Origin of the sequence: Kitasatospora sp. NPDC086791, assembly GCF_040685975.1 — a bacterium.
In the GTDB taxonomy this organism is placed as follows: Bacteria; Actinomycetota; Actinomycetes; order Streptomycetales; family Streptomycetaceae; genus Kitasatospora.
The window spans coordinates 1-51,481 of sequence record NZ_JBFBOC010000041.1 but is presented as its reverse complement, the minus strand read 5'-3'; the positions used below and the strand labels follow the sequence as shown (position 1 = coordinate 51,481).

Annotated in this window: 40 protein-coding genes and 1 tRNA gene; 32 read left to right on the top strand and 9 right to left on the bottom strand. The window is 74.0% G+C overall.

Annotated elements, in window-relative coordinates; translation table 11 throughout:
• Positions 1–735 precede the first annotated feature (735 nt).
• The gene (locus tag AB0Q99_RS31415; RefSeq protein ID WP_363577160.1) at positions 736–1,680 is read left to right on the top strand and encodes a hypothetical protein; all 945 of its coding nucleotides are present in this window, start codon (positions 736–738) and stop codon (positions 1,678–1,680) included.
• 123 nt (positions 1,681–1,803) lie between these two features.
• Here AB0Q99_RS31415 and AB0Q99_RS31410 read toward each other — a convergent pair whose 3' ends face one another.
• Positions 1,804–3,174, bottom strand: a complete 1,371-nt coding sequence (locus tag AB0Q99_RS31410; protein ID WP_363577148.1) for a DUF1015 domain-containing protein — start codon at positions 3,172–3,174, stop codon at positions 1,804–1,806.
• A 92-nt stretch (positions 3,175–3,266) separates the two neighbouring features.
• Here AB0Q99_RS31410 and AB0Q99_RS31405 point away from each other — a divergent pair, with 92 nt between their 5' ends.
• Both AB0Q99_RS31405 and AB0Q99_RS31400 read left to right on the top strand, forming a co-directional pair.
• A complete protein-coding gene (locus AB0Q99_RS31405; RefSeq protein ID WP_363577146.1) occupies positions 3,267–3,884 on the top strand; it encodes a tetratricopeptide repeat protein in 618 nt (205 codons plus the stop codon).
• A 130-nt stretch (positions 3,885–4,014) separates the two neighbouring features.
• Positions 4,015–5,052, top strand: a complete 1,038-nt coding sequence (locus AB0Q99_RS31400; RefSeq protein ID WP_363577144.1) for an HAD-IIA family hydrolase — start codon at positions 4,015–4,017, stop codon at positions 5,050–5,052.
• A gap of 170 nt (positions 5,053–5,222) precedes the next feature.
• Here the strand turns inward: AB0Q99_RS31400 and AB0Q99_RS31395 are convergent, their stop codons facing one another.
• A complete protein-coding gene (locus tag AB0Q99_RS31395) occupies positions 5,223–5,570 on the bottom strand; it encodes an SCP2 sterol-binding domain-containing protein (RefSeq protein WP_363577142.1) in 348 nt (115 codons plus the stop codon).
• Between the two features lie 179 nt (positions 5,571–5,749).
• Between AB0Q99_RS31395 and AB0Q99_RS31390 the strand changes: the two genes are divergently transcribed.
• The 4 genes from AB0Q99_RS31390 to AB0Q99_RS31375 all read left to right on the top strand — a co-directional run bounded on the left by AB0Q99_RS31390 (position 5,750) and on the right by AB0Q99_RS31375 (position 8,658).
• Positions 5,750–6,610: a hypothetical protein gene (locus AB0Q99_RS31390; protein WP_363577140.1), complete on the top strand. Its 861-nt coding sequence runs from the start codon at positions 5,750–5,752 to the stop codon at positions 6,608–6,610.
• Positions 6,594–6,818 (top strand): hypothetical protein, encoded by a 225-nt coding sequence (locus tag AB0Q99_RS31385; protein WP_363577138.1) that lies wholly within the window; start codon positions 6,594–6,596, stop codon positions 6,816–6,818. The genes AB0Q99_RS31390 and AB0Q99_RS31385 overlap by 17 nt, the downstream gene beginning before the upstream one ends.
• Before the next feature lie 36 nt (positions 6,819–6,854).
• The gene (locus AB0Q99_RS31380; RefSeq protein WP_363577159.1) at positions 6,855–7,661 is read left to right on the top strand and encodes a TlyA family RNA methyltransferase; all 807 of its coding nucleotides are present in this window, start codon (positions 6,855–6,857) and stop codon (positions 7,659–7,661) included.
• A gap of 91 nt (positions 7,662–7,752) precedes the next feature.
• Positions 7,753–8,658 (top strand): NAD kinase, encoded by a 906-nt coding sequence (locus AB0Q99_RS31375; RefSeq protein ID WP_363577136.1) that lies wholly within the window; start codon positions 7,753–7,755, stop codon positions 8,656–8,658.
• Between the two features lie 35 nt (positions 8,659–8,693).
• Here AB0Q99_RS31375 and AB0Q99_RS31370 read toward each other — a convergent pair whose 3' ends face one another.
• On the bottom strand, positions 8,694–10,229 hold the full coding sequence (locus AB0Q99_RS31370) for a PLP-dependent aminotransferase family protein (RefSeq protein ID WP_363577134.1): 1,536 nt from the start codon (positions 10,227–10,229) through the stop codon (positions 8,694–8,696).
• Between the two features lie 338 nt (positions 10,230–10,567).
• Here AB0Q99_RS31370 and AB0Q99_RS31365 point away from each other — a divergent pair, with 338 nt between their 5' ends.
• The 3 genes from AB0Q99_RS31365 (at position 10,568) to AB0Q99_RS31355 (ending at position 14,281) form a co-directional block, all read left to right on the top strand.
• Positions 10,568–11,110, top strand: coding sequence for a hypothetical protein (locus tag AB0Q99_RS31365; protein ID WP_363577157.1), 543 nt, complete (start codon positions 10,568–10,570; stop codon positions 11,108–11,110).
• Between the two features lie 91 nt (positions 11,111–11,201).
• Positions 11,202–12,935, top strand: a complete 1,734-nt coding sequence (recN, locus tag AB0Q99_RS31360; RefSeq protein ID WP_363577155.1) for a DNA repair protein RecN — start codon at positions 11,202–11,204, stop codon at positions 12,933–12,935.
• A 179-nt stretch (positions 12,936–13,114) separates the two neighbouring features.
• Positions 13,115–14,281 (top strand): glycosyltransferase family 4 protein, encoded by a 1,167-nt coding sequence (locus AB0Q99_RS31355; protein ID WP_363577132.1) that lies wholly within the window; start codon positions 13,115–13,117, stop codon positions 14,279–14,281.
• Here AB0Q99_RS31355 and AB0Q99_RS31350 read toward each other — a convergent pair.
• Positions 14,278–16,296 (bottom strand): glycoside hydrolase family 15 protein, encoded by a 2,019-nt coding sequence (locus AB0Q99_RS31350; RefSeq protein ID WP_363577130.1) that lies wholly within the window; start codon positions 16,294–16,296, stop codon positions 14,278–14,280. The two genes, AB0Q99_RS31355 and AB0Q99_RS31350, sit on opposite strands and share 4 nt — an antisense overlap.
• 761 nt (positions 16,297–17,057) lie before the next feature.
• Here AB0Q99_RS31350 and AB0Q99_RS31345 point away from each other — a divergent pair.
• From AB0Q99_RS31345 to AB0Q99_RS31300, 10 genes are all read left to right on the top strand, one after another.
• Positions 17,058–18,695: a CTP synthase gene (locus AB0Q99_RS31345; RefSeq protein WP_363577128.1), complete on the top strand. Its 1,638-nt coding sequence runs from the start codon at positions 17,058–17,060 to the stop codon at positions 18,693–18,695.
• Positions 18,696–18,800: 105 nt separating this feature from the next.
• Entirely contained in the window at positions 18,801–19,448 is a 648-nt protein-coding gene (locus AB0Q99_RS31340) for an NUDIX hydrolase (protein ID WP_363577126.1), read from the top strand.
• Between the two features lie 373 nt (positions 19,449–19,821).
• A complete protein-coding gene (locus tag AB0Q99_RS31335) occupies positions 19,822–21,909 on the top strand; it encodes a tetratricopeptide repeat protein (RefSeq protein WP_363577124.1) in 2,088 nt (695 codons plus the stop codon).
• A gap of 260 nt (positions 21,910–22,169) precedes the next feature.
• On the top strand, positions 22,170–23,285 hold the full coding sequence (gene ald / locus AB0Q99_RS31330; RefSeq protein ID WP_363577122.1) for an alanine dehydrogenase: 1,116 nt from the start codon (positions 22,170–22,172) through the stop codon (positions 23,283–23,285).
• A gap of 326 nt (positions 23,286–23,611) precedes the next feature.
• Positions 23,612–24,778 (top strand): ParA family protein, encoded by a 1,167-nt coding sequence (locus AB0Q99_RS31325; protein ID WP_363577120.1) that lies wholly within the window; start codon positions 23,612–23,614, stop codon positions 24,776–24,778.
• 41 nt (positions 24,779–24,819) lie between these two features.
• Positions 24,820–25,392 carry a hypothetical protein gene (locus tag AB0Q99_RS31320; protein ID WP_363577118.1) on the top strand — a complete coding sequence of 191 codons (573 nt, stop codon included), beginning with the start codon at positions 24,820–24,822 and terminating at the stop codon, positions 25,390–25,392.
• Between the two features lie 668 nt (positions 25,393–26,060).
• Entirely contained in the window at positions 26,061–26,999 is a 939-nt protein-coding gene (locus AB0Q99_RS31315) for a segregation/condensation protein A (RefSeq protein WP_363577117.1), read from the top strand.
• A 311-nt stretch (positions 27,000–27,310) separates the two neighbouring features.
• Entirely contained in the window at positions 27,311–27,904 is a 594-nt protein-coding gene (locus AB0Q99_RS31310) for an SMC-Scp complex subunit ScpB (protein ID WP_363577154.1), read from the top strand.
• 62 nt (positions 27,905–27,966) lie between these two features.
• Entirely contained in the window at positions 27,967–29,223 is a 1,257-nt protein-coding gene (locus AB0Q99_RS31305) for a pseudouridine synthase (RefSeq protein ID WP_363577115.1), read from the top strand.
• Between the two features lie 296 nt (positions 29,224–29,519).
• Positions 29,520–30,527 (top strand): helix-turn-helix domain-containing protein, encoded by a 1,008-nt coding sequence (locus tag AB0Q99_RS31300; protein WP_363577114.1) that lies wholly within the window; start codon positions 29,520–29,522, stop codon positions 30,525–30,527.
• 16 nt (positions 30,528–30,543) lie between these two features.
• On the opposite strand, the gene AB0Q99_RS31295 is transcribed toward AB0Q99_RS31300, so the two are convergent.
• The 3 genes from AB0Q99_RS31295 to AB0Q99_RS31285 all read right to left on the bottom strand — a co-directional run bounded on the left by AB0Q99_RS31295 (position 30,544) and on the right by AB0Q99_RS31285 (position 35,123).
• Positions 30,544–30,906 carry a DUF952 domain-containing protein gene (locus tag AB0Q99_RS31295; RefSeq protein ID WP_363577112.1) on the bottom strand — a complete coding sequence of 121 codons (363 nt, stop codon included), beginning with the start codon at positions 30,904–30,906 and terminating at the stop codon, positions 30,544–30,546.
• Positions 30,907–31,089: 183 nt separating this feature from the next.
• The gene (locus tag AB0Q99_RS31290; protein WP_363577152.1) at positions 31,090–32,592 is read right to left on the bottom strand and encodes a DUF4139 domain-containing protein; all 1,503 of its coding nucleotides are present in this window, start codon (positions 32,590–32,592) and stop codon (positions 31,090–31,092) included.
• Between the two features lie 182 nt (positions 32,593–32,774).
• The gene (locus AB0Q99_RS31285) at positions 32,775–35,123 is read right to left on the bottom strand and encodes a DUF4139 domain-containing protein (RefSeq protein WP_363577110.1); all 2,349 of its coding nucleotides are present in this window, start codon (positions 35,121–35,123) and stop codon (positions 32,775–32,777) included.
• A 390-nt stretch (positions 35,124–35,513) separates the two neighbouring features.
• On the opposite strand from AB0Q99_RS31285, the gene AB0Q99_RS31280 reads away from it, so the two are divergent.
• The 3 genes from AB0Q99_RS31280 (at position 35,514) to der (ending at position 39,187) form a co-directional block, all read left to right on the top strand.
• Positions 35,514–36,599, top strand: a complete 1,086-nt coding sequence (locus AB0Q99_RS31280) for a prephenate dehydrogenase (RefSeq protein WP_363577108.1) — start codon at positions 35,514–35,516, stop codon at positions 36,597–36,599.
• A 243-nt stretch (positions 36,600–36,842) separates the two neighbouring features.
• Entirely contained in the window at positions 36,843–37,556 is a 714-nt protein-coding gene (gene cmk, locus AB0Q99_RS31275) for a (d)CMP kinase (RefSeq protein ID WP_363577107.1), read from the top strand.
• 176 nt (positions 37,557–37,732) lie between these two features.
• A complete protein-coding gene (der, locus tag AB0Q99_RS31270) occupies positions 37,733–39,187 on the top strand; it encodes a ribosome biogenesis GTPase Der (RefSeq protein ID WP_363577105.1) in 1,455 nt (484 codons plus the stop codon).
• A gap of 193 nt (positions 39,188–39,380) precedes the next feature.
• Here der and AB0Q99_RS31265 read toward each other — a convergent pair whose 3' ends face one another.
• Both AB0Q99_RS31265 and AB0Q99_RS31260 read right to left on the bottom strand, forming a co-directional pair.
• A complete protein-coding gene (locus AB0Q99_RS31265) occupies positions 39,381–40,193 on the bottom strand; it encodes a hypothetical protein (protein ID WP_363577162.1) in 813 nt (270 codons plus the stop codon).
• A 364-nt stretch (positions 40,194–40,557) separates the two neighbouring features.
• Positions 40,558–41,403 (bottom strand): hypothetical protein, encoded by an 846-nt coding sequence (locus AB0Q99_RS31260; protein WP_363577103.1) that lies wholly within the window; start codon positions 41,401–41,403, stop codon positions 40,558–40,560.
• Positions 41,404–41,994: 591 nt separating this feature from the next.
• Here AB0Q99_RS31260 and AB0Q99_RS31255 point away from each other — a divergent pair.
• The 9 genes from AB0Q99_RS31255 (at position 41,995) to AB0Q99_RS31215 (ending at position 51,188) form a co-directional block, all read left to right on the top strand.
• Positions 41,995–42,765, top strand: coding sequence for a transglycosylase family protein (locus AB0Q99_RS31255; RefSeq protein ID WP_363577101.1), 771 nt, complete (start codon positions 41,995–41,997; stop codon positions 42,763–42,765).
• Positions 42,766–43,145: 380 nt separating this feature from the next.
• Complete coding sequence (locus tag AB0Q99_RS31250; RefSeq protein ID WP_363577099.1) at positions 43,146–43,505, top strand: transglycosylase family protein; 360 nt, start codon at positions 43,146–43,148, stop codon at positions 43,503–43,505.
• Between the two features lie 146 nt (positions 43,506–43,651).
• The gene (locus tag AB0Q99_RS31245; protein WP_363577150.1) at positions 43,652–44,263 is read left to right on the top strand and encodes an alpha-ketoglutarate-dependent dioxygenase AlkB; all 612 of its coding nucleotides are present in this window, start codon (positions 43,652–43,654) and stop codon (positions 44,261–44,263) included.
• A 256-nt stretch (positions 44,264–44,519) separates the two neighbouring features.
• On the top strand, positions 44,520–45,389 hold the full coding sequence (locus AB0Q99_RS31240; RefSeq protein WP_363577097.1) for an acyl-CoA thioesterase II: 870 nt from the start codon (positions 44,520–44,522) through the stop codon (positions 45,387–45,389).
• A 223-nt stretch (positions 45,390–45,612) separates the two neighbouring features.
• The gene (locus AB0Q99_RS31235; RefSeq protein ID WP_363577095.1) at positions 45,613–46,401 is read left to right on the top strand and encodes a DUF1684 domain-containing protein; all 789 of its coding nucleotides are present in this window, start codon (positions 45,613–45,615) and stop codon (positions 46,399–46,401) included.
• 215 nt (positions 46,402–46,616) lie between these two features.
• Positions 46,617–47,894, top strand: coding sequence for an MFS transporter (locus AB0Q99_RS31230; protein ID WP_363577093.1), 1,278 nt, complete (start codon positions 46,617–46,619; stop codon positions 47,892–47,894).
• Positions 47,895–48,040: 146 nt separating this feature from the next.
• Positions 48,041–48,114 (top strand) — tRNA-Pro (locus AB0Q99_RS31225).
• A gap of 639 nt (positions 48,115–48,753) precedes the next feature.
• A complete protein-coding gene (locus AB0Q99_RS31220) occupies positions 48,754–50,073 on the top strand; it encodes a hypothetical protein (RefSeq protein ID WP_363577091.1) in 1,320 nt (439 codons plus the stop codon).
• Between the two features lie 434 nt (positions 50,074–50,507).
• Positions 50,508–51,188, top strand: a complete 681-nt coding sequence (locus AB0Q99_RS31215; protein ID WP_363577089.1) for a GNAT family N-acetyltransferase — start codon at positions 50,508–50,510, stop codon at positions 51,186–51,188.
• Positions 51,189–51,481 lie beyond the last annotated feature (293 nt).

Below are 51,481 nucleotides of genomic sequence, written 5' to 3'. Positions count from 1 at the left end.
CGTCCGGGTGGCTTCAACCGTGACCGTGACGACCGTCCGCGTCGCGACGACCGCCCCTCCGGCGGCTTCAACCGTGACGACCGCGGCGGTGACCGCGGTGGCTTCCGTCGTGACGACCGTCCGTCCGGTGGCGGTTTCCGTCGTGACGACCGCCCCTCCGGTGGCGGGTTCCGTCGGGATGACCGTCCGGGTGGCTTCAACCGTGACCGTGACGACCGTCCGCGTCGCGACGACCGCCCCTCCGGCGGCTTCAACCGTGACGACCGCGGCGGTGACCGTGGCGGCTTCCGTCGCGACGACCGCCCCTCCGGCGGCTTCAACCGTGACGACCGCGGCGGTGACCGTGGCGGCTTCCGTCGCGACGACCGCCCCTCCGGTGGCGGCTTCCGTCGTGACGACCGCCCCTCCGGTGGCGGTTTCCGTCGGGATGACCGTCCGGGTGGCTTCAACCGTGACCGTGACGACCGTCCGCGTCGCGACGACCGCCCCTCCGGCGGCTTCAACCGCGATGACCGCGGCGGTGACCGTGGCGGCTTCCGTCGCGACGACCGCCCCTCCGGCGGCTTCAACCGTGACGACCGCGGTGGCGACCGTGGTGGCTTCCGCCGCGATGACCGCGGTGGCGAGCGCGGCGGCTTCCGTCGCGGTGGCGACGACCGCCGGGACGACCGCCGCGACGACCGGGCCCGTCGGGACTACGACGACCGCCGGGGCAACTACGAGCCCGTCAAGCGCCTGCCGATCCCGGAGGACGTCACCGGCTTCGAGCTGGACGCGGACGTGCGCCAGGAGCTCAAGAGCCTGCCCAAGACCCTCGCGGACGACGTCGCCCGCAACCTGGTGATGGTGGCCCGCCTGCTCGACGGCGAGCCGGAGGAGGCCTACCAGTACTCGCGCGTCGCGCTCCGGCTGGCGTCCCGCGTGGCCGCCGTCCGTGAGGCGGCCGGATTCGCCTCGTACATGACGCAGCGTTACTCCGAGGCGCTGACCGAGTTCCGCGCCGCCCGTCGGATGACCGGCCGGGCCGACCTGTGGCCCGTGATGGCCGACTGCGAGCGCGGTCTGGGCCGTCCGGAGCGCGCGCTGGCGATGGCCGGTGAGCCCGAGGTGAAGCAGCTGGACAAGGCCGGCCAGGTGGAGATGCGCCTGGTGGCGGCGGGTGCCCGCACCGACATGGAGCAGTTCGACGCCGCCGTGGTGACCCTGCAGAGCCCGGAGCTGGCCTCCAGCGCCGTGCACGCGTGGACCGCGCGGCTGCGGTACGCCTACGCCGAGGCGCTGATCGCGGCCGGCCGTGGCGACGAGGCCCGTGAGTGGTTCGCCAAGGCGGCCGAGGCCGACACCGACGGCACCACCAACGCCTCGGAGCGGCTCGCCGAGATCGACGGCGTGGAGTTCACCGACGCGCTCGACCCGGAGCTGGCCGAGGACGAGTCCGAGGAGACCGAGGCCCCGGCGAAGAAGCGCGGCGGCGACGTCTCCGACGACACCGTGATCTTCGAGGACGAGGAGGACGTCGAGGAGTTCTACGACGAGGACGACCTCGAAATCGACGAGGACTTCGACGGTGTGGTGCGCGAGCGCGCCCAGGACGCCGAGGCCGCGAACGCGAAGTCCGCGACCGTGAAGGCCGACGAGGTCACGGCGGCCGAGGCCAAGGCCGACGACGCCAAGAGCTGAGCGACCGCGACCGCAACGCCGTGAGGCCCTGCCGTTCCCCGGGAGATCCGGGAACGGCAGGGCCTCACGGCGTCCGGGCCGGGGACGGGGGCCGACGGCGCGCGGCGCCGGCCCGGTCGCGGGTCAGCCCAGCGCGAGGTTGCGCAGCACCAGTCCGGTGGCCGGCTTCGGCCCGAAGGAGGTGGACTTGCGCGGCATGGTGACGCCCTGCTCGGCCAGCCGTCGGACCACGCTCTCCCGGACCGGGTGCAGCAGGACGGCCGTGCCGCCGGTGCGGGCGGCCTCCCGTTCGGCAGCCACGGCGGTGTGCAGGTAGCCGATGTCGTCCGGGCCGTCGGGGACGTGCCAGACGCGGTCGAGCAGGGTGGCGTGCAGGACGGTGGCGTCCAGGCGGCGCCACTCCTCGGGCCGGTCGCGCGGCACGGTGGCGTCCAGCAGGGCCTCCTCGGGCTCGCCGAGCAGCCAGTAGACGCCGTCGCCGCCGGTCAGCACGAAGCCGTTGCCGCCGTGCCGCTTCTGCTCGGCGAGCGCCTGGAGCGCGGCGGACAGCGGGCCGGGGACCTCCTTGACCTTCCACTGGTCGCCGAGCTTCTCCAGCGCCTCGGTCACCGGCAGCCGGTAGAGCACGCGGTGGATGGCCCGGACCCGCAGCGGGTAGCGGGCGGTGTCCACCAGGAGCACCAGGCCGCGGTCCCAGGGGCTGCGCGGCAGGTGGCGGTGCTCGCGCTGGAGGCGCAGGTACATCTCCCAGCGGTGGTGGCCGTCGGCGATCAGCGCCCGGCAGGTGGCCAGGTCGCGGCCGATCTCGGCGAGGTCGGCCGGGTCGGTGACGGCCCACAGGCGGTGGTGGGTGCCGTCGCTGGTGGCGGTGGAGAGCAGCGGCTCGCCCTCGACCGTCCGCTCGATCACGCCGGAGGCGCCGCCGTCGCCCCGGTAGGTGAGCAGCAGCGGTTCGAGGTTGGCCCGGGTGGTGCGCATCAGGCCGACCCGGTCGGCGACCGGCCGGGGCATCACGTCCTCGTGGGGGAGGACGACGCCGGCCTCGCGGCCGCTCACCGCGAGCGCGCCGATCAGGCCGCGCTGGAGCAGTTCGGGGGAGTCGGCGGTGGCCGGCACCCGCTGCTCGTAGACGTAGATCGCGGGATCCGGGTCGGCGGCGAGGGTGCCCTCGCGCTGCCAGGCGGCGAGCAGCCGCGCGGCGTGCCGGTACCGGGTGTCACGGTCGGGCCGGTCGCCGGCGTCCTCGGGCTCGGGCCTGGGCAGGATCAGCCGGACCACGTTGTGCGGGTCGGCGGTCTCCAGGTCGAGCCGGCGGCCCGGGTCGACGACGTCGTACGGCGGGGACATCACCGCGGCCAGGGCGCCGACCCGGTCGGGGACGTAGCGCAGGCCGCGGAAGGGGGACAGGGACAGGCCGGCGGTGGCGACGTGCCCGGGATCACCGGGGCCGCCCTCGGGAGTCTCGACTCCGTCTTCTGCACTGGGTGTGCTCATTCTGGGCATCGTAACCGGGTACGGGTTGTCGAGAGATCGGAATACCCGTGCCGATTCGTGGGGCGGGTGTGGGACCGAGGGCGAGGTAGGGCATGGACGACGGGCAGGAACGGGTGGACGGCGGCGGCCCGGCCGGGTCGGACGGACCGGTCGGTGCGACCGGCGGGGGTGCTCCGACGGACGGCGGCGGCCCGGCCGGCGGGGTGCCGCCGCAGAGCCGCTCCGGGGAGCCCGCCGGGGACGTGTACGACTGGTTCCGCCGGGGTGCGCGGCTGCTGGCGCAGGGGCATCCGGCGGCCGCCGAGCAGCTGCTGAGCCGGGCGGTGGCGGCCGAGCCGCACTCGCGCAGCATCCGGGAGACGCTGGCCCGGGCCCAGTTCGACGCGGGTTCGTACGCGGCGGCGCTGGAGAACTTCCGGGCCGTCGCGCTGGCCGATCCGGCGGACGACTACGCTCAGTTCGGGTGGGGGGTCGCGGCGGCCCGGCTGGGCGACTTCGAGACCTCCGCCGAACACCTGGCACTCGCCGTGGCGATGCGGCCGGAGACCGACCACTACCGGGCGGCCCTGCGGCAGACCCGGGCGACGCTGGCGGCCCGCGCCGGCGCGTACGGCCCGCTGCTGCCCGGGGCACCCGGGTACCTGGCGCCCCCGCCCGGCACCGCGGACCGGGCCGGGGGAGAGCCGGACGGCGTCGACGGCGACGCCTGACCGGCCGGCGTCCGTACGACGGGCGCCGCACAGCGCGGTGCGGCGACCGGACGACCGACGTGACCGACGCGACCGACGTGACCGATGCGACAGACGCGACAGACGACGCAGTGAATGAGGTAGCGCAGCCATGACCGAGACGGCCACCCCCGTGCGACGGACCGCCCCCGACGGCAGCGAGCGTCCGCTCACCGATGCCTACGACACCGCGCTGCTGGACCTGGACGGCGTGGTCTACGCCGGCGCGCAGGCGATCGAGCACGCGGTCGGCGCGCTGGACGCCGCCCGGACGGCCGGGATGCGGCTCGCCTACGTGACCAACAACGCCTCCCGCCCGCCGCGCGTGGTCGCCGAGCACCTGACCGAGCTGGGCGTGCCGGCCGAGCCGGCGGACGTGATCAACTCGGCCCAGGCGGCCGCCCGGCTGGTCGCCGAGAAGGTCCCGGCCGGGGCGAAGGTGCTGGTCGTGGGCGGTCTCGGGCTGGAGGAGGCGCTCGCCGAGCGGGGGCTCGTCCCGGTCCGCTCGCTGGCCGACCAGCCGCTCGCGGTGGTCCAGGGTTTCGACCCCTCGGTGGGCTGGACGGATCTGGCGGAGGCCTCGTACGCGGTGCAGAGCGGGCTGCCGTGGGTGGCGTCCAACCTGGACCTCACGGTGCCGCGGGCGCGCGGCATCGCGCCGGGCAACGGCACGCTGGTGGCGGCCGTGCGGGCGGCGACCGGGGTGGAGCCGGAGGTGGCGGGCAAGCCGCTGCCGCCGATGCACCGGGAGACCGTGCTGCGCACCGGCGCGAAGCGCCCGCTGGTGGTCGGGGACCGGCTGGACACCGACATCGAGGGCGCGTTCAACGGCGGGGTGGACAGCCTGCTGGTCTTCACCGGGGTGACCACCCCCGAGCTGCTGCTCGCGGCCCCGGTCGAGCACCGGCCGACCTACCTGGCGGCGGACCTGCGCGGACTGCTGGTCCCGCACGCGGCGGTGACGGCCGAGGACGGCGGTTCCGGGTGCGGCGGCTGGGTCGCGGGCGTGGAGGGCGGCGTGCTGCGGCTGACCGGGTCCGGGGACCGCTGGGACGGCCTGCGGGCGCTGTGCGCGGCGGCGTGGACGGCGCTGGACGCGGGCGGTGAGCCGGTGGACGGGCGGAAGGCACTGGCCGAGCTGGGCTTCTGAGCTCTGCGGGCCGGCGCCGACTGGCGGTGACCCCGGTGGCCGACCACGGATCGCCGGGTCCGCACCGCCGGGTTCGGTCGGTCGGGTCGGCCGGCCGGCTCGAACGGCCCGGGTTCGGCCGACCGGGTGCAGCGGTCCGGGTGCAGCGGTCCGGCTCGGGCCGGCCGGGTTCAGAGCAGGGTGCGCAGCCGCAGCAGATCGCGGAAGCCCGCCTCCAACCGGACCCGGCCGCTCGCCCAGGCGGAGGCGAAGCCGAGCCGGCCGTCGACCAGCGCGACCAGGTCGTCGCTGCTCATGGTGAGCCGGATCTGGGCCTTCGCGGTGGGCGGGCCGGGCGTGGTGACCACGTCCTGGATCCGGCCGCCGCGCAGCTGCCCGGTGAAGGTCAGGTCGAGGTCGGTGATCCGGCAGCTGAGCGAGCGGTCGAGGGCCGCGGCCTTGCGGACGTCGCCGGTGGACTCGGCCATGTTCCGGCTGAGCTGTTCCAGGGCCTCCCGGCACTCCTCGGCGTTCGCCATGGGCGGCGGCTCCCTCACCCGGTCGCTACGGTGCTGACTGCGGGCCACGGTACCTCAGCGGGGTTTTGGCGGTAGCGTCGTCCGTGGGGTGCCCGGAACGGCCCGGGTGCTGAGGGCGACGGAGCGACGCGCGTAGGCGATTGGGAGGCACCCGGATGCTGCCGAGGACGGTTCGGGGAGTGGTGGAGACCGCGGCCGGGGTGGTCGAGGAGGTCGGCAAGCGGGTCGTCGGGACGGCCGCCTCGATCCTGGAGCGGGCGGGGGTCGACGTCGTCGAGGTCGAGCGCCGCCTGGGCGGGGAGTTCCCGCCGTCGGCGAGGACGCTGCAGACGCTGGCGGGGGAGGCCGTCACCGCCGGGCTGGCCGGGGTGGACCTGGCCGTCGGGGTGGCGCGCAACGAGGCGGAGAAGGTCTTCGAGAAGGTCGGCGACCAGGTCACCAAGGTCGGCGTGGTGCTGGCGTACCTGGAGAGCAAGCTGCGCGAGGTCGAGGAGGAGGTTCCGGCGGCGCGGCCCGGTGAGGCTCCGTACGGCGCCGAGGAGCCGGTGCCGGCTCCTCGGGCGGACGACCTGTTCGGGCGCGGCTGGGAGTACGAGGACGAGCGGTCGGCGGGCGAGCCGATAGTCGCCGAGCGGGTGGAGGTGGACGAACCGGTCGAGGTCGATCCGCCGGTTCCGCCGGTCACGCTGCTCTCCCCGGCGGCGCCGGACGGGCGGGAGCAGGCCGCGCCCCCGAAGGCCCCCGCGCGGAAGACCCCGGCGGCCCGGAAGGCGCCGGCGGCCGAGTCCGCCGGGGCGAAGCCCGCCGCGAAGAAGGCCACGGCCAAGAAGACCGCGGCCGGGACGGCGGCCGGGAAGACCACGGCGAAGAAGACCGCCGCCAAGAAGGCCACCGCCAAGAAGACGACGACCGTCAAGAAGACCGCCGCCGCCGAGCGGGGCGCCGAGCCGCCCAAGGCGCCGGCGAAGCGCACCGCCACCAAGAAGACCACCGTCCGCAAGGCCACCAGCAGGAAGAAGCCCGATGTCCGGGACGAGTGAACCGGCCGGAGCGGCCGGGGTGGGCGGACCGGTTCCGGAGGTGGGGCCGCTCGGCGTCGAGCTGCTCCCCACCGGGCACGCCGCGGTGGACGCCGGGCTGGCCCGGCTGGAGGCCCTGGACGGGGCCCCCGCCGAGGAGCACGTCGCGGTGTACGAAGATGTTCACCAGCGGCTCGCCGACACGCTGGCCGCGCTCGACCAGGAATGATCCGCAGGACCCGTAGGAGCTGAAACACCAGTGGCAGTGGCACGACGCCGACTCGACGCGGAGCTGGTCCGCCGCAAGCTGGCCCGGTCGCGTGAGCACGCGTCCGAGCTGATCGCAGCCGGTCGGGTGACCGTCGGCGGCACCACCGCGACCAAGCCGGCCACCCAGGTGGAGACCTCGGCGGCGGTCGTGGTGGCCAAGGACGAGAACGACCCCGACTACGTCTCGCGCGGCGGCCACAAGCTGGCCGGGGCGTTCGCCGCCTTCGTGCCGCAGGGCCTGGTGGTCGAGGGCCGCCGGGCGCTGGACGCGGGCGCGTCGACCGGCGGGTTCACCGACGTGCTGCTGCGCGCCGGGGCGGCCGGGGTGCTGGCGGTGGACGTCGGGTACGGGCAGCTCGCCTGGTCGCTGCAGAGCGACGAGCGGGTCACCGTGATGGACCGCACCAATGTGCGCGAGCTGACCCTGGACCTGATCGGCGGCACCCCGGTGGACCTGGTGGTGGGCGACCTGTCGTTCATCTCGCTGGGCCTGGTGCTCCCCGCTCTCGCCTCCTGCGCGGCCGAGGACGCGGACCTGGTGCTGATGGTCAAGCCGCAGTTCGAGATCGGCAAGGAGCGCCTGGGCAGCGGCGGGGTGGTGCGCAGCCCGCAGCTGCGCGCCGAGATGGTCTGCCAGGTGGCCGGGCAGGCGTGGGAGCTCGGGTTGGGCGTGCGCGCCGTCACCGCGAGCCCCCTGCCGGGACCGTCCGGCAACGTGGAGTACTTCCTGTGGCTGCGCCGGGACGCCCCGCGGCTGGACCCCGCAGAGGCGGACCGGGCCGTGGCGGAGGGGCCCCGATAGGGTGCTGAGCGGACGTCCGGCCCGTCATGCTGGATGGCGGGCGCACCCGGGCCGAAGGCGACCCGGCAGGCGTTAGGGAGAGGGCAGCGGCATGAGCGACGAAGCACGTACGGTCTTCCTGATCGCGCACACCGGCCGGGAGGCGGCGCTGCGCAGCGTCGAGGGCCTGGTGCACGGGCTGCTGAAGGCCGGGCTCCGGATCAGACTGCTGGAGGCCGAGGCGGCCGACCTGGACCTGCCGGACGGCGTCGAGAAGGTGGCCGAGGGCCCCGGGGCGGCGGACGGTTGCGAGCTGATCCTGGTGGCCGGCGGGGACGGGACGCTGCTGCGCGGGGCCGAGCTGGCGCGCTCGCACGGGCTGCCGATGCTCGGGATCAACCTGGGCCGGGTGGGCTTCCTCGCCGAGGCCGAGCGGGACGACCTGGCCGTGGTGGTCGAGCGGGTGGTCGACGCCGACTACGAGGTCGAGGAGCGGATGACGATCGACGTCATCGTCCGCACCAACGGCGATGTGGTGCACGAGGACTGGGCGTTGAACGAGGCCTCGATCGAGAAGGCGGCCCGGGAGCGGATGCTGGAGGTGGTGACCGAGGTGGACGGCCGCCCGGTCTCCAACTTCGGCTGTGACGGCGTGGTCTGCGCGACGCCGACCGGCTCCACCGCGTACGCGTTCTCCGGCGGCGGGCCGGTGGTGTGGCCGGAGGTCGAGGCGCTGCTGATGGTGCCGATCTCGGCGCACGCGCTGTTCGCCCGGCCGCTGGTGACCTCGCCCGAGTCGGTGCTGGCCGTCGAGGTGCAGCCGAAGACCCCGCACGGCGTGCTCTGGTGCGACGGGCGGCGTTCGGTCGAACTGCCCGCCGGGGCACGGGTGGAGGTCCGCCGGGGCCGGACGCCGGTGCGGCTGGCCAGACTGCACCGGGCGCCGTTCACCGACCGGCTGGTGGCCAAGTTCGCGCTGCCGGTGACGGGTTGGCGCGGCCGGGCGGACCACCACTAGCACTTCGGGCCGGCGGCCCGGCTGCTGAGCAGGCGTCAGACCGCCAGCGGCTGGGCCTCGTCGCCCGGGCCGAGCCGGCCGCCGGCCGCCGCGCGGGCGGCCACCGCGGCGAGGCGCTCGACGGCGGCCGGGACGGCCGCGGCGGGCACGGTGAGCGGTATCCGGATGTGCTGCTCGAACGCGCCGTCCGAGCCGAAGCGGTTGCCCGAGGCGATCCGCACCCCGTCGCGTTCCCCGACCCCGGCCAGCGTCGCGCCGGACAGGCCGTCGGTGGAGACCCAGAGCGCGAGCCCGCCGGTCGGCATCGGGAAGCTCCAGCCGGGCAGCCGCGCGGGCAGCGCGGCGGCGAAGGCGTGGGCGGTGGCGCGCAGCCGGTCCAGCTGGTGCGCCCGTACGGCGGGCAGCGGCTCGCCGAGCAGTTCGGCGGCGATCAGCTGCTCCAGCACCGGGGTGCCGACGTCGCTGTAGACCCGTTCGCCGGCCAGTCGGCGCACCAGCGCGGGCGCGGCCCGGACCCATCCGATCCGCAGGCCGCCCCAGAGCAGCTTGCCGGCCGAGCCGACGGTGACCACCTGGGCGGCCCGGTCCAGCGCCGCCATCGGGCGCGGCATCGGCTCGGACTCCGGTACGCCCCAGTCGAGTTCGGCGGTGGTCTCGTCGACCAGCACGATACTGCCGGCGGCCCGGGCGGCGGCCAGCAGCTCGCGGCGCTGCTCCTCGTCGATCAGCGCGCCGGTCGGGTTGTGGAAGTCCGGGATCACGTAGGCGAGCTTGGGCGCGGCGCCGCGCAGCACCCGCTGCCACTCGTCCCGGTCCCAGACCGGCGGGGGCACGAGCGCGTCCTGGGGGCCGGGGCGGTGGTCGGTGCGGTAGGCGTACGGCACCGGGACCAGGCGCGCGCCGGAGAGGCGCAGCGCCTGCAGGGTGTGCGCGTAGCTGGGTGCCTCGACCGCGACCCGGTCGCCGCGGCCGACCAGGGCCCGCTGGATCAGGTGCAGGCCGCCCATCGCGCCGGTGGTGATCAGGACCTGGTCGGGCGTGGTGGGCAGCCCGCGCTCGGTGTAGCGGCGGGCGACGGCCTCGCGCAGCACCGGGACGCCGGTGGGGTAGTGGCCGTGGCCGGAGGCGTAGTAGGGCAGCTGCTCGACGGCCCGGGCGGCGGCGGCGCCGAGCCAGGGCTGCGGGGCGGGCAGGGCGGCGACGCCGAGGTCCAGGGTGCGGCCCTGCTCGTCCGGCGGGACGGGGTGCAGGGCGTCGCCGGGCGGCGGGGCGCCCTCGGGCAGGGTGGTCCAGCTGCCCGCGCCGCGCCGGCTGCGCAGGTAGCCGTCGCCGCGCAGGGTCTCGTACGCGGTGGCGACGGTGGTGCGGCTCAGCTCCAGGACGGTGGCCAGCTCGCGTTCGGCGGGCAGCCGGGCGCCGACCGGCAGCCTGCCCTCGGTGACCAGCTGCCGGATCTGCCCGGCGAGGGCGCGGTAGGCGGGGCGGCGGGCGGGGGCCGGCCCGGGCGGCCGGGTGGCGGCGAGCAGCCGGGCCAGCGCGGGCGGGGTGACGGTGGAGTGCCAGTCGGCCATGGCGATCAGTCCACTCGCTCGGGATTGGCCCTGGAAGGGGCCGTTTTGGCTTGGTCATCATGGCAGGGCGGCCGTACCGGCCGCCACCCCCGGGCCGCCCGGGGGTGCAGCGCCACCGCAGGAGCACCATGGCCACCACGACCACGACCACGACCACGTCCGTACCGACCACGGCCACCGCGGCCACTGCGGCCACCGCGACCGCCTCGCCCGCACCGACCGCGCCCGCCCCGGCCGCCGGGCGGACCGGCCTCGCGGTCCGCGTCCTCGGCGACACCCACGCCCTGGGCCGTCGGATCCCGCAGCTGTTCGTCGGGCTCGCCCTGTACGGCACGAGCATGGCCCTGATGCTCCGCTCCGGCCTCGGCCTCGACCCCTGGGACGTCCTGCACCAGGGCCTGCAGCGCAGCATCGGCCTCTCGGTCGGCAGCTGGGTGACCATCTGCGGCGCCCTGGTGCTGCTGCTGTGGATACCGCTGCGTCAGCGCCCGGGGCTGGGCACCGTCGCCAACGTGCTGGTGATCGGCGCGGCGATGGACCTCACGCTGCGGTTCGTCGGCGGCGTCGGGGCGCTGCCCGCCCGGATCGCCGTGATGGCCACCGCGATCGTGCTCAACGGCCTGGCCAGCGGCCTCTACATCGGAGCCCGCCTCGGCCCGGGCCCGCGCGACGGCCTGATGACCGGCCTGCACCGGCGCACCGGCGGCTCACTGCGGCTGATCCGCACCGGAATCGAACTGACCGTCCTGGCCGTCGGCCTGCTGCTGGGCGGTACCGCCGGGGTCGGCACCGTCGCGTACGCGCTGGCCATCGGCCCGCTGGTGCAGGTCTTCCTGCCCTGGTGCACCGCGCCGGAGGCCGCCCGAAACCCCCGGAAGTGATGAACTTCGGGGCACGGAGTTGCCGCGCGCCGTTGCCGCTCGTCGCGCGCCGGGGGCGGAACCTCGTAAGGTCGTCTCCGTGTTGGACGAGATGCGGATACGGGATCTTGGGGTCATCGACGACGCGGTGGTCGAACTCGCCCCCGGCTTCACCGCCGTGACCGGTGAGACCGGCGCAGGCAAGACCATGGTGGTGACCAGCCTCGGCCTGCTGCTCGGCGGGCGCGCCGACCCGGGCCTGGTGCGCAACGGCACCGGACGCGCCGTCGTCGAGGGCCGGCTGGAGCTGCCCGCCGGCTCCCCGGCGGCGGCCCGCGCCGTCGAGGCCGGGGCCGAACTGGACGACGGAGCCCTGCTGATCAGCCGGACCGTCTCCGCCGAGGGCCGCTCCCGGGCGCACGTCGGCGGGCGGGCCGTGCCGGTCGGGCTGCTCGCCGAACTCGGCGAGGACCTGATCGCGGTGCACGGCCAGACCGACCAGCAGCGCCTGCTGCGCCCGGCCCGCCAGCGCGGCGCGCTGGACCGGTACGCGGGCGAGGCGGTGGCCGAGCCGCTGGCCCGCTACCGGGAGACCTACCGCACCCTGCGCGAGGTCTCCGCGACCCTGGAGGAACTGACCACCCGGGCCCGCGAGCGCGCCCAGGAGGCCGACCTGCTGCGCTTCGGCCTGGACGAGATCGCCGCCGCCGAGCCGGTGGCCGGCGAGGACGCCGAGCTCGCCGCCGAGGCCGAGCGGCTCGGCCACGCCGACGCGCTGTCCTCCGCCGCGACCCTCGCGCACGCCGCGCTGGCCGGCGACCCGGCCGACCCGGAGGCCCTGGACGCGGGCACCCTGCTCGCGCAGTCCCGCCGCGCCCTGGACGCCGTGCGCCACCACGACGAGCGCCTGGCCGCCCTCGCCGACCGCCTCAACGAGGTCGGCTACCTGCTCGCCGACGTGGCCGGCGACCTGGCCGGCTACGCGGACGACCTGGACGCCGACCCGGTGCGCCTGGCCGCTGTCGAGGACCGCCGGGCCGTGCTGGCCCAGCTGCTGCGCAAGTACGGCGGCGAGCAGAACACCCTCGCCGAGGTGATCGCCTGGGCCGAGGACGGGTCCGCACGGCTCGCCGAACTCGACGGCGACGACGACCGGATCGACGAGCTCGGCGCCCGCGAGACCGAGCTGCGCGCCGAACTGGCCGAGCTCGCCGCCGAGGTGTCGGCCGCCCGGCAGGCCGCGGCCGGGCGCTTCGCCGGGGCCGTCTCCGCCGAACTCGCCGAACTGGCCATGCCGCACGCCCGGGTGACCTTCTCGATCAGCCAGGTCGACGACCTGGGCGGGATCGAGGTCGGCGGCCGCACCGTCGCGTACGGCCCGCACGGCGTGGACGAGGTCGAGGTGCTGCTCGCCCCGCACCCGGGCGCCCAGCCCCGCCCGATCGCCAAGGGCGCCTCCGGCGGTGAGCTGTCCCGGGTGATGCTCGCCGTCGAGGTGGTCTTCGCGGGCGCCGACCCCGTCCCCACCTACCTGTTCGACGAGGTGGACGCGGGCGTCGGCGGCAAGGCCGCGGTCGAGATCGGCCGCCGGCTGGCCAAGCTGGCCGAGTCCGCCCAGGTCGTCGTGGTCACCCACCTCCCGCAGGTCGCCGCGTTCGCGGATCGGCACCTGGTGGTGGAGAAGACCAACGACGGCACCGTGACCCGCAGTGGTGTCAAGGTGCTGAACGACGAGGAGCGGGTGCGCGAACTCTCCCGGATGCTGGCCGGCCTGGAGGACTCCGAGCTGGGCCGCGCCCACGCCGAGGAGCTGCTGGCCACCGCCCGGGCCCCGCGCCGCCGGTAGCCGTCGGCGGCGGCCCCCGCGGACCGTCGGCGACGCGCCCCGGTGGCGCCGACTGTCCAAGAGGGCCGCCGACCTGGCATGGTGGCCGCTGGACACTGGCTTCCCAGCCCCGAGCGCCGCCGGGCGGGCAATCCTCGCGAAGCGGCGCGCGAACCTGATCGAGTCGGATGCGAGACGACGTGGACCATTCCGCCGCCCGGGCCACCGCGGCCGCCCCGGAACCGGGGCAGCTGCACGTGGTACTCGTCCTGGCCGCCAGCACCGGCGGCATCGGTGCGCACGTACGCTCCCTGGCGCAGGGCCTGGTCGCGCACGGGGTGATCGTCACGGTCTGCGCGCCGGCCGGCACGGACGCGCTGTTCGGCTTCTCCCGCACGGGTGCCAGGTTCCACACCGTCGACATCACCCCCACCGCGGGCGCCCGCAGCGACGCCACCGCGATCGGTGAGCTGCGCCGGGCCTTCACCGGCGCCGACGTGGTGCACGCCCACGGGCTGCGCGCCGGGCTGCTCTCCGACCTCGCGCTGCGCACCGCCGGCCGCTTCCCGGGCCTGCGCCCGGAGACCCCGCTGGTCGTGACCTCGCACCACGCGCTGCTGGCCACCGGCATGGAGCGCCGCCTGCAGCGGCTGATGGAGCGCCGGGTCGCGCGCGCCGCCGACCTGGTCCTCGGCGCCTCCTCCGACCTGGTCGCCCGGGCCCGCGAGCTGGGTGCCACCGACGCCCGGCTGGGGCCGGTGGCCGCCCCGCCGATGCCCGAGGGCCGGCTCGGCCGGGCCGGGGCGCGCGCCGAACTGCTCGGCGGCGGACCGGACCGCCCGCTGGTGCTGGCGGTGGGCCGGCTCGTCCCGCAGAAGGCCTTCGGGCTGCTGCTGGACGCCACCCGGGAGCTGTCCGCGCTGGACCCGGAGCCGCTGGTGCTGCTCGCCGGGGACGGCCCGGAGGCGGGCGCGCTGCGGGAGCGGGTGACCGCCGAGAAGCTGCCGGTGCGCCTGCTCGGCTACCGCACCGACGTGCCCGACCTGCTGGCCGCCGCCGACGTGGTGGTGCTCTCCAGCCGCTGGGAGGCCCGCTCGCTGGTGGTGCAGGAGGCGATGCGGGCCGGGGTGCCGGTGGTCTCCACCGCCGTCGGCGGCATCCCCGAACTGGTCGGCGACGCCGCCGTGCTGGTGGCCTCCGGCGACCCGGTCGCGCTCGGCGACGCGGTGCGCGGACTGCTGTCCGACCCGGCCCGCCGCGAGCGGCTGGCGGCGGCCGGCCGGCAGCAGGCCGAGACCTGGCCGGACGAGGCCGCCACCGTCGCCCAGGTGCTCAGCACCTACGACGAGTTGGTGCAGCGCGGCTAGACCGTGGCCTGCTCGACCCGGTCGGCGCCCAGGCCGTCCGGCTGGGCGGACAGGTAGGCGGCGCCGCAGGCGGTCAGCCGCAGCGCGGTGTCGATCAGCGGGACGTGGCTGAAGGCCTGCGGGAAGTTGCCGACCTGGCGCTTGAGCCGCGGGTCCCACTCCTCGGCGAGCAGGCCGACGTCGTTGCGCAGCGAGAGCAGCCGGTCGAACAGGTCGCGGGCCTCCTGCACCCGGCCGATCATGGCGAGGTCGTCGGCCAGCCAGAACGAGCAGGCCAGGAAGGCGCCCTCGTGGCCGGACAGGCCGTCGACGTTCTCGACGTGGTCGCCGCTCGAATCGTCGTGGGTCGGGTAGCGCAGCACGAAGCCGTCCTCGGTGGACAGTTCGCGCTGGATCGCCTCGATGGTGCCGATCACCCGCTTGTCGTCCGGAGGCAGGAAGCCGACCTGGGGGATCAGCAGCAGCGAGGCGTCCAGCTCCCGGCCGCCGTAGTACTGGGTGAAGGTGTTGCGCTCCGGGTCGTAGCCGCGCTCGCAGACGTCCCGGTGGATGGTGTCGCGCAGCTCGCGCCAGCGCTCCAGGTGGCCGTCGGCGGGGGTGTCCTCGGGTGCGTCCTCGGGGGTCTGCTCCAGCAGCTTGATGGTGCGGTCGACGGCGACCCAGGCCATCACCTTGGAGTGGACGAAGTGCCGGCGCGGGCCGCGCACCTCCCAGATGCCCTCGTCCGGCTCCTGCCAGTGCTCCTCCAGGTACTCGATCAGGCGCAGCTGGAGGTGGTGGGCGTGGTCGTTGCGGACCAGTCCGGTCATGTGGGCCAGGTGCAGGGCCTCCACCACCTCGCCGTAGACGTCGAGTTGGAGCTGTCCGGCGGCGCCGTTGCCGACCCGGACGGGCTGCGAGCCCTCGTAGCCGGGCAGCCAGTCCAGCGAGGACTCGGTGAGCTCGCGCTCGCCCGCGATGCCGTACATGATCTGCAGGTTCTCCGGGTCGCCGGCGACGGCCCGCAGCAGCCACTCGCGCCAGGCCTTGGCCTCGTCGCGGTAGCCGGTGCGCAGCAGGGAGGAGAGGGTGATCGCGGCGTCGCGCAGCCAGGTGTAGCGGTAGTCCCAGTTGCGCTCGCCGCCGATGTCCTCGGGCAGCGAGGTGGTCGGGGCGGCGACGATGCCGCCGGTGGGGGCGTAGGTGAGGCCCTTGAGGGTGATCAGGGAGCGGACCACGGCCTCGCGGTAGGGGCCCTGGTAGGTGCACTGGTCGGCCCACTCGTGCCAGAAGTCGGCGGTGGCGTCGAGCAGCACCTCGGCGTCCGGGGTCCTGGGCGGGTCCAGGTGGGAGGCCTGCCAGGTGAGGGCGAAGGCGATCCGCTCGCCGGCGGCGACGGTGAAGTCGGCGTAGGTGGTGAGGTCGCGGCCGTAGGTCTCGGCCTCGCCGTCCAGCCAGACCGAGTCGGGTCCGGCGACGGCGACGGTGCGGTGACCGCCGTCGGCCTGCTCGACGCGGTGCACCCAGGGGACGATCCGGCCGTAGGAGAAGCGCATCCGCAGCGCCGAGCGCATTCGGACGGTGCCGGCCACGCCCTCGACGATCCGGATCACCTGGGGGACGGCGTCCTTGCCGGCCAGCGGGCGCGGCGGCATGAAGTCGATCACCCGGACGGTGCCCCCCTGGCTGTCCCACTCCTGTTCGAGGATCAGCGAGTCGCCCCGGTAGCGGCGGCGGTCGGCGGGCACGGCGGGGGCGGCGGCGGTGGGCGGGGGCACGCGCAGGTCCCCGGCCTCGGCGGCGCGGACCCGGCCCGTGCTGGTGGGGGCCGTGGCGGGGGCGGGGACCTCGGTCCGGACGGCTTCGGCGGGGCCGATCCGCCAGAAGCCGTGTTCATCGGTGCCGAGCAGACCGGCGAACACGGCCGGCGAGTCGAAGCGGGGCAGGCAGAGCCAGTCCACCGCCCCGTCCCTGCTGACCAGGGCAGCGGTCTGCATGTCCCCGATGAGTGCGTAGTCCTCGATACGGCCGGCCACGTGGATCTCCAGTTCGCAATGTGGTCAGGGCATCGGCGAGACGAGGGAGCGAGCGGTCTGCGGGGCCGGAGGTCCACCCCGGGACGTCCGGTCTGCCGGGGGGTGGTGGCAGGCCTTGCTGGAGTGTCCGCGCGGGGCTCGGTCGAGCCCCTGGAGTGGGTGGGGAGAGCTGGAACGCGGGGAGGTCCGGTCGCGCATCGGGGACCGGGAGCGTCCTGACCCTCCCACGCCCTCCGCGTGCTCGTGCTGTCGGCGATGCGTCCGAGCAGCTTACGACGGACGAAAGGGGCGAAGCACGCGGGCGCCGCCCGGTGTGGCGCCGCAATTCGGCGGAAATGCCGTGCATCGCGAGGGCGTGGCGCAGGATGGTCCGGAAGGATCACCTCCGGGTGGTCTGTCCGGAGGGCCCGGCATGACCCGGACGGAAACCCCTGGCTGGCCCGGTCCGACCGGTGGTGCGACCGGTGTGACACCTGCGGCGGATGATGCGCCGGTGGTGCGCCCGGCGTGCGCCCCCGGTCCCGCGCGCGCGGCCCGAACGGCGTCCCGGCCGGGGCACTGTTACCCTGGTATCCCGTGGACCGGCGGGATCAAACGCCCCGGACCAGCCGAACCGGCGACCCCCCGAGCGCGGTGCACCGCACCTGCCTCCGTCGCCCGGCGACCCCCGAGCCTCCCGCCCACGTCTTCTTCGACACGCGACCCACGGGAGCCCCCTCTTGGCACAGCCCCATTCCGGCAAGGCAGCGAACGGCCGAGCCGTGACGACCAAGCACCTCTTCGTCACCGGGGGTGTCGCCTCTTCGCTCGGCAAGGGCCTCACCGCCTCCAGCCTCGGCGCGCTGCTCAAGGCCCGCGGCCTGCGCGTGACGATGCAGAAGCTCGACCCGTACCTGAACGTGGACCCGGGCACGATGAACCCCTTCCAGCACGGTGAGGTGTTCGTCACCGACGACGGCGCCGAGACCGACCTGGACATCGGCCACTACGAGCGGTTCCTGGACACCAACCTGCACGGCTCGGCGAACGTCACCACCGGCCAGGTGTACTCGACCGTCATCGCCAAGGAGCGCCGCGGCGAGTACCTGGGCGACACCGTCCAGGTCATCCCGCACATCACCAACGAGATCAAGTCCCGGATCCGCCGGATGGCGACCGAGGACGTCGACGTGGTGATCACCGAGGTCGGCGGCACCGTCGGCGACATCGAGTCGCTGCCGTTCCTGGAGGCCGTCCGCCAGGTCCGCCACGAGGTCGGCCGCGACAACGTGTTCTTCGTGCACGTCTCCCTGCTGCCGTACATCGGCCCCTCGGGCGAGCTCAAGACCAAGCCCACCCAGCACTCCGTCGCCGCGCTGCGCAACATCGGCATCCAGCCGGACGCCATCGTGCTGCGCGCCGACCGTGAGGTCCCGCAGGCGATCAAGCGCAAGATCTCGCTGATGTGCGACGTGGACGAGGAGGCCGTGGTCGCGGCCATCGACGCCAAGTCGATCTACGACATCCCCAAGGTGCTGCACGGCGAGGGCCTGGACGCCTACGTGGTGCGCCGGCTGGACCTGCCGTTCCGCGACGTGGACTGGACCACCTGGGACGACCTGCTGCGCCGCGTCCACGAGCCGCAGCACATCGTCAAGGTCGCCCTGGTCGGCAAGTACATCGACCTGCCGGACGCCTACCTGTCGGTGACCGAGGCGCTGCGCGCCGGCGGCTTCGCCAACAACGCCCGGGTCGAGATCAAGTGGGTCACCTCGGACGACTGCGAGACGCCCGAGGGCGCCCGCGAGCAGCTCGGCGACGTGGACGCGATCTGCATCCCCGGCGGCTTCGGCGACCGCGGCGTCAACGGCAAGGTCGGCGCCATCACCTTCGCCCGGGAGAACAAGGTCCCGCTGCTGGGCCTGTGCCTGGGCCTGCAGTGCGTGGTCATCGAGGCGGCCCGCAACCTGGCCGGCCTGCCCGAGGCCAACTCCACCGAGTTCGACGCCGCCGCCAAGCACCCGGTCGTCTCCACCATGGCCGAGCAGCTGGCCATCGTCGACGGCAAGGGCGACCTGGGCGGCACCATGCGCCTGGGCCTGTACCCGGCCAAGCTCGCCGAGGGCTCGATCGTCCGCGAGGTCTACGGCGGCGAGCAGTACGTCGAGGAGCGCCACCGCCACCGCTACGAGGTCAACAACGCCTACCGCGCGGACCTGGAGAAGACCGGCCTGCAGTTCTCCGGCCTCTCGCCCAAGGGCGACCTGGTGGAGTACGTCGAGTACCCGCGGGACGTGCACCCCTACCTGGTGGCCACCCAGGCCCACCCGGAGCTCAAGTCCCGCCCGACCCGCCCGCACCCGCTGTTCGCGGGCCTGGTCAAGGCCGCCATCGAGATCAAGACCGCGGCCTCCGAGTAGTTTTCCTCTCCCGGCCTCGGCCGTTCACCGGACGGCGGCCCCGCGATTCCCGCGGGGCCGCCGTCCGGCGTTAGATTGTGTCGTACTGACGAAAAGGGGAGAGCGATGGACGAGCAGAGCCACCTGGTGATCGCCGACGTGGCCGAGGAGTGGGAGGTCCGGGCGACCGGGACCCCGTTCCAGGGCAAGGTCACCGGTGTGCGCAGCGAAGAGGTCCGGATGCCCGACGGCAGCTGGGCCCGCCGTGACTACCAGACGCACCCCGGTTCGGTCTCGGTGCTCGCCCTGGACGACGAGCAGCGCGTGCTGGTCCTGCGCCAGTACCGCCACCCCGTGCGCCAGCGGCTCTGGGAGCTGCCGGCCGGCCTGCTCGACGTCCCCGGCGAGAACCCGTGGCACGCCGCGCAGCGCGAGCTGTACGAGGAGGCGCACTGCGAGGCCGGTAGCTGGCGGATCCTCGCCGACTACTACACCTCCCCGGGCGGCACCGACGAGGCGCTGCGGATGTTCCTGGCCACCGACCTGTCGGCGGCCGAGGGCGAGCGCTACGCGGCGGAGGGGGAGGAACAGGAGATCGAGGTCGCCTGGGTGCCGGTGCCGGAACTGATCGGACTGATCCAGGCCGGGCGGCTGCACAACCCGACCCTGGTCACCGGCACCCTCGCCGTGCACGCCGCGCTCACCGGGCCGGGCGGGCTGGACGCGCTGCGCCCGGCGGACTCGCCGTGGCCGGCCCGGCCCTTCGAGTCCTGATCCGCGTCGCTCCGGGGCGTGGGCGGCGCGGTGCTTCGGCGCGTGAGCGGCATGTGGCTCCGGCGCGTGAGCGGCGCCTGGCTCCGCCGCGGCCCTGTGAGGTGTGGGCGGCGCGGGGCTCCGGCCCGGCCCGTCGAGGCGTGAACGAACCGCCCGGTTGATTCGCCCGGGTGATTTGCCGGTTCGTACGACCGGATGTCACCTCGGATGAGCCGGACGGTCGAACTACGCTTCGCAGACAGGGCGCCCGTCCCGGGCCGCCTCCGCTGAGCACCGGGCGCCCGGTCCGGACGCCGAGCGCCGGATGCCGAGCGCCGGATGCCGAGCGGGCACGACGTCGGGAGTGGCACGGGTGGCGAGGAAGACGGCGACGATGGACCCCGGACCGGACGCGCCCGCCGGCGCCGTCCCGGGCCTGGAGCGGCTCCCGGCCGGGCCCACGCTGTTCGTCGGGCGGCGCGCCGAACTCGCCGCGCTGCGGGCGGCCGCCGCCCGCCCGGCGAGCGGTCGCTGCCCGGTCCTGGTGCTGGCCGGACGCCCCGGCTCCGGGCGGACCACGCTGGCCGCGCGCTTCGCCCGTACCGCCGCGGCCGACTACCCGGACGGCGTGCTGTTCGCCCGGCTGTCCGCCCCGGACGGCGGGCGGGTGCCGCCCGCCCGGGCCGCCCGGCTGCTGCTGGAGCAGCTCGACCCGGAAGCGGCCGTGCCGCTGCCCGGGGCGGTCGAGGACGGGCGGGACGAGCCGGGCTGCGTCGCGCTGCGCGAGGCACTCGCGGGACTGCGGGTGCTGCTCGTCCTGGACGACGTGCGGGACGCCGGGCAGGTCTGGCCGCTGCTCGCCGACGAGCCCGGCTGCCTGGTGCTCGCCACCACCGCCGGGCCGCTCACCGGCATCGAGGACATCGACCCGGTGATCCTCGGCGGGCTGGACCGGACGGCCTCCGGCGAACTCCTGGCCGACCTGGTCGGCGGCACCCGGGTCTCCTGCGACCCGGTCGGCGCGGCCGACCTGGCGGAGGCCTGTGCCGCCCGGCCGGCCGCGCTGCGGCTGATGGCGGGGTGGCTGCGCGGGAACGCGAAGACCGCGGTCACCGACGCGGCGCGCGAGCTCACCCGGGTGGTCGGGGAGGAGCCGGCCCCGGCGGCGGGCACTTCGGGTGGCGCCCCGGGTGCCAAGGGTGCCGCGCAGGATGCTGCGAGGGATGTGTCGAAGGACACCCCGAGGACGTCGAAGGACGCACTGAAGAAGGGGACGGGGAAGGCGCCGGGAAACGCTCCCGAGAAGGCGTCCAAGAACAAGGGGGAGGAGGGCGGGGCCGCTCCCGGCGTCGAGTCGGCGGGCGATCCGGCGGCCTGGGTCAAGCCCGGCCCGGAGCCGGCCGAGCCGGTGCCCGTCCCCGACAACGACCCGCTGCTCGGCGCGTTCACCCTGCTGTACCGGAGCCTCCCGGCTGCCCAGGCACGGATGCTGCGCACCCTCACCCTGGCCCCGGCGCAGACCGCCGACCCGCGCACCGCCTCCGCCCTGGTCGGCTGCCCGGTGCCGGACGCGGCGGTCACCCTGGCCGCGCTCGCCGAGCGGGAACTGCTCGGCGAGGAGGCGCCGGCCGCCGACGGCACCCCGCGCTACCGGGTGCCGGGGCGGCTCTACCCCCGCCTGGTCCGGCTGCGCGAGCAGGAGGACCGGCCGGCCGAGACCGAACTCGCCCGGGCCCGGCTGCTGGAGCGGCTGGTCCGGCTCACCGAGGCGGCCCGCGCGCTGCTCGACCCCGAGGGCGCCCCCGCCCCCGATCCGCTGCCGGCCGCGCTGCGGCTGCGCTCGGCCGAGCACGCCCGCGGGTGGCTGCTCGGCGAGCGGGAGCTGCTGCTGGGCGCGGTGGCCGACGCGATCGGCCAGGGCGACCTGGACGGTTCGGCCGGGCGGCTGGTCACCGCGCTGCTGCGGGCACTGCCGTTGACCGGCGCCGCCGCCCCCGCGGACCTCTACCGGCTGCACGAGCTGGTGCTGACCGTCGCCGAGCGCAACGGCCGGCCGCGCCGGGCCTCGGCGGCGCTGCTCAACCTGGCCGACCTGCAGGTCGCGGCGGGCCGCTGGGAGCAGGCCGCGGCGCACTACCGGGCCGCCCTGGAGCACGCCCGGAAGGCCGACGACGAACCGCTCTGCGCACGCGCCCTGGAGGGTGCGGCCGGTTGCCACCGGGCGCTCGGCGACGCGGTGCGCGCCGCCGACTGGTACGGACGGGCGCTCGGTCTGCGGCAGTCGCTCGGGGACCACGCGGCCGAGGCCCGGCTGCTGGCCCGGGTGGCCGAGGCGCACACCGCCCAGCGCCGCTTCGACGAGGCGGACCGGGAGTACCGGGCGGCCCTCGCGGTGCTGCGCAGGCTCGGCGACGAACGTGCCCGGGAAGCCGTCGGGGCGGCCCTCGCGGACCTGCGGGAACGGGTCGACGCCGGGTGGTGATGGGCCTTTCGGAGGTATTGTCGAAGATGCCTGGTTACGACGTCTTTGGCGGGTAAGTCGCAGGGGAAGCCTACGAACCTGCCAATGTGTGCGGGAAAATTATTCACTTTGGAAGGCTGACACGCCGACTGGGCTTCATTACACTCGGACCTAGTCGCGCAGCGATCCCCGCCCCGGGCTGCCCGGAGGCTTCCCCACGTGCGCGTCACCCACCGGTCTTCTCCGGTCGGGACCCCCATGGCAAGAGGACGTGTTTAGCCGTGAAGGTCGGCATCCCCCGCGAGGTCAAGAACCACGAGTACCGCGTGGCCATCACGCCCGCCGGCGTGCATGAGCTCGTCCGCAACGGACACGAGGTCTACATCGAGGACAACGCCGGTCTCGGCTCCTCGATCCCCAACGAGGAGTACGTGGCCGCCGGCGCCACCATCCTCCCCACCGCCGACGAGGTGTGGGCCACTGCCGACCTGCTGCTGAAGGTCAAGGAGCCCATCGCCTCCGAGTACCACCGGCTGCGCAAGGGCCAGACCGTCTTCACGTACCTGCACCTGGCGGCCGACCGGGCCGGCACCGACGCGCTGATCGCCTCGGGCACCACCGCCATCGCGTACGAGACCGTGCAGCAGGCCAACGGCGCGCTGCCGCTGCTCGCCCCGATGTCCGAGGTCGCGGGCCGCCTCGCCCCGCAGGTCGGCTCGTACCACCTGATGCGTCCGGCCGGCGGCCGCGGCGTGCTGCCCGGTGGCGTGCCCGGCACCCACCCGGCCAAGGCCGTCGTCATCGGCGGTGGCGTCTCCGGCTGGCACGCGGCCACCATCGCCATCGGCATGGGCTACGACGTGACCCTGCTCGACCGCGACATCAACAAGCTGCGCGAGGCCGACCGCATCTTCGGCACGAAGATCAAGGCCATCATGTCCAACTCCTTCGAGCTGGAGAAGGCCGTCCTCGACGCCGACCTGGTCATCGGCGCCGTGCTGATCCCGGGCGCCAAGGCCCCGAAGCTCGTCACCAACGAGCTGGTCTCCCGCATGAAGCCGGGCTCCGTGCTCGTCGACATCGCCATCGACCAGGGCGGCTGCTTCGAGGACTCGCACCCGACCACGCACGACGACCCGACCTTCCAGGTCCACGACTCGGTCTTCTACTGCGTGGCCAACATGCCGGGCGCCGTCCCGAACACCTCCACCTACGCGCTGACCAACGCCACGCTGCCGTACGTCATCGAGCTGGCGAACCGCGGGTGGAAGGAGGCGCTGCGCCGCGACCCGGCGCTCGCCAAGGGCCTGAACGTGCACGAGGGCCAGATCACCTTCCCGGCCGTGGCCGAGGCCTTCGGCCTGGAGTCGGTCTCGCTGGAGAGCGTGCTCGCCTGAACCCCCTGACCGCGCGGCGGTCGTTCGCCCCCGACCCGATCCCTTCGGGTCGGGGGCTTCGCCGTGCCCGTGAACAGCGGGTGGACCGGGTTGGTCGCTCTGTCGTCAATTTCCGGCGGGCGTGTCACCCGCCCGCAGAAACGATGGGGTCAGCGCCCCGCCGAACCCTTGACAGCAGCCCGCCCGACAGTCGACACATCCTGCCCACTACCGTGGATTGTGTTGCTGCGAACGCCTTGAACGGCCTAGAGTCGCAAACCGTCGGCATGCTGCCACGCTGACGAATCGACATAGAGTCCTGGATGCCCAAGGAGGTAAGACGACTTGTGAATGAGTCGACAATTGCTCCCGGGGGTGGTCAGCCAGGACTGGCGGAGCACACCGCCGGCCAGCCGAGTGTGGAGCCCGGGGCCCGGCAGCCCTCCGTGGGTTCGGCCGAGGTCGGCTCGGTCGCACTCCGCACCTTCGAAGCACGCCAGAACACAGCGCAGGTGACCACGGTGACCGATCACGACGCCGACTTGGCGGCCTACGGCCTGGCCTACAGCGAGTTCGCCTACGGCGCCTACGACGACCCCGACGCCGAGTACGAGCCGGACCCGGAGTACGCCGCCACGCTGGCCCCGGACGCCGCGCGCCAGCGCCGCGAGCGGGTCGGCCCGACCGGCCGTCCGCTGCCGTACTTCCCGATCCCCGCGCCGGTCGCCGAGCACGGCCCCGCCCAGATCATCGCCATGTGCAACCAGAAGGGCGGCGTTGGCAAGACCACGTCGACCATCAACCTGGGGGCGGCGCTGGCCGAGTACGGCCGCCGGGTGCTGCTCGTCGACTTCGACCCGCAGGGCGCGCTCTCGGTCGGCCTCGGCGTCAACCCGATGGAGCTCGATGTCACCGTCTACAACCTGCTCATGGAGCGTGGAATGACGGCCGATGAGGTGCTGCTGAAGACCGCGGTCCCGGGCATGGACCTGCTGCCGTCCAACATCGACCTCTCCGCCGCCGAGGTGCAGCTGGTCAGCGAGGTGGCCCGGGAGTCCGCGCTGGCGCGCGCCCTGAAGCCGCTGCTGCCCGACTACGACTACGTCATCATCGACTGCCAGCCCTCGCTGGGCCTGCTGACGGTCAATGCGCTGACGGCCGCTCACAGCGTGATCGTTCCGCTGGAGTGCGAGTTCTTCGCGCTGCGCGGTGTCGCGCTGCTGACCGAGACCATCGAGAAGGTGTGCGAGCGGCTCAACCCCGAGCTGCGCCTGGACGGCATCCTCGCGACCATGTACGACTCGCGCACCGTGCACAGCCGTGAGGTGCTGGCGCGGGTCGTCGAGGCGTTCGGCGAGCACGTCTTCCACACCGTCATCGGGCGGACCGTGCGCTTCCCGGAGACCACCGTCGCCGGCGAGCCCATCACCACCTACGCCACCAACTCGGTCGGTGCCGCCGCCTACCGCCAGCTCGCCAGGGAGGTGCTCGACCGGTGCCGCCCCGCCGAGTGAGTCTCCCGGGTGCCGACGAGCTGTTCCGGACCACCGGGGGGATGGCGCTGTCGCCCTCCCTCGCGCCGCGTCCGGCCGCCGAGGCATCCAGACCGGAGACCGCGCGGACCGTCAACGGTGCGGACGGCGCCGAGGGTACCGAGTCCGCCCAGGGACCGCAGGGACCCCACGGGTACCAGGGCACGCAGGGGTCCCAGGGCGCGCAGGGTGACCGGCAGCCGGCGCCGGAGCAGCAGTCGCCGGGCGCCGTGCCGGCGTCCGCGCAGCCGCCCGGCCAGCGGTCGGGCGGGGTCCAGGCCGGGCCGGGCGCTCCGGCGATCCGGGCGCACGCGGGGGGCGCCGAGGAACAGGCCGGTGCCGCCGGGCGTGCGCGTCCGCGCGGCCGCGCGCCGCGCCGGCCCAGCGGGCGCGAGCGGCACGACGAGAAGATCACCGTGTACGTGTCCGCCGAGGAGCTCATGGACCTGGAGCACGCCCGGCTGGTCCTGCGTGGTGAGCACGGGCTGGCCGTGGACCGCGGACGGATCGTCCGGGAGGCCATCGCGGTCGTCCTGGCGGACCTGGAGCAGCGCGGCGAAGCCTCGATCCTGGTTCGGCGCCTGCGCGGGCGGTAGGGCGCGGCGGGCGGGTCCGGCGGTACAGCCGACCCGGTGGCGGCAGGGCGGACCCGGCAGGGACGCCGAGGGGGGCGCCGAGCGGCCTTGGGCCCGGCGCCGGAGGCCGCTGGACGTGCGGCCGGTGAGCGGCCGGTGAGTGGCTGGTGTGCCGCTGGTGGGCGGCCGGGTGCAGCCGGTGTGTGGTCGGGCACTGAGGGTCATGAGGCGCGCTCGTGGGGTCGTCACCCCGGGGCGGGGGCTGCAAGCCGGGCGCCGAGGGCCATGAGGCTCGTTCATGGGCGAGGGGCATGAGGCACGCTCATGTCGGCCGTCATGAGTTGCGTTCATGGGCGAGGGGCATGAGATGCGCTCATGTCCGGCGGTCATGAGTTGCGCTCATGGGTCGGTGCTGCGGGCCGGGACCATGAGTGGGGACCATGAGCCGGGCTCATGGTCCCCCGATCGCCTCGGCCGAGGGCAGCGGCGGGCGGCGCAGGGCGTTTCAGGGCGCTGGACGGCGCTGGAGGGCGGTTTCCGGGGCTGCGGGGCCCGCGCCCGGGTCGGGCCCGGTGCGGCCGGGGACGCGGGTCTGTGGGCCGGGCCGGGGCCGCGCACGGGGCCGTCGGGCGGCGTGTCGAGGGGCCCGGGGCGGGGCGGGCCGCGGAGGCGGGTGAAGATGGACCGTCATGCCGAGCACCGCCGAACCAGCCGAAACCACCGCGAGCGCGACCGAGAACGGGTCCCGGGGCGGGTTCCGGGTGCGGCTGGACAACTTCGAGGGCCCCTTCGACCTGCTGCTCAGCCTCATCGCCAAGCACAAGATGGACGTCACCGAGGTGGCTCTGGCCACGGTCACGGACGAGTTCATGGCGCACATCCGGGCGATGGGCCCGGACTGGGACCTGGACGCGGCGACCGAGTTCCTGGTGGTGGCCGCCACCCTGCTCGACCTCAAGGCCGCCCGGCTGCTGCCCGTGGCGGAGGTCGAGGACGAGGAGGACCTGGCCCTGCTGGAGGCCCGTGACCTGCTGTTCGCGCGGCTGCTGCAGTACCGGGCGTACAAGCGTGCGGCGGCGCTGTTCGGCGAGCGCTGGGCCGCCGAACTGAACCGGCGCCCGCGCACCGTCGGCCTGGAGCCGCGGCATGCGGAGCTGCTGCCGGAGGTGGTCGTCACCATCGGTCCGCAGCGGCTCGCCGAGCTGGCGGCCAAGGCGATGGAGCCCAGGCCGAAGCCGGTCGTGTACGTGGACCACATCCACACCCCGCCGGTCAGCGTGCGGGAGCAGGCCGGGCTGGTGGTCGGGCTGCTCACCGAGCTGGGCGAGGCGACGTTCCAGCGGCTGGTGGCGGACGCGCCGGACACGCTGGTCGTGGTCGCCCGCTTCCTGGCGCTGCTGGAGCTCTACCGGGAGCAGGTGCTCGCCTTCGACCAGCCGGACGCGCTCGGCGAGCTGCGGGTGCGCTGGGTGGCCGAGGAGGGCCGGGGCGTGGTCGAGGTGACGGACGAGTTCGACCGGCCGGCGGGAGAACACGGGGGAGCGGACCGGGGAGCCGGCACGGGATCCGGCACCGGAGACGCCGTGGGAGGGACCTCGGGCGAGGCGGAGGAGGACGAGCGGCGATGAGCGGCGGGAACGAGGGAGGGCGGCCGGTGCGGCGCCCGTTGGGGCTGCCGGGGCAGCCCCGGGCCGAGGAGTGGCTGGAGCCGGTCTTCGCGCTGCTGCCGGACCCGGTGCGGCCGGTGGGCTTCGCGGAGCCGGAGGAGCCGGAGGAGCCGGAGGAGCCGGAGGAGTCTGAGGGGCAGGGGCAGGGGCAGGGGCAGGAGCAGCCGGTGGGCCCGGGGGCCTGGGTGGTGCACCAGAAGTCGGCCCCGCCGACTTCCGGCGTCGAGCAGGCGTCCGGCCCCGGGCTGCGGGCCGAGCTGGAGGCGGTCCTGATGGTCGTCGACGAGCCGGTGACGGCGGAGCGGCTGGCCGAGACGCTGGAGCGGCCCCGGGCCGAGGTGGCGGCGGCGCTGCGCGAGCTGTCCGCCGAGTACACCGCCCAGGGCCGCGGTTTCGACCTGCGGCCGGTGGCCGGCGGCTGGCGCTTCTACAGCCGGGAGACCTGTTCCGAGGCCGTCGACCGCTTCCTCCTGGACGGCCGGCAGGCCCGGCTGACCCAGGCCGCGCTGGAGACCCTGGCGGTGGTCGCCTACCGGCAGCCGGTGTCCAGATCCCGGGTTTCCGCCGTCCGCGGTGTGAACTGTGACGGCGTGATGCGTACCCTGGTACAGCGAGGACTGGTGGAAGAGGCCGGATCCGAGCCCGAAACAGGTGCGATCCTGTATCGGACGACGAACTACTTCCTGGAACGGATGGGGCTCCGCGGCCTGGACGAGCTGCCGGAGCTCGCTCCCTTCCTGCCCGAGGTCGACGACGTGGAAGCGGAGTCCCTGGAGGGCACGATGATCGCGGAGGCGGTCGCCGCCGCTGCCGCGCAGGCCGCGGACGGCAGTGGCGAGGCCGGTCGGGCCGGGCCCGATCGGTAGGGGGCGGTGAGGTCGGCCGAAACGACCGCACATCCCAGACGGAACGACGTACGGACACTTTGATGCGTAGCAGTGGCAACGGCAGGAACAGCAGCGGCGGCGGGAGCGGTCGTGGCGGGCAGGGCGGGGGCCGGGGCGGCGGCTCCTACGGCGGCAGCGGCAGTGGCCGCGGCGGCTCGGGCTCGCGCGGGGGTTCGTACGGCGGTGGCTCCTACGGGGGCGGCGGCCGTGGCGGTTCGGGCTCGGGCTCGGGCTCGCGCGGCGGCTCCGGTTCGTACGGGCGGGACGACCGTCGCGACAGCCGTCGTGACGACCGGCGCGACGACCGCCGGTACCCGGACCGTCCGCTGCGGCCCGAGGAGCGCAAGTACGACCGCCCCGAGTACGGCGGCGGCCCCAACGCCACCCCCGCCCGCGGCGGCTACACCGGCCGGCGCCCCGGCCCGGCCCCGCGTCCGCGCCGTGAGGGCCAGGGCGCCCCGGGCGACCCGCGCCGCCAGCCGCAGCGCTCGCGCGAGCTGCAGGCCAAGATCGAGGACGCCGTCCTCGCCCGGCACGACAAGCCGGCCGTCAAGCTGCCCAAGACGTTCGGCGAGCCCGAGGGCGAGCGCCTGCAGAAGGTGCTGGCCCGGGCCGGCGTCGGCAGCCGCCGCGCCTGCGAGGAGCTGATCGAGCAGGGCCGGGTCGAGGTCAACGGCAAGCTCGTGACCGAGCAGGGCAAGCGGGTCGACCCGCAGAACGACGAGATCAAGGTGGACGGCCTGACCGTCGCCACCCAGTCCTACCTGTTCTTCGCGCTGAACAAGCCGGCCGGCGTGGTCTCCACCATGGAGGACCCGGACGGCCGCCAGTGCCTGGGCGACTACGTGACCAACCGGGAGACCCGGCTGTTCCACGTCGGCCGCCTGGACACCGAGACCGAGGGCATCATCCTGCTCACCAACCACGGCGAGCTGGCCCACCGCCTCACCCACCCGCGCTACGGCGTGACCAAGACCTACCTGGCCGCCATCCAGGGCCCGATCCCGCGCGACCTGGGCAAGCAGCTGGCCCAGGGCGTGGAGCTGGAGGACGGCTACGCCCGCGCCGACAGCTTCAAGGTGATCTCCAACGTCGGCAAGAACTACCTGGTCGAGGTGACCCTGCACGAGGGTCGCAAGCACATCGTCCGCCGGATGCTGGCCGAGGCAGGCTTCCCGGTCGAGAAGCTGGTGCGCACCCACTTCGGCCCGATCGCCCTGGGCGACCAGAAGTCGGGCTGGCTGCGCCGCCTGACCAACCCGGAGGTCGGCCAGCTGATGCGCGAGGTCGGCCTGTAGGCCGTCGCGTTCGCCAGCCCGGAGGGGCCCCCGGTCGCCGTGGTGCGGCCGGGGGCCCCTCTGCCGTGCGGGGGCGGGCGTCGGCGCGCTGGGCCGGCGTCGTCGGCGTACGGGGTGTCCGGTTCGTGCGGGTCGTGAGGGTCGTGTGAGCCGGGACGCAACCGCTGGTCACGGCCTTGTCAGCGCCGTGACCCGTGGCCGAGGATGGCCACCGGGCCACCACCCGCCGTGTGGCGGGACTGCGCCAGCACGGGCGCCGGTGGGGCGGATCACAGGCGAACAGGGGGAACGGCGTCGTGTCCGATGCACCACTGGGGCGGGCCAGCGGACAGGCCCTCGGCACACTGGGACTGGCCGAGCCGGACGGGCAGGTGTACGCGGCGCTGGTGGCCAACCCGCAGTCCACCGCGGAGGAACTGGCGGAGGGCTGCGGCCTGACGCTGCAGCAGGGCGTGCGCGCCCTGGACCGGCTGGCGCAGCAGGGCATGGCCACCCGGGCGCCGGTGGACCGGCAGCGCTACCTGGCGGTCGCCCCGGACGTCGCGATCGGCACCCTGATCGGCCACCGGGAGTCCGAGCTGCGGCAGGCCCGGGCCGAGATGCACCGGCTGATGGACGCCTTCCGGGAGGCCTCGCGCTACACCGACCCGGCGCACTCGGTGGAGGTGCTGACCGGCGGCGAGGCGATCGCCCAGCGGCTGGAGCACATCACCGAGACCAGCCAGTACCAGGTGCGCGGTTTCGACCGCCCGCCGTACATCCAGGACCCGGTGGCGCCGATGCCGCTGCAGCGGCGACGGCTGCACGAGGGCGTGAAGTTCCGGACGGTATACGACCGGGAGGCGGTGGCCTGGCCCGGGCGGCTGGAGCGGAACATCCTGGTCGGCGTCGCGGACGGCGAGGAGGCGCGGGTCCGGCCCACGCTGCCGATGAAGATGATCATCTCGGACGACCGGATGGCGATCATTCCGATCAGCGTCGGCGACAGCGTGCTGGACGCCGCGTACGTGATCCACCCCTCGGCGCTGCTCCAGGCGCTGGACACGCTGTTCGAGGCGGAGTGGGAGCGGGCCGTCCAGCTGCAGGCCGCGATCGGCACCGGGGACGCGTCGGCGGAGCCGGAGGCCGACCACCGCAAGCTGCTGGGCCTGCTGGCGGCCGGGCTCACCGACGAGTCGATCGCCCGCTCGCTCGGCTGGAGCGCCCGGACCACCCAGCGCCGCCTGCAGAGCCTGATGCGCTCGCTGGGCGCCACCACCCGCTTCCAGGCCGGCATGGCGGCCCGGGAGCGGGGGTGGCTGTGAGCGCGGGCCCCCGGGTTCAGCTCCAGGGGATGAGGGAGGCCCAGCGGCCGTCCGGGCCCCGCACGACCTTCTCCAGGCCGACCACGGCGGAGCGGTTCAGCCGTCCGTAGATGTGCGGGAACAGCACGTCGGGGGTGGCCCCGGGCGGCGGGGCGCCGTGCGGGGCCTCCCACTTGACCATCGGCTCCACCATCGACTCCTCGATCAGCAGCACCATCAGCGGGTCGGGGGTGTCGGCGAAGAAGGCGTTGGCCACCGCGAGCGCCGTCCGCTCGTCGGCCGAGCAGTGGATGAACCCGTCGGTGAGCAGCGAGGCGGTGGCGTACGGGCGGCCGGGGTCGGCCAGCCAGTCGTCCAGGGGGGCGAGGTGGAGGATCATGTTTCCTTTTCTACCCGTTGTCTCCGGTTTGGTGCTGAGCGGCCGTCGTCGGAACGTCGGCCGCGGTAGGTCGGCCGCGGTAGGTCGGCCGCGGCAGGTCTTGGGCTGGTAGGCCGGGGGCAGGGGGGGGCGGGCGGTGTCCGGAGCCCGTCGTTCAGAGCCCGCGGCTCACAGCCCTTGGTGTCAGAGCCCGGCCACCTTGGCGGAGGCGGAGATCTCGTACACCAGGGTGAGGGTGCGGCGGGCGCCCGGGCCGAGCGGGACGTCCCAGCGGACGATGCCCTCGGCGTCGAAGGCGTCCGGGGCCGGGGAGCACCCCTCCTTGCGCAGCCGGACCTCCACCGCCGACACCTCGGAGACGGGCACCCGCTCGCGCACCGTGACGATCCGCTCGTCGTGCTCCTCCGGGCCGGAGAAGCGGGACAGGTGCAGCCGCACCGTGCGGGTGGTGGTCTGGCGGCCGGTGAGGCCGGCGGTGGTCTGGCGCTCCTCGGTCTCGCGGACCACCCGGTAGCCGTCCGAACTGCCGAAGGAGAGCTCGGCGTCGGCACCGGTGGCGGTGAAGCGCAGTTCGCCCCGGCCGGTGAAGCCGCTGTCGCGGACCAGCTCGACCGGGCCGGCCAGCAGCGGGTGCCCGGCCGCGTTGCGGAACCGGACCACCTGGGTGACCAGCGGGGACAGCTCCGGGGCGCAGGCGTACTCGCTGCTCGCCGGGCCGGTGAAGGCACCGAGCGGCACCCGGTGCGCCCGCCCGTCGGAGGGCACGGTCGCGGGGGCCGGCGCGGGCAGCACCCGGACCTCGCCGCCGTCGTCCACGCCCGGGACCCCGGAGGCCGGCCCGAGGTCGCTGATCGTCTCCTCACGCAGTTCGACCTCGACCGTGCGGCGCTCCTCGTCCGTGCGCTCGCGCAGCATCAGGACGTCCTCGGCGACGGCCGGTGGGTCGGTGGCGAGGGCGGAGCGAGCGGTGGAGAAGGTCAGCCTGGCGTTCGTCCAGTCCTCGCCGGTGCGCTGCCAGACCACCGCCTCCGACTCCACGCGCAGGCCGCCGTCGTCCAGGGTCGCCCGGTAGGACGGGCGCCAGAGCGCGCAGGGGACCAGGTGGGAGACGGTCAGCTCGGCCGGGCCGGGCCGGGCCGCCTCGACGGTCAGGTCCAGGTGGGCGGTCAGCCCGGCGGGGTCCTCCTCGGCCTCGTCCAGGGCGGTCAGCGCCTGCGAGCGCTCCTGCTCCAGGCGGCGCAGCCGGGAGTGCGTCGCGCGCAGTTCCTCGCCGTGGCGGTCGCGCTCGGCGTCCACCCGGTCCAGCTCGCGGGACCAGCGGGTGCGTTCGAGCTCGCCGACGCCGGCGCCCTCGCCGATCTCGCGCAGCAGGTCGGCCGAGAGCTGGGCGAGCAGGGCCAGCCGTGCCTCCAGGCGGGCGCGGGTCTGGTCGGCGAGGCGGCTCTCGGCGTCCAGCCGGTGCAGCCGGTGGCGCAGCTCGGAGTCGTCCGGGCCGGGCGGCAGCGGCGCGCGCGGGGCCCAGGTGCGGACCAGCCGGGCGTCCAGGACGCGGACCCCGGGGGTGGCGGACTCGGCGCGCAGGGTGCGGTCGACGGCCAGGGCGGTGAGCGGGCCGAGCCGCAGCCGCTGGACGCCCGCGGCGAGGTCGACCGTCGTCGTGCGCTCCACCTGGCTGCGGTCCTCCAGACAGGTGACGGCGGTGACGGGGAGGGCCGCCGGGGCTTCTCCGGTCGTGCGTCCGGCCGTCGCTCCGAGCGCGCCGCCGGCCGTTGCTCCGGCCGTTGCTCCGGCCGTTGCTCCGGTCGTTGCTCCGGTCGCTCCTCCGAGCGCTCCTGCGGTCGTGCCTCCGATCGTTGCTCCGGTCATGGTCAGTTCCTCCGGTTTCCGCCGACGATGGCCTTTCCGGCCGGGATCTTGATCTGGTAGCCGCCGTCCAGCTCGGCGCTGCCGCCCGGCGGCAGGTCGACCCGCCAGAGCCTGGTGCTGGGCGGGCACTCCGGCGTGGAGACGGTCGGGGCGTGCCAGTCGGCCCGCTCCTCGATCCGGATCTCGGCGTCGGAGGTGACCGGCACGCGCTCGCGGACCTCCACCGTGACGGCGCGGCCGAGCCGGTTCGCGAGCCGGACGTGCACCCGGTGGTCGAGCACGGTGCTGTTGCCCTTCAGCATGCCCGTGGCGGACTCGCGCAGCTCGGTGCGGCGCGCCACCTCGATGCTCTCGGTGACGCCGATGCCCAGGCGCCGCACGCCGCCGGGCGCCAGGGTGGGCAGGGCGGCGGTGAGCAGGAACTCGTCGTCCACGGTGACCTCGACCGGGCCCGCGAGGACGGCGCGGTCGGTGCGGTTGGCGAGCACCAGCGTCGCGTACACCTTCTCCTCGAAGGCGGGCACGGTGACGTACTCGGGGCGGACGGTGAGCGGGATCTCGTCCACCGTGACGGTGTGCCAGGTGCTGTCGGACGGGATGTCGGCGGGGGCGGCGGCGTCGAAGCGGTGGTCGAAGGAGCCGGCCGATTCGCGGGGCGCGACGGCGTGGCGGGGCAGGGGGAGGCGGCGGATCTGCTCGCCCGGGTTGCCGCCGGGCAGGACCCAGTCCAGTTCCTCGCGCTCGACCCGCTCGGGGCGGGGGTGCAGGGCGCCGCGCCGGGCGGCGGGCTCGTCGGGGCCGGCCAGGACGAGGTCCGGGTAGTCGAGCAGGGTGGCGTTCGGGACGAAGCCGGTGGCCGGGGGCGGTGCGGCGGGCGCGGCGCCGCGCTTGCGGCGGGCGTGGCGGGCATCCTCCGGCGGGGTGCCGCCGCCCGGGGCCTGCGGGAAACCGGCCGAGGCCTGGGGGGCACCGGTCGGGGCCGGGGGGAGCGGCGCGGCGACGGGGGCGGAGAGTGCGGGCGCCGGGGGGCCGCCGTAGCCCGCGACGCCGCCCGGGGCGGGCGGGGGTGCGGGCATCGGCTCGTCGGCGCTCAGGGTGCCGCCGCCGTAGCGGGCGGAGGGTGCGGGCGGGATGTCCTCCGCCACGGCGAAGGCTTCCGGGCGGGGGCCGGTCGGGCGGGCTCCGCCGAGCCGGGGGCCGATCGATCCGGGGCCGGCGAGGCGGGCGGCCCGGGGTGGGATCGCGGGCGGGACCTGGGCCCTGCGGCGTTCCTCGCGGTGTTCGCCGTGGCGTTCTTCGTGACGGGCCGGGCGGCCTGGGGTGCGGGTGTCGGTACCGGCCGCGTCGTAGCCGGCGAAGAGGTCGGACAGGCCGGCCGGGGGCTCGCGCCAGCCGGAGGGCGGCGGTGCGGGCTGGCTGCGGCCGATCCGCAGCGAGGCGAGCCGGGGCAGATCGGTGCGGCGGTCGAGGTCGGCGGTGGAGAGGGCGAGGCGCACGCCCGTCCAGTCCTCGCCGGTGCGCTGGGCGACGCTGGCGCGCAGGACGAGGCGGCCGGTGTCGGCGCCGCTCCGGTAGGACAGGCGGTAGGCGGGCACCCAGCGGGCGGCGGGGACGCCGTACTCCAGTTCGAGGTCGAGGGTCTCGGGGGTGTCTTGGGGGGTGGTGCTGTGGGTGGTTTCGGTGGTGGTGGAGGTGGTGCTGCCGGTGGTGCTGCCGGTGGTGAGGGTGAGCAGGACGGTGGCGGCGGTCGCGACCGGCTCGGCCCGGTCGGCGGTGGACGCCCGGTCCAGCCGGTCGACCACCAAGTCGCGCTCGTGGTCGGCGAGTTCGATCTCCTGGTTGAGTTCCTCGGCGCGCTGCTGGAGGCGGGTCAGCCGCTCGTCGACGAAGTCGGCGAGCTCCAGCCAGGCCTCGGTCGGCGTACGGCGCAGCGGCTCCTCGGGCCGGTGCTGCGGTGGTACGGCGCGCAGCGCGGCGGTGTCGGCGATCGCGGAGAGGACCAGCCGGCGGCGTTCGGTGAGCACGCTGAGACGTTCGGTCGCCTCCTCCAACTCCCGCTGGAGATCAGGGAGTTCTTCCGGATCGCGGAGCTCGGCGAGCTGTTCGAGTCGGGCCTCGGTGACCGTCGTGCCGACCGGTCCGGCGAGCACCCGGGCACGCAGCGAGCGGCCGTCCAGGGATGTGGGCAGGCCGGTCAGCCGCAGCCGCCCGTCGTGCGGGACCGGGACGGTGGCCCGACGGCGGCACACCGCGCCCTCCGCGTACACCACCACGGAGTCCAGGACCGATGGGTGGGCCGGTACGGCCGGCGGTTTCGTGTGCCCGGTCCGGCTGCTGTGCTGGTCGTCCATGCGCAACCCCTTCGTTCGCGTGTTGCCTGCCGCGTGCCGTTCGTCGTGGCACGCGTGTTGCCGCTTGCCTGTGTGCCTGTGTGCCTGTGTGCCTGTGCGCCTGTGCGCTCGTGTGTCCGCGTGCCCGTGTTCCCGTGTGTCGGCTCGGCTGCCGGGCTGTTCGTCCGGGCCTTCCCCGGGCGGCCAGTCTGCCCGGCCCCGGTACGGGCGTCGCCGGATTTCCGGGTGCGGCGTGTGCACCGGTGCACTGGGTGGGACGGGGAGCGGGGCGTCGTGGTTGCCGGGCGGCGGGTGGGGACTTCGGTACGGCGGATGAGGGAGGATGGGGCGCGGGTGCTCCCGAACGGTCCCGGCACCTGTCGAGAATCGTGATGAGGAGAGCGACCCGCCATGCGCACTGCCGTCGTCGTCGGCACCGGACTGATCGGCACCTCCGCCGCGCTCGCCCTGACCGCTCGCGGCCTGACCGTCCACCTGGAGGACGCCGACCCGGACGCCGCCCGCACCGCCGAGTCGCTCGGTGCCGGCACCACCGAACCGGCCGACGGCCCGGTGGACCTGGCGATCATCGCCGTTCCGCCCGCACTGGTCGGCAAGGTGCTCGCCGACTGCCAGCGGCGCAACCTGGCGCACTGGTACACCGACGTCGCCAGCGTGAAGGCCGGCCCCGGCAGCGAGATCGCCGCGCTCGGCTGCGACACCGTCCACTACATCGGCAGCCACCCGATGGCCGGTCGCGAGCGGTCCGGCCCGCTGGCCGCCCGCGCCGACATCTTCGAGGGCCGCCCCTGGGTGCTCACCCCGACCCCCGACACCGACACCGAGACGCTCAACGTCGCGCTGGAACTGGTCGCGCTCTGCGGTGCGATGCCGATCGTGATGGACCCCGCCGAGCACGACCGGGCCGTCGCCCTCGTCTCGCACGCCCCGCAGCTGGTGTCCTCGCTGGTCGCGGCCCGGCTGGAGAGGGCCGACGAGACCGCCATAAGGCTCTCCGGCCAGGGTGTGCGCGACGTCACCAGGATCGCCGCCTCCAACCCCGGGATGTGGGTCGACATCCTCTCCGCCAACGCGGGCGCGGTCGCCGACGTCCTGGAGGCGGTCGCCCGCGACCTCGGCGAGACCGTCACCGCGCTGCGCGCCATGGAGGCCACCGAGGAGGGCGAGCGCCGGGCCGGTGCCACCGGGATCGAGGCGGTCATGCGGCGCGGCAACGCCGGACAGGCCCGGATCCCCGGCAAGCACGGCGCGCCGCCCACCCGGTACGAGACCGTGGCGGTCGTCCTCGGCGACCAGCCGGGCGAGCTGGGACGGCTGTTCGGGGAGGTCGGCGACGCCGGGGTCAACATCGAGGACGTCGTCATCGAGCACTCGACCGGGCAGCAGGTCGGCTTCGTGCAGTTGTCGGTGGCGCCGACGGCGGTCAAGCGGCTGGTGAAGGCGCTGCGGGCGAGCGGGTGGAACGTCCGGGACTGAGGGGGCCGGGGCCTGGGGCGGGGGCCTGGGGGCTGGGGTCCTCGGGTTCGTGGTGCCTGGGGTGCTCGAGGTGATCCTGACGCTCGGGGTAGGTGCTCGGGTGCTCGGGGTGAGGGGCGGACCGGGGCCGGACGGGCGGCGGAGTCCGGGACTGCGGCGGTCCATTAACCTTGAGGGAGACAATCCCCGGCCGTCCGCCTGCGCAGGCTTCGGCTCCCATGCTCAGAGATGAGGTTCGCCCCCGTGGACACTGCCGACCGAGCGCACGCCCCGGTCGTCGTCGCCATCGACGGACCCGCCGGCTCCGGCAAGTCGACCGTCTCGCGGGCGGTCGCCGCCCGGCTGGGCCTGAGCTTCCTGGACACCGGCGCCATGTACCGGGCGATGACCTGGTGGATGCTGGCCAACGAGGTCGACGTCGACGACCCGGAGGCGATCGCCGTCGCGTGCGGCAAGCCGGTGATCGTGTCGGGCACGGACGCCGACGGTCCCACCATCACGGTGGACGGCCAGGACGTCTCCGGCCCGATCCGTGGCTCCCGGGTGACGGCGAAGGTCAGTGCCGTGGCCGCGGTGCCGGCGGTGCGGGCCCGGCTGGTCGAGCTGCAGCGCGGATGCGCCGAGGTCGTCGAGCGCGGCATCGTCGCCGAGGGTCGGGACATGGGGACGGTGGTGTTCCCGAACGCCACCGTCAAGGTCTTCCTGACCGCCTCCGAGGAGGCCAGGGCCGCCCGTCGGGCGGCCGAGCTGCGCGCCAAGGGCGTGGACGAGGCGACCATCACCGCGATGGCCGCCGACCTCGCCCGCCGGGACGCCGCCGACTCCTCCCGGGAGACGGCCCCGCTGGCCCAGGCCGCGGACGCGGTCCTGGTGGACACCAGCGACCTCACCCTGGAGCAGGTGATCGACCGGATCGCCGGGCTCGTGGAGGAGCGGGCCGGACTGTCCTCGGTCTGACGACCGGCTGGTCGGCCGGCCGGCTGGCTGGTCGGTCGCTGCCGGGTTCGACCACCACTGAGTGAACCGCGGGCCGTCGAGGCGTCGCGGAGACAACCATCGCGCTGCCCCGAGCGGGGCAGGTACGCACGGCACGCCCCTGGGAAGGGCCGGGCCGGGAAACGGAACAGACGAACATGACCGCAGAGCACTCCACCGCCGATCACGGCGGGCTGGACGCCGCTGACTACGCCGAGTTCATGGCCCTCGCCGCCGAGGAGGGTCTCGACCTCGACGGCTTCGACGCCGAGGACGGCTTCGAGCACCTCCGGCTGCCGGTGCTGGCCGTGGTCGGCCGCCCGAACGTCGGCAAGTCGACCCTGGTGAACCGCATCATCGGCCGCCGCGAGGCCGTCGTCGAGGACAAGCCGGGCGTCACCCGCGACCGGGTCACCTACGAGGCCAGCTGGAACGGTCGTCGCTTCAAGGTCGTCGACACCGGTGGCTGGGAGATCGACGTCCTCGGCATCGACGCCATGGTGGCCGCCCAGGCCGAGCTGGGCATCGAGCAGGCCGACGCGGTGCTGTTCGTCGTGGACGCCAAGGTCGGCGCCACCGACACCGACGAAGCCCTGATCAAGATCATCCGCCGGGCGGGCAAGCCGACCGTCCTGTGCGCCAACAAGGTCGACGGCCCCTCCACCGAGGCCGAGGCCGCCTACCTGTGGTCGCTGGGCCTGGGCGAGCCGTACCCGGTCTCCGCCCTGCACGGCCGCGGTTCCGGCGACCTGCTGGACGCCGTCATGAACGCGCTCCCCGAGGCCCCGCCGCAGACCTTCGGCGACGCCGCCCCCGGCGGCCCGCGCCGGATCGCGCTGATCGGCCGACCGAACGTCGGCAAGTCCAGCCTGCTGAACAAGGTCGCCGGCGAGGAGCGGGTGGTCGTCAACGAGCTGGCCGGCACCACCCGTGACCCGGTCGACGAGATGATCGAACTCGGCGGCAAGACCTGGAAGTTCGTGGACACCGCCGGTATCCGCCGCCGGGTCCACCTGACCGCGGGCGCCGACTTCTACGCCTCGCTGCGCACCTCCTCCGCGCTGGAGAAGGCCGAGGTCGCGGTCGTCCTGATCGACGCCAGCGAGACCCTGGCCGAGCAGGACACCCGGATCATCTCGATGGCCGTCGAGGCCGGGCGCGCCGTCGTCATCGCCTACAACAAGTGGGACCAGCTGGACGAGGAGCGCCGCTACTACCTGGAGCGCGAGATCGAGCGCGACCTCGTCCAGGTGCAGTGGGCCCCGCGGGTCAACGTCTCGGCCAAGACCGGTCGGCACATGGAGAAGCTCGTCCCGGCGATCGAGACCGCGCTGGACGGCTGGGAGACCCGCATCCCGACCGCGCGCCTGAACGCCTTCCTCGGCGAGCTGGTGGCCGCCCACCCGCACCCGATCCGGGGCGGCAAGCAGCCGCGCATCCTGTTCGGCACCCAGGCGGGCACCCGTCCGCCGCGCTTCGTGCTCTTCGCCTCGGGCTTCCTGGAGGCCGGCTACCGGCGCTTCATCGAGCGCCGGCTGCGTGAGGAGTTCGGCTTCGTGGGGACGCCGATCTCGATCTCGGTGCGGGTCCGCGAGAAGCGGAAGAAGAAGTAGCGGCAGCAGCTGTAGCTGAAGCTGTTGTAGCTGTCGGGAGGAGTCGGTCGACCGGTCGGCTCCTCCTGGAGGGCCTCGTCACGGTGGTGGCGGGGCCCTCCGGCGTGTCTGCGCGCTGGTGCGAGGGGGAGTGGGGCCGGCGTCAGCGGCGGTCCGGTGTCAGCGGCGGTCGTGCGGCGTCAGTGGTGCGGCGTCAGTGATGGTCGCCGTTGCGGCCCGGGGGGAGGGAGAGCATCTGGCGGTGGCGGCCACCGGTGGACGGGGCGGCGGCGAGGCCGGTGGCCGTACCCATGACCGGGGAGGGCGCGGGTGGTGCGGGCGGTGAGGGTGCGGGTACGGACACCGGGTGCGGGAGCTGGCCGAGGTAGCCGGCGGCGACCCAGCCTTGGCCGTTGGTGAACTGGGCTGCGCTGCTTGCGGGTTGGGTCATGGGTGGGGTGGCGGGGGTCGGCGCTGGGGTGGGGTGGCCGCGGCCGTCGTTGGTGGGGGCGGCGGGCTCGGGGTGGGTGCCGGAATGGGCGCCGGGGTGGTGGCCGTGGTGCCCGCCGGGGTGGGCGCTGTGGTGACTCTGCTGACCGTGCTGACCGTGCTGGTTGTGTTGGCTGTGCGGGTTGTGGTGGTGGTTGCCGGAGTGGCTGTGGTGGTGGCCTTGATGGCCGGAGGCCGAGCTGACGCCGTGCGGCTGGGGCGCCATGAACTGGGGGAGGCTCGGGGCCTGGCCCGCGAGGGTGTGGAAGGCCTGCTGCTGGGACGGCGGGTACGGGCGCTGCTCGCCGAGCAGGGGGTAGCCGTCACGCACCGCGAATCCGGTGAACACGAGGTTCTCCTCGCCCGAGCGGTCGCCGGGCAGAGCACGGAAGAGGCGTCGGTACTCGGAGTACAGCGCGTCGTAGATCGGCGTGGTGGAGTGCGGGTGTTCGGCGTCGTACGACGGGCGCATGCCGGGGATCGAGCGGGGGGCCGCGGTGGAGCGGCCGGGGGACGCGGAGACGTCGTAGCTGTACACGCAGGGCCAACGAGCGAGAGGGGGCGGGGGATGCGGGGCGCTCATGCGGGCGTGGGGGCCGGGGCATGAGCGGGTCTCATGGGGGTTGCTCATGAGCCCCGCTCATGGGGGGATCGTGCGTCGCGCTCATGAGCGGGTCTCATGGGGGTGGTCATGAGCGGTTCTCATGGAGAGGGCCATGAGCGCGCCTCATGAGGGGGACCGGGCTTGTGCTCATGAGCAGGCCTCATGGCCGGCAGAGGGCATGAGCAGCGCTCATGCCGAGTGCCCGCGAGGTGCGAGCCCGCGCCGGAGGCGGCCCGGCCCGGAGGCGGCCCGGGGTGGAGGGCGAGGCCGCCGTCCGGCGCGTAGGGGGAGAAGCGGATCAGGTACCGGCGAGCGGGAGGGAGGCGGCGACCACCTGGCCCAGTGCCACCGCCCGCTCCAGCGCCTGGCGCAGCAGGTCCTCGCGGGGCTGGCGGCCGACCATCCCGGCCGGGACGGCGTACATGGTCACCTCGGAGAGCTGGCTCGCCGCCATCCGCCAGGCGTCCGTCACCTGGAGCGGCTGGTGCGCCTGCCACCAGCCGGTGCTGCCACCGGCCGCGGCGGGCTGCAGGATCGCGTGCAGCTTGCCCATCGCGACCAGGACCGACCAGCCGGGCAGTTGCTCCGGGGTCTCGTCCAGGTCGGTGACGGCCTGGAACCCGGCGTCCTGGAGGAGGTCGAGGAACTCGTCCTCGCCGGAGGTGCTGCCGGGGCGGCCGACCGGGCCGGTGGGCTCGACCACGAGCGAGGCGTGGCCGACCTTGCCGTGCAGGACGAGCCCGCACGTGATGCCGAGGATGGCGGCGTGGCCGGGTGCCGGAGCGGTCGGTGCCGGTGCGGTCGGTACCGGGGCGTTGGGCACGGGAGCGGTCGGCGCGGGGATGGCGAGGCCCGGGGCGCCGGTCTGGGCCTGGCTGATGCTGCGGACGGCGCCGGCCAGCTGCTCCTCGGAGACCGGCACCACCTGGGAGGGGATGCAGCGGGCGTGCGCGAAGGCGAGCACGGCGGTCTCGTTCCCGACGAACAGCACGGTGCTGGTGGGCTCCACGTGCGTGTCGCCCGGGGTCCGGCAGGAGGTGCATTCGTAGCTGTCGGGGGCGCGGTCGCCGCCCAGTAGGCGGTCGGCCTCGTCGTCGCCGATCTCGGACCGGACCTCGTCGCTGACGTCGAGCATGCGCGGCACAGGGTCTCCTCGGATGGATGCGGTTGGGGCTTCGGGGGCGGACACGGGGAGGTCGACATGCCCAACGGGCCCTTGTGTCAGGCGTCACGGGTGCCCGTCGAGGCTGACGGGAATTGCCCCGGATCCGACCGCGCCGCGTGTTCTCGTGGTCGCAATCTGTCGATGTCGGTGACGGGACTGCCGGAATGAAACGGTGAGGTGGGTCACGTGGTGGGGATGTTTGATCTAGGAATCAACGGCTAAATTGGACATTTCGGGCGTAAATGTGTGGGTCTTACCGCCGGTAACCCTTGGCTGAGCTGGGCAGACCGCTCGGGTTTTGAAATCCCCACCGATCGGCTCGTAGCTTCTTGGTCGGCGCAACGAGCGCCACCCGGGATCACCCCCGACGCACAGCCCCCCGGCCCGCCGGGCGCGGCAGGTGCCCGCCGACGAGATCGCTCGAACAGGTCGTCGGCGAGCGGCTGGGTGGCCGGGGCGGCAGCGGCACGTCCGACACGTGCACGGCCGTCCGACGGACGCGGCAAGCGAACGCGACCCCTGACGGGGTCTGGTTCCGCATGTCCGCCCGGGGCTGTCGAGAGGAACCCCATGACTTTCCGTAACGAGATCGCCGCTGCCACCACCTCCACCGCCACCAAGCGCAACCGCGTCCGGATGGCTGTCGTGGCGGGCGCCGCTGTCGCGGCCCTGCCGGTGGCCGGCCTCGTCACGGCCACCTCGGCCTCCGCCGCCTCCGTCTCCACCTGGGACGCCGTCGCCCAGTGCGAGAGCGGTGGCAACTGGGCCATCAACACCGGCAACGGCTTCTACGGCGGCCTGCAGTTCACCTCCAGCACCTGGGCCGCCTTCGGTGGCACCGCCTACGCCTCGCAGGCCAACCTGGCCACCAAGGCGCAGCAGATCGCCGTCGCGGAGAAGGTCCTCGCCTCGCAGGGGCCCGGCGCCTGGCCGGTGTGCTCGGTCAAGGCCGGCCTGACCAAGGGCGGCGCCCCGGCCGCCGTCGACACCTCGGCCGCCGCGAAGCCGGCCGCCCCGGCAGCCCCCGCCGCGAAGCCCGCCGCCCCGGCCGCCAAGCCGGTGCAGGCCCCCAAGGCTGACGCCGCGCCGAAGGCCGCCGCCAAGCCCGTGCAGGCCCCGAAGGCCGCCGCCGCCCCCAAGGCCGACAACAGCGCCAAGGCCTGGACGGGCTCGAACGACGCCAAGCCGGCCAAGGGCAACTACACCGTCAAGTCCGGTGACACCCTGAGCTCCATCGCTGCCGCGCAGGGCCTGGACTGGCACGACCTGTACAAGAACAACGCCAAGGTCATCGGTGGCAACCCGGACCTGATCTTCCCGGGTCAGACCCTGAGCATCTGAGGTCCTGAGGTCCTGAGGTCCTGAGGCTTCGAGGTCCTGTGCGGCTTCGAGCTCCCGAGCCCTTGAGCTCCGGAGTCCTTGAGGCGCTGAGTCCTTGAGGCGCTGAGTCCTTGAGGTTCTGAGTGGGCGTACGTCCTCTGGGACCTCGGGGCCCTGAGGCCTCGCCTCCGGGGCCTCGTGGGCGGCTGACACCGGCTGCTCGGGCTTCCACCTGCTTCGGCAGCCACGGCCGCTCCTCCCTCGCGCGGGTTCTCCGCCGAGTGGAGGAGCGGCCGTCGGCGTGTTGTGGCCGGTGGTGCGTGGTGTGCCTAGGGTCGGCAGCCATGCCGCATTCGCGTGATGAAGGTAGGAGTCGGGCCGCGATTCGGGCCGGTGCCGCCGTGGTGCTGGTGCTGGCCGTCGCCACGGGCGGCGTCCGGGCCGACGCCGCCGTCCGGGTCGCGGACCTGGTCTGGGACGGGCTCGCCGACTGCGAGAGCGGCGGTGACTGGCAGGCGGACACCGGCAACGGCTACTACGGCGGGTTGCAGATCCGGCCCTCCACCTGGGCGGAGGCCGACGGCCCGCGCTTCGCGGACCGGCCGGACCGCGCCGGCCGGCGGGAACAGACGACCGTCGGCGACGAGATCGTCCGGCGGCAGGGGTGGGAGGCCTGGCCTTCCTGCGCGCGGGAGTTGGGACTGATCGGGGGCGGTGCCGCCACGGGGCACGGTGCCGGGGGCGGGGCTGGGCCCGGGTAGGGGCGGTGCGGGAGGATGGTGGGGTGATCCAGGGCGAGCTGTTCGGTGACCTGCCCGGGGCAGCCGGGGCCTCCGGGGTCTCGGGAGCCTCGGGTGCTTCCGCAGCCGGGGCGCGCGGGCGCCACGAACCCGCCCCCGGCGCCGTCCTGCTCCCCGGCTGGCTGGACCTCGACGCGCAGTCGCGCCTGATCGCCGCCTGCCGGGAGTGGGCCCGTCCGCCCGCCGGTCTGCACGCGGTGCGGATGCCCACCGGCGGGATGATGTCCGTCCGCATGGTGAGCCTCGGGTGGCACTGGTACCCGTACGGGTACCGGCGGGTCGCCGAGGACGGCGCGCCCGTCAAACCGTTCCCGCCCGAGCTGGGCCGTCTCGCCCGTCGGGCCGTCGCGGAGGCGTACGGGGACGAGCTGCCGGAGGTGGCGGGCGCCGTGTCCTTCGAGCCGGACATCGCGATCGTCAACCACTACCCGCACGGCGCCAAGATGGGCCTGCACCAGGACCGCGACGAGCGGACCGACGCCCCCGTCGTCTCGCTCTCGCTCGGCGACAGCTGCGTCTTCCGGCTCGGGAACACCGAGACCAGGACCCGGCCGTGGACCGACCTGGAGCTGCGCAGCGGGGACCTGCTGGTGTTCGGCGGCCCGGCCCGGTTCGCATACCACGGGGTGGTGCGCACGCTGCCGGGGACGGCGGAGCCGGAGCTGGGACTGGTGGGGCGGCTCAACATCACCGTGCGGGAGTCGGGATTGGAGGCGTAGCCGTGGGGTGCCGGGCGTCGGCTGCCGCGCCGTCCCCGTATCGCCGTCGTTGTCGCTCTGTAGCTCAGTAGCTCTGTAGCTCTGTAGCTCCGCAGCACCGTGGCTTCCGTCATCCGTTCGTCCACTCGTTCGAGTGAACTGGTGGATCGAACCCGGTGAGCGGGAATGCCCCGGGTCGCCGGAGAATTCGAGTGAGCTGGAGAATTCGATCGGAGTCCGCGTCCGGAGGGCCGGGGTCCGGAGAGGAAGCGTGCTCATGGGTACCCCCGTCGACGACCTTGTCGATCTGCTCGACCTCGAGCAGATCGAACTGAACATCTTCCGCGGGCGTAGCCCCGAGGAGGCGCTGCAGCGGACGTTCGGCGGCCAGGTCGCCGGGCAGGCGCTGGTCGCGGCGGGGCGCACGGTGGACGACGAGCGCCCCGTCCACTCACTGCACGCCTACTTCCTGCGCCCCGGGGTGCCCGGCGTGCCGATCGTCTACCAGGTCGACCGGATCCGGGACGGCCGCTCCTTCACCACCCGCCGGGTGCTCGGGATCCAGGGCGGCCGGTCGATCTTCGCGCTCACGGCCGACTTCCACCGACCGGAGGAGGGCGGCATCGAGCACCAGTACCCGATGCCGGAGGTCGCCGCCCCCGAGGACCTGCCCAGCGCCCTGGAGGAGGTCGGCTCCCGGCTCGGCGAACTGCCCCCGTTCATCAGCCGGCGCCAGCCCTTCGACGTCCGGTACGTCGACCGGCTGCGCTGGACCAAGGAGGAGCTGGCCGGTGTCGAGGCGCGTAGCGGCGTCTGGCTGCGCACCGACGGCCCGCTGCCGGACGACCCGCTGATCCACGTCTGCGCCCTCACCTACGCCAGCGACATGACGCTGCTGGACGCCGTCCGCGCCCCCGTCGAGCCGTTGTGGGGGGAGCGGCACTTCGACATGGCCTCGCTGGACCACGCGATGTGGTTCCACCAGCCGTTCCGGACGGACGACTGGCTGCTCTACCAGCAGGAGTCCCCGATCGCGCACGGCGCGCGCGGTCTGGCGCGCGGGCAGATATTCGACCGGAACGGGCAGCTGGTGGTGTCCGTCATGCAGGAAGGGCTGTTCCGGCCGCTGGACCGCCGAGCCGAGTAGGCGTCGCGTGATCCGCGGTGCGGGTCCTGCGGTGGGTGTTCCGCGGCAGGTGTTCCGTGGTGTGCTCCGTGTTGTGCGGTATGTCGGTGCGTTGCCGCCGTGTTGCAGTTTCGGTGGCGACGCACCGACGGGAATGATCCGTCCGAGCGGGCGGTGTTGTGAATGACCGAGAAGGGCGGCCCGAACCACGGGTCGCCCGCGGACCGACCGGGAGGGTGGACCGATGACGGCGACGGCCGCGGAGGACTGGAAACACTGGAGCGACAGCCGGGCGGCGTCCGTGAGCGCACCGCACGGCCAGCTCGCACTCACCGGCACGCACTGGCTGGAGCCCGAGCCCGCCGAGATCCCCGGCCTGCCCGGGCACTGGTGGGCCGACACCGAGGGCGTCCGGGTCCGGGCGACGGCGGGCGACGGCATCACCGTCGCGGGCACGGACGGACCGGTGGACGGCGAGGTGCTGCTGCGCCCGGACAGCGACCCGGCCGCAGACAGCGCCACCCTGGGCGACCTGCTGCTCGTCCCGATCGAGCGCGAGGGCGAACTGGCCCTGCGGGTCTTCGACCCGGCCTCGCCGCGTCGGACCGCCTTCGCGGGCATCACCACCTACCCGTACTCGCCCGAGTGGGCCGTTCCCGCGGTTTTCACCCCGTTCGACGACGAGGCCCGGTCGGTCGTGGTCCCGAACGCCGACGGCAAGGAGCGCCCGCTGGCCGTCAGCGGCCGGATCGCCTTCACCGTGGCCGGGGAGCACCGCACGCTGACCGTCAGCCGGTCGGGCAAGCGCCTCACCGGAGTGATCGCGGACGCGGGCAGCGACATCGACACCTACCGCTTCCGCTTCATCACCCTGCCGGAGCCGGACGCCGACGGCCGTACGGTCCTCGACCTCAACCGGGCCTACCTGCCGCCGTGCGCCTTCTCGGACCACTTCATCTGCCCGTTCCCGCCGCCGGGCAACCGGCTGGACTTCGCGGTGGAGGCGGGGGAGAAGCAGGTACTGAGTCGGTAGCGGCGCTGCCCGCGCCGTGCCGGGGTGGCGACGGTCGGCGGCCACGGGCACAGTGCCCGCCGAGGGCGGCCCCGGTGCGGGGACGTCCCGGAGCGGGGCGGAGCATGGAGACCATGTCAAGCGATCAACAATCCACCTCCGCCGCGTCGGCGGAAGCGCCATCCGCTGCCGCGCCCGGGCCCGATCCGGCGGACTCGCCTGCGACCTCCGACGCCGTGACCGCCGGCCCCCTGCCGGCGGACCCGGTGACCACCGCCGCACCGTGGTACCGGCGGGCGTTCGCCGACCTCAGCCCGCTGCGCGAGCACGCCGACTACCGCCGGGTCTGGCTCGGCCAGGCCGTCTCCTCCATCGGCCAGCAGATGACGGCCGTCGCCGTCTCCGTCCAGATCTACGACCTGACCGGTTCCGCCTTCGCGACCGGCCTGGTCGGCATCTTCTCCCTCGTCCCGCTGGTCGCCTTCGGCCTCTACGGCGGCGCGATCGCCGACACCGTCGACCGGCGACGACTGGGCCTGATCGGCTCGGCCGGCCTGGCGGTCGTCTCCGCCGTCCTGGCCGCGCAGGCCCTGGCCGGCCTCGGCCTGGTCGCCATCCTCTACGCGGCCGTCGCCGCCCAGGCGGGCTTCTTCGCCCTCAGCTCGCCCGCCCGCTCCGCGATGATCCCCCGGCTGGTGCCGACCCACCAGCTCCCGGCCGCGAACGCCCTGAACACCGTCAGCATGAACCTCGGCCTCACCGTCGGCCCCATGCTCGGCGGCGTCCTCATCGGTGCCTACGGAGCCCAGGCCGCCTACCTGCTCGACACCGTCGCCTTCACCGGCACGCTCTACGCGATGTGGCGCCTGCCCGCCATGCGTCCGCTCGGCGAGCGCAAGGGCCGCGCCTCCGTCCTCGACGGCCTCCGCTTCCTCCGCGACCAGCCCAACCTGCGCACCAGCTTCCTCGCCGACCTGGCCGCGATGGTCTTCGGCATGCCGCGCGCACTCTTCCCCGCCATCGCGGCCACCTTCTACGGCGGCGATGCCGGTACCGTCGGCCTGCTGGTCTCCGCCCCGGCCGTCGGCGCCCTGGTCGGCGCGCTCTTCTCCGGCTGGGTCGGCCGCGTGCACCGCCAAGGCGCCGCCGTCCTCGCCGCCGTCGTCGCCTGGGGCCTGGCCATCGCGGCCTTCGGCGCCCTCCACAACCTCTGGCTCGGCCTCCTGCTACTCGCCGTCGCGGGCTGCGCCGACACCGTCAGCATGATCTTCCGCAACACGATGATGCAGGTCGCCGCCCCGGACGAGATGCGCGGCCGCCTCCAAGGGATCTTCATCGTCGTCGTGGCCGGCGGCCCCCGCCTCGGCGACTTCGAATCCGGCACCGTCGCCGCCCTCACCAACCCCGCCACCTCCGTGATCAGCGGCGGCCTCGCCTGCGTCGCCGCCGTCCTCCTCCTCGCCGCCCGCCGCCCCGCCTTCCTCGCCTACGACGCCCGCCACCCGACCCCCTGACCTCCCACCCCCAACCCACCCCCATACCTGGCAGCGAGCACCCCCCGACGTGCTGTATTGTTTTCCACGTCGCCGGGACAACCGGGGGCAAGGTCGAGAAGCCCACAGCAGAGCCCCCCAGGCCCTCGCTGAAGGAACCGAGACCACGGGACGTGGCGCAGCTTGGTAGCGCACTTGACTGGGGGTCAAGGGGTCGCAGGTTCAAATCCTGTCGTCCCGACGTGAGTCGGAAAGGCCGTTGGCCGGGAGAAATCCCAGGTCAGCGGCCTTTTGCATGACGGGGCATCAGATTCACTGCATACTTGTTCGTATGCGGTTGGGGACCAATTGGGGGGCAAGTGCCTCCAGGGTGGCATCCACCGGGGGGTGCGAAGGCGCTCAAGGGGCTTCCAGGGGCTCAGATTTGACTACCCACGGTGACCGATGCTGAATCGTAACCAACGACTTTTCGACACCATGTGTTGCAATCCAGCCATCTTTTCGGGGAGTTGAACGAGCCTCCCCGCATCTGTCAAGGCGTCAGCCGATGTGGTGGTCCGGCGACGAAGACGTCCTGCGGTGCGTCCAAGACCGCGCCGCAGACCCGCTTAGGAGCCCGCCGCTGCCCGCGACCATCCACACACAGTGACCGTTGGTGCGATGTCGCGGGTGGGAGAATCGGCCGAGGGGCACCAGCGCGGAGGCCATGGCATGCCGGCAGAGGAGTTTCGACACAAAGGGGTCGGCCCGCTGCTCGGCGCCCGGCGACCCGGCGAGCTAGCTCGGGCCCTTCGGAGCGGACGACCAGGCTGCCCCGGCCACCGGCCACCGGCCACCGGCCGTCGCCTCGAAGCCGGAGAACAAGAGGAGAGGGCCACGGATGCCGAGTCATGACCCGACCGGCGGGCCGGTGCAGCCCAGCGCCGAACCGGGCGATGCGGTACCGCTCGGGCCGTGGGGCGGCGCACAGGTGGTGGTCTGGCGGGGCAGGACCGGAACCCTCTGGCACGCCGACCCGAACTGCCACACCCTGCGCAGCCGAGCGGTGGAAGAAGTCTTCACCCAGCCCGACGAAGGGACCCTGGGCGACCGCAAACTGCCGGAGAACGTGCACTGCCTGCCACCTGGCCTGCTGCGGGACTACCTCCTCGCGGCGAGGAAGCTGGCGAAGTACGAGCGCGTGACCACGGCCGGACATGAGCAACTCGCTGACGGCCAGCTACCGGTGATCGCCTTCGGTGCGCTGACGGCCCTGAGCGAAGTGAACGACGCGCTGGAGGGCGATGCCCTGGAATCCTCATGGCGCTCGGCCCGTCGGCGCCGCGATGAACTGGTCGACCAGGCTCGCCCGCTGCTTGCCGCGCGCCTTCCGCAGCTGTTGGCTGCGCAGTGGGTGCTCACCGGCAAGACCGCGCGCCAGTACCAGCGCCGCTACACCGACTTCGCCGACGCCGTCATCGACGCGTTCGAGAACGACGGCCTCGCCTTCTTCGGCCTCTACGAATACGTCACCAAGGACCTGCTCCCGCGCTGGTTGGAGGACGTCACTGCCGGCCACGCTCCCGGCCGTGCGACCGAGCGGATGGCAGCGGAAGAGGCGCGACGCCTGGAGTCCTCTCCCCAGCCAACCGAACCCGAGGCTGCCGACCGAGTGAGGCAGGCCACCGCGCGCATCGGACAGGACTGGTCCCGCCGCCTCGCGGACATCGCCGCGTCGCACGACGGCGAGGTGATCGCGCTCTTCAACGCGGAGCGCCTGCCGATGGACAAGCCGCTGCGCGACCTGTTCACCACCGTGCTGCCATGCGCGCACCTTCGGACCCGCGACTTCGCGTGGACCGCAGGCCGCGTCCCGGCCGTACTCGGACGGTTCTTCTTCGACGAGCACGCCGGTGAGCGGATCGGCGTGATCCTGGAACGCGACGAGGCAACTGCCGCCTTCGGACCTGCGACGTGTGCCCTGTTCCTGCGCAACCTCGTGACACAGCTCGGTCAGCCCGACCTCGTCGACTACGTCGAGGCCGGCGACGGAGCCGCATCGTCTGACGACATCCGGGCCGACTACCCGGCCGCCCGGCTGAGATGGCCGCACGGAAGCCCGGTCGACGTATATCCGGGACTCGGGATGACCCGCGAGGACTTGCTGCCCGCACTCCACGCCGCCAGAGGCGGGGTGCGTTTCCCGGCGCCCGGGAGATGACCAGACAGGCCTTCGGGCGCTGTCGAAGGCCTGGTGACGAGTCTCGCCGGCGCTCAGGAGAAGCTCGCCCAACTCGACGCCGAGCAGGAACGAAGGTCCGCCGCAGTCGATCTCGGGTTGCCAACGTTCCCCGAGGTTGCGGGGCGCGTCAGCGAACTCTCCCCCTAGCCTCTGGCCATGAGGAAAGAAGACGCCCGGTGGCAGAAGTGGTGCGCCAACTTCGATGCTGCGGAACGAGACATCAAGACGCTCTTTCACAACCGCCATGTCTGGAACTCGATCCAGGTGTCGACGGTCACGCAATTCCCCAGGGCGAGCGTCACGTAATTCCCCACCCCCTCGGGTCGTCGGTCAGTCGGCCCGAGGGCCTTCGGTTGCTTGTCCGGGTCTGGAAATCAGATGACCGGTGGTGCCGTCGTCTTCAACAATGGCGCATGCTGATTGATCACTGGCCGCTGCTGGGCCTGCGTCTGAACACTCCCCGCCTGGAGCTTCGACTGCCCGGCGACGACGAGCTGGCTGACCTGGCCGACCTGGCAGCAGAGGGCATCCACGAGCCGGACCGCATGCCCTTCCTCGTGCCGTGGACCGACCTTCCGCCGGCAGAACGGGCACGCTCGGTAGTGCAGCACCACTGGTTGCGCCGGGGGACCTGGGCCCCGGACAACTGGGCGCTGACCCTCGCCGTCTTCGAGAACGGCCAGGTCGTCGGCCTGCAGACCATCGCCGCCCGCGACTTCGCCGTACTGCGAGAGGCCACCACCGCCTCCTGGCTCGGTGCACGGCATCAGCGACAAGGGATCGGCACCGAGATGCGCGCCGCCGTCCTGCACCTGGCCTTCGCCGGCCTGAACGCGCTGGAGGCGACATCGGGAGCCTTCGAGGACAACGCCTCCTCGTTCGCCGTGTCCCAGAAGCACGGCTACGAACTCGACGGCATCGACCGACACGTGGTCCGCGGCCAGCCTACGACGACGAGGCGGCTGAGGCTGACACGTGCCCGCTGGGAGACGCACCAGCACGTCCCCGTCTCGATCAGCGGCTTGTCGCCTTGCCTGTCGATGTTCGGACTGTCGGACAGCAGCGGTAGGGACCGCCAACGGTCGGCTTCTTAGCACGCCCCGGCGCCGATCACCGCGGCCGCCGGTGACCCGCACCTGGGAAGACCCCGTTCCCTCGCTCCCGACCGCCGTCTCCATGGGGAATCGTGACCGTGAGGGTGGGGAATTAAGTGACGCCGATCATGCGGATCGTGGGGAGTTACGTGACCGCTGACAGCCCGGTGGAGGAAGAGCCATCCGCTGGGGGGCAGTGCCCTCTCTGACAGTCTCGGCTGAGACGCCCGGTATGTCGGGTTAGTCTGGATGGCGAGGTAGAGGAGATTCCCCCGGCATGCCCAGTTCCACCA

What these genes read in the sequence shown, in the direction of transcription:
- AB0Q99_RS31365 (WP_363577157.1), top strand. Translation starts at nt 10,568, where the DNA reads ATGGCCCTGATGCTCCGCTCCGGCCTCGGCCTCGACCCCTGGGACGTC.
- AB0Q99_RS31295 (WP_363577112.1), bottom strand. Translation starts at nt 30,906, where the DNA reads ATGATCCTCCACCTCGCCCCCCTGGACGACTGGCTGGCCGACCCCGGC.
- AB0Q99_RS31405 (WP_363577146.1), top strand. Translation starts at nt 3,267, where the DNA reads ATGGACGACGGGCAGGAACGGGTGGACGGCGGCGGCCCGGCCGGGTCG.
- AB0Q99_RS31395 (WP_363577142.1), bottom strand. Translation starts at nt 5,570, where the DNA reads ATGGCGAACGCCGAGGAGTGCCGGGAGGCCCTGGAACAGCTCAGCCGG.
- AB0Q99_RS31280 (WP_363577108.1), top strand. Translation starts at nt 35,514, where the DNA reads ATGCGCACTGCCGTCGTCGTCGGCACCGGACTGATCGGCACCTCCGCC.
- der (WP_363577105.1), top strand. Translation starts at nt 37,733, where the DNA reads ATGACCGCAGAGCACTCCACCGCCGATCACGGCGGGCTGGACGCCGCT.
- AB0Q99_RS31220 (WP_363577091.1), top strand. Translation starts at nt 48,754, where the DNA reads ATGCCGAGTCATGACCCGACCGGCGGGCCGGTGCAGCCCAGCGCCGAA.
- AB0Q99_RS31375 (WP_363577136.1), top strand. Translation starts at nt 7,753, where the DNA reads ATGAGCGACGAAGCACGTACGGTCTTCCTGATCGCGCACACCGGCCGG.
- AB0Q99_RS31400 (WP_363577144.1), top strand. Translation starts at nt 4,015, where the DNA reads ATGACCGAGACGGCCACCCCCGTGCGACGGACCGCCCCCGACGGCAGC.
- AB0Q99_RS31340 (WP_363577126.1), top strand. Translation starts at nt 18,801, where the DNA reads ATGGACGAGCAGAGCCACCTGGTGATCGCCGACGTGGCCGAGGAGTGG.
- AB0Q99_RS31315 (WP_363577117.1), top strand. Translation starts at nt 26,061, where the DNA reads ATGCCGAGCACCGCCGAACCAGCCGAAACCACCGCGAGCGCGACCGAG.
- AB0Q99_RS31240 (WP_363577097.1), top strand. Translation starts at nt 44,520, where the DNA reads ATGGGTACCCCCGTCGACGACCTTGTCGATCTGCTCGACCTCGAGCAG.
- AB0Q99_RS31410 (WP_363577148.1), bottom strand. Translation starts at nt 3,174, where the DNA reads ATGAGCACACCCAGTGCAGAAGACGGAGTCGAGACTCCCGAGGGCGGC.
- AB0Q99_RS31285 (WP_363577110.1), bottom strand. Translation starts at nt 35,123, where the DNA reads ATGGACGACCAGCACAGCAGCCGGACCGGGCACACGAAACCGCCGGCC.
- AB0Q99_RS31255 (WP_363577101.1), top strand. Translation starts at nt 41,995, where the DNA reads ATGACTTTCCGTAACGAGATCGCCGCTGCCACCACCTCCACCGCCACC.
- AB0Q99_RS31320 (WP_363577118.1), top strand. Translation starts at nt 24,820, where the DNA reads ATGGCGCTGTCGCCCTCCCTCGCGCCGCGTCCGGCCGCCGAGGCATCC.
- AB0Q99_RS31310 (WP_363577154.1), top strand. Translation starts at nt 27,311, where the DNA reads ATGGTCGTCGACGAGCCGGTGACGGCGGAGCGGCTGGCCGAGACGCTG.
- AB0Q99_RS31370 (WP_363577134.1), bottom strand. Translation starts at nt 10,229, where the DNA reads ATGGCCGACTGGCACTCCACCGTCACCCCGCCCGCGCTGGCCCGGCTG.
- recN (WP_363577155.1), top strand. Translation starts at nt 11,202, where the DNA reads ATGCGGATACGGGATCTTGGGGTCATCGACGACGCGGTGGTCGAACTC.
- AB0Q99_RS31335 (WP_363577124.1), top strand. Translation starts at nt 19,822, where the DNA reads ATGGACCCCGGACCGGACGCGCCCGCCGGCGCCGTCCCGGGCCTGGAG.
- AB0Q99_RS31385 (WP_363577138.1), top strand. Translation starts at nt 6,594, where the DNA reads ATGTCCGGGACGAGTGAACCGGCCGGAGCGGCCGGGGTGGGCGGACCG.
- AB0Q99_RS31235 (WP_363577095.1), top strand. Translation starts at nt 45,613, where the DNA reads ATGACGGCGACGGCCGCGGAGGACTGGAAACACTGGAGCGACAGCCGG.
- AB0Q99_RS31215 (WP_363577089.1), top strand. Translation starts at nt 50,508, where the DNA reads ATGCTGATTGATCACTGGCCGCTGCTGGGCCTGCGTCTGAACACTCCC.
- AB0Q99_RS31305 (WP_363577115.1), top strand. Translation starts at nt 27,967, where the DNA reads ATGCGTAGCAGTGGCAACGGCAGGAACAGCAGCGGCGGCGGGAGCGGT.